The sequence below is a fragment of the Streptomyces sp. NPDC001848 genome (assembly GCF_042891915.1).
In the GTDB taxonomy this organism is placed as follows: Bacteria; Actinomycetota; Actinomycetes; order Streptomycetales; family Streptomycetaceae; genus Streptomyces.
In genome coordinates this window covers 1-45,189 of record NZ_JBIATP010000032.1, presented here as the reverse complement: position 1 = coordinate 45,189, position 45,189 = coordinate 1, and the positions used below count along the sequence as shown (strand labels likewise).

Here is a 45,189-nt window from a genome sequence, read left to right as displayed (position 1 = left end):
CCGGACGCCCCGTCAGCGTCGTGATCCACCCTGCTGGCCGTCCCATGCAACACCACCTCGATCAAGGTGTTGCAACGACCAGTGGAATCCACCCAATACACGTCGTTCGCATTCACGGCGCACCTCCTCGAGGCCGGCATCGACGCCTCGATCGGCACCGTCGGCGACGCCCTGGACAACGCGCTCATGGAATCCGAGATCGGCCTCTACAAAACGGAACTGATCAAGTCCCGCAGGCCCTGGCGCGGCCTCGCCGACGTCGAACTCGCCACCGCGGAATGGGTCGACTGGTTCAACAACCAGCGTCTCCACACCGGGATCGGAGACGTCCCGCCCCACGAACACGAGACGAACTACTACGCTCACCTCCAGCCCCAACCGGCGGCTGGAGTCAACGCATAGAGCCTCCACCGATCCCGGAGCGGTTCAGATCAATGCTGCGCAGGGGTGAGGGGTGGCTCGGCCCAGATCGTCTTGCCGGCGTGGGTGTGACGGCTGCCCCACCGCTGGGCGAGCTGAGCGACGATGAGGGGCCATGGCGAGCGTGCGCAACACCGCCATCGCCATCGCCGACCTGGTCGGCCGGCGCAGCCTGCCGCCGCCATTGACCACTGTCGGGCAGATTCCGCTCGCCATCAGGCGTCGGCGAGGAGGTAGTCGTCATAGTCGGTCGGTGCGACCAGGACGGCTTGGAAGTGGAGGGGTTCACCGTCGGTGTCGAGGGGAACTTCGTGGCCGGCGACGCGGGTGAGGCCGAGGGAGAGGTGGGGCACGTAGACGTATGGGGTGCGGTCGAGGACGGTCAGTCCGCTTTCCTGGAGGTGCTGGATGAGGCGGCGGGCGGGGGTGCGGAAGACATCGGTGCCGCGGAAGCGGACGGTGATGTCTTCCTCGCCGGGGCGGGGGATCCCCACTTCTGCGGCGGTGAGGGTCTTGCCGTCCTCGCAGTGGAAGACGATCTCGAACTGCGAGTGCAGCGCGGTGACCTTCATGTTTGGAACTCGTCGGCGGAGCCGTCACCTCGGACCTTGACGCGGCCGAGGGTGCCGGCCGCGGCCTTGAGGGCCTCGGCCGACGATGGACGGGACGTCGAGGTGCGGGGGTCGGCGGCGGTGCTGGAGCGGGATCTCTAGCGTCGGATCGCGGCCGGCATGGAGGAGACGCTCTCCGGCGGCCTCGTCTGCCGTCGCGGACGAAGATGCTTCGGCTTGGCCCAGCCACGGCCGCTACCAGCGGCACTCGTTGCACCGGCAACGGGCAGCGCTCCGCAGAGTACGCCGCACTGCGCGGGTGCTTCCTGAGCGGTTCCTCGAAATTCCGGCCCGCGACTGCCGGTCTCGATGCCACGATGAGTGGCGCCCCATCCGCACCTGTTGACCAGCCAGAGGAGGTCGTCATGTTCCACAGCTCCGGCCAGCGGGGCCGTCCTGACGATCGCATCTGGCTGGAGACTCTGGGGGAGTTCGGACGTCCGGTGGCTGTCCTCGCACGGCCCGAGCCCGGATGGCGCCGCCTGGTGGGCCACGGGTCGGTCGACGGTCTCCTCCAGCGGCTCGACCTCGGGTATTACGAGGAGCACACCATGCTGGTGCAGGTCACCACCCAGCGGCGCCTGCCTGAGCACGCCCGTGTGTTCTCAACCCTGGAGCCCGATGCGCTCCTGGATGAGTTCCTCTTCAACTCTTCGCCCCGCGGACCGATCCGGCAGCCCAACGAACTGGCTGCCGGAACAGGCCATCTGATCGTGGACGGAACGGCGATCGAGGCGCAGCGGCTGACGTGTGGCGACTACATCGCCACCCTCGCCGCGATCGGGGAGGAGGTAGTTGCGGTCGTCAGCAACGCCGCACTCCATGATCAGGCCGTCCGTTTGACCCTCGACGCCACTGCCGTCCCGGTCTGAGAAGGAACACCGGTCGCCGGGAGCATCCTGGCAATCACCAACAACACCAGTTCCGTGAAGGCTGAGTGGCCAGGCCAACCATCAGTTCGGCCACCGGCAGGACGGTGAGCTCCGGCTACTCGTCCTTCCAGCGCGCCGCCTTGGTGGTCATGGCCCTCCCGCGGGGCCGGACCGAGTTGGGCCGCACGCCCGGCCCTTTATCGGATTCCAGACGGACGTCCAGACGCCATGGCTGCGGAGGCGACGATCCCGGCCTCGGTGGACTCGGGCGGCGGAAACGGCACCCCGAACTTCTGCCCATACCAAAGGTGCACGCGGGCTTCGTTGTGGATCCGACGGCGCTTGCCAGAGATCGGACAGCACGCCGCGACGACCGCCGACTCAGCCCCGTTGCCGTTACCTGCACAGGCCGCGCATCAGCGCGGTGAGTCCGCCGAAGAACTCTTGGTCGGCCCCCGCGTCTTGTGGTCTGCGGTCTCGGCCAGGCGTTGGGAACTCGGTCGGCGGCAGAGCGGAGAAGGCGGCCGTACCCTCGCCCGCCAAGGGTCCCAGGTGCTCCAGTTGGATGGCGGGGTGCCATCGGCGGTGTACGTCACGCAGCCCACCCCGCGACGCTCGCCGATGCGACCGGCGTCTGGGTTCGCTGGTTCGAGTGCCCGGCGGGGGACTCGGGACATGGGGGGTGGGCGGAACCGCCAGGCGGCGGCGGGCAGTTGGTCATTCCGGGCTCTTGCCGAAGGCCTCGCGCCGTATGAGCTGCCACAGGGTCGGGGTGCCCTCGGGTGTCGTCACGGCTACTCGCCTGCCGCTCCACCGCCGGTCCCCGGCCTGCGCGAGGAGGCAGGCGGCGAGGTCGGCTCGGCTGGTGAAGACGCCGTCCGCGTGGTCCTCCTGGAGGCGGTAGTCGCTCACCTTCTCGGCGTCGAAAAGTCCGGAGGGACGCAGGACCGTCCAGTCGAGGTCGCTGTCCGCGAGGAGCGTCTCCATCGCGGTCATGTCGGCGTACGTCGTCCTGCCGATCGTTCGGGTGATCAGCGGCTGCAGCACCCGGTTGAGCACGATGCCGCCGTCCGCGTGCGGACGTGGGTCCAGGGCACTGGAGCTGACGGCGACGATTCGGGTGACACCGTGTAGGCGCATCGCGGTGACGATGTTCGCGACACCTGTGCTGTAGACGCTGATCGGGTCGCGGCTGAAGGGAACGCCGAGCGTCGAGAGCACTGCGTTCGCACCGTGGACGGCCTTCACGACGTCGTCCTCGACGCAGACGTCGGCCGGGACCACGTCGAGATGCTCGTGGGCGAGCGGGAAGACGTCGGGATGCCGGGTGACTGCAGTCACCCGGTGTCCGGCCTCCAAAGCCTGGCGGGTGAGGCGGCGGCCGGTCTTGCCGTTCGCACCGAAGATGACGAGCTTCATTGGGGTACCTCTGTCCTGTTGAGGGATGGTTCCGAGGTGAAGTCGTATCAGCCGCCGTAGATGTGACGGTGCCGGTCGCGGCGCCTGTGGCCACCCGGCTCGCTCAGCCTGAGGCGCAGGGGTCGCCGTGGCTGCGCCGGTCAGATGCGCGCGCGTCAGGTGCCGCAGGCGCTCGGGGGGCATGGCGTTGAGCGGCAGCCCGGGAAGGCTCGTCGCAGGATCGAGGCCGAGCCGCTCGTGGGTTTCGGTCCGTAGAGGCTCGCGAGGACTCCCGCCTCGAGGACGACGGCGGCGGTCCGGTGGGCCGTCCGGTCGGCGAACTCGCAAGCTCCGCCGACATGGTCCAGGTGGACGTAGGGGCGTAGGACGTGCGGTTCTCCATCGAACAGTTGTGCAACGTGCTGTTGCAGTGTTGCCACGCCCGGGCCCGCGTCGACGACGACGTCGCGGCCCGCTCCGCGCAGCCACCAGAGGTCCGCTCCGCTCCAAGCAGCGGAGCGACATTCGGCTCGGTCATCCTGAGGACGCCGTCGTCCCGTTCCTCAAGCCGGTTCCAGAAGTTCGCCAACGGCGGGTCGCCCGCTCGCACCACCGCTCCAGGGCTCTGTCGGTGGTTCTTATCAGCGGATCGTCAGGGTGGAGAGCTTGGCTGCGTCCAGGACCAGGTCGATCTCGGCGATGCGGTCGGAGATGACGGTCATCCCTACGACAGCGACCACGCTCGACCGGGTCCTGGCGATGATGCCGGCGGCGCCGTTGACCAGGGCCGGCTGGCACAGCATGGCGAACCGACGGCCGTGCGTAGCGGCGTGGGCCGCGACGTCGGCCGCGCCGGTCAGCAGCGCCGGTGCGAGCCAGGTGCGTGATCCGGTGTCGACGCGGAACACCACGTCGGGGTCGAGCAGGGCGAGGAGTGCCTCGAAGTCGCCCGCCCGGGACGCGGCGAGGAACGCGTCCACGACCCGGCGCTGGGTGCGGAGGTCGGCGTCAGGCACGGTCGCGGTCCCGCGCAGCCGCCGCCTCGCGCGGCTGGCGAGCTGGCGCGCCGCCACCGGAGTACGGTCCACGATCGGGGCGATCTCGTCGAACGGGACGCCGAACATGTCGTGGAGCACGAACGCGAGCCGTTCGGCGGGCTCAAGGCTTTCCAGGACGACGAGCAGAGCAAGTCCGACCGAGTCGGCCAGCAGGCTCGCCTGCTCAGGGTCAACCGTCTCGTCGGTGGTGACGACCGGCTCGGGAAGCCATCCGGTGAGCTGCTCGCGTCGCGACTTCCTGGTACGCAGCATGTCGATGCACACCCGGCCGACCAGCGTGACCAGCCAGCCGTCAATGCTCTCGATGGCGCCGGCATCGGAGCGTGTCGTGCGGATCCATGCCTCCTGGAGGGCGTCGTCGGCGTCGGTGAGCGTGCCCAGCATCCGATACGCCACCGCCCGCAACCGCGGCCGGTGCAACTCGAACTGCTCGGCGAACCAGACCTTGTCGTCCATCTGCATCCCGCTCTCCCCACTCCCGGCTTCAGCCGTCCCGGCCGAATATGTCATGACAGATGCGGCGAGGTGGCATCCCTCGGCTCCCACACCCGCCGGTGGAGCACCCGGGCCGGCAGCGGCAGGAGCGTGGTCCGCGCACGCTCGTCGGCCATGCGGGCGCGGCGCCCCCAGGCGTCGGCTCAGTTCTCGATGTCATCCTGTGAGATGTCAGGCATCGACCCTCCTCCTCGCCATTTACTCTCCCCTCGCGTACAGCCAGGCTCAGACACTTGGTCGGATCGAGTCACGGAAACGTGACACGGCGGAGTGCGTCTGCCTCCGCCGTACTGCTCCGCCGGCCCATGCAGGAACCGGTGTTGCGGGCCTGTCGGCCACTCTCGTGGCGGTCGGCCACAACCGAGCCCGATCTGCCGCACCACATCCCCGACCTCGTCGACCGACGAAAGGCCGGCCCATAGCGGCGGGATCGAGGCGTCATTGCTGAAGCGGTCGGCGGTGTAGCCGGTGAGCCTGCGCCATGCCTGAGCTGCCTTCAGCGCCTGCGGTTCCATCAGCGCCGGCACTGCCGCACGACGTCATCGAGGGGAGGGCGCTCCTGCTCCTCGTAGGAGGTCGCGGGACCCCAATGCCTACGAATTGCCGACAGCGGCCGCGACGGAGCCGTCGCGGCCGCTGTCGGCAGCTTGGGAAGCCCAGGATCTTGTAGCGGCGGGCTCAAGTTCTGGGCGGGGGACTCGGAGCATGGGGACGGGGGAACCGCTGGTCGGCGGCGGGCAGCTGGTCGTTCAAACGGTGGTGCAGCTGAACCGGTGGACCGGCGGCGGGCAGCGGCGGGCTCGAGTCCCTGGCGAGGCGCATGGGGGAGGGGGGAACAGGACAAAGACGCTCCTCGGAGCACGAACCAGCAGCTCCTCCGGACCCCGAGCTTGATGTCAAAGAGGTCGCCGGCGCGCATTGCGACGACGATCACCGGGGACGGTGCAGGCTGCGTCTTTCTGTGATAGCGGACAAAGGTGAAACGGTGCAGTCGATTCACCGATTCACTGTGAAGAGGCCATCGTTCCTTCCGAAGGGCAATTACTGATCATTTCAGAGTGAATGTCCCGTCACAGCGAGGGCTGAGCATTGTCACTGAATGTTGACGGCCACTAGGTTCGCGTGGAAGGCTGAGCGGCTGGAGCTTGGGAGCAGTGCGTGTCCTCGTTGGATGAGTTGCAGGCCCTGCTTGGCGGGCCCGCCCGCCGGCAATCCACCCCAGATGACTGGAACGAAGTCGAGCAACACGTAGGCTCCGCTCTGCCCAGTGACTTCAAGACGTTCCTCAACGCCTACGGCAGCGGGGTCATCTCCCGCGAGCTCGTCGTCTTCCACCCGCGTGGATCAACCCCGTTGCTGGAGCGCATGCGCAAGACGCACGAGGTCTTCACCGAGCGCCGGGACAGGGCCCTCGACTGCGGCGACTCCGAGCATGTCCCGTACCCCTTCCACCCCGAGCCCGGTGGGCTGATCTCGTGGGGATACGACTACAGCGGCGACGAGCACTTCTTCCTTCCCTGCGACCCGGATCCGGACCGATGGAAGATCGTCACGATGGTCCACGAAGAAGGTTGCGAGACGTTCGATGGCCCGTTCTCAAGCTTCGCCCTCGCGTTCGTGCAACGGCTACTCGATGTCGACCGGTACCACGGCATCGAACCGGAGGCCTTGGAGTTCCTGGAGCCGGAGGACCTGGAGGAACTGGCTGCCGCCGGAGAGATTGGCCCCGTTCAGCCGAGCTTCGAGCCGTTCTGACCACGCGAACTGCTCAAGGTTCCCTACGTTCTTCTCCGGGACAGGGCGAGCCCTCCGTATGGTTGGCCCACCCAGGGGCGTCGGGTGTGGCTTTCAAGGTTCTGCCGCTCGTGGCTTCCACCGATTGGCCGCCCGACGCCCCACGACGACTCGGCTGCCAATTAGGAATTGCGAATGATCGCTCCGTAGGGAATCGACAGCGAGGTCGTCCGTCGGGAGGCACCAGCAGTACACCGTACGGAGGCACAACTTGGCCGCGATCTGGGCCGGCATCGACGCAGGCAAGACCCGCCACCACTGCGTCGCGATCGACGAGAGCGGCCGGCGGCTGCTGTCCCGACGCGTCGCCAACGACGAACCCGAGATCCTCCAACTCCTCGCCGATGTACAGGGCTTGGGCGACGAGGTGACCTGGGGCATTGACCTGGTCGACGGTGGAGCCGCCCTGGCCATCGCGATCCTGCTCCACCACGACCAGCCGGTGCTTTACCTTTCCGGCCGCGCCATCCACCGCGCCTCCGAGGGCTACCGCGGCGAAGGCAAGACCGACGCCAAGGACGCCGCCATCATCGCCGATCAGACCCGCATCCGCCGTGACCTGCACCCCTTACGCACCGGCGATGAGACTGTCACCGATCTCAAGATCCTCACCGGGCGCCGTATGGACCTGGTCGCCGACCGCACCCGCACCGTCAACCGACTCCGCGCCCAACTCACCAGCGTCTTCCCCGGCCTGGAACGGGCCCCTGGACCTCACCAACACCGGCCCTCTCACCCTGCTGACCGGCTACCAGACCCCGGCCGCCCTCCGCCGCCTCGGCAGCGCGTACAGCCGCCGTGGGTTGCGGCGGGGACGCCCCCGCAGGCCCCGGATCGGTCGGACTGCATCCAGCAACGGCAGGAGCTGGGTGACGTCGTGTCGGTTGCCGCTGGTGAGTGTGACGGCGAGCGGGGTTCCTTGGCGATCGACGATCAGATGAGACTACGCGGTCGACCTGGGGGAGCTGCGCGAGAACCCGATCACGGCCGTTCGCTGGCAGAAGCCCAAGGTTTCGAACCAGGTCGATCCCCGCGTCGTCGCCAACCCGGAGCAGGCTCGCAATCTCCTGGCGGCGGTGTCCTACGTGGGCGGCTACCGGCGTGCTCGCGGTCGGCGTCTCGTCGGGCTGTTCGCGGCGATGTACTTCGGTGGCTTCGTGTGCCCTACCTGCGGCGATGCTTTTCACTAGATCTGCACAGAATCCGACGAAAGCTGAGGCGCTACAGGTGCCCTTGATTGGGGACTTAGTTCTTTCGTGTGACCCTTGATTGCTTGGGCTGCCCAAATGGGACCTCTTTAACGGCTTCTTTGCCGGCGGAGCGCGTTGCGTGTGGAGGTGTAGGACGTGACGGCAAACGAGAGATCGATGAGGTTGATTGCGGCCGCCATAACGCTTATTGGTGCCTTAACCAGTACTGGCTGCTCGACAGCACAGTCAGGCGATGGGAAGCCGGCGCATCCCCCAGGAAAGTACACGCCTGGTCCGGCAACAAAGGCCTACGAGCAAGGCTGGAACTTTGGCCAAGATGCAATAGACAAAGGATACGCCCACCGCGTCCTGGATGGCCAAGAGAACGCCGCCGGAGGTGAGTGCGGCAAAGCCAGGAACTACTACTTCTCAACTGAGCACAGGCTCCCACCGGGAGATAGTACGGGGGATAATGGAGCGTGGAGGCGAGGGTGCCGAGACGCTGTGCTAGGACTGCCTATGTGGCCGGAGCGTGCTCCAACGCCTTCGCCTTCGCCTTCGCCCGTCCCATACAACGGTTCTGACGTTCTGAACGGAGAGGCAATCCGATGCGAGACTCAGTACGTAGTAAACGACTACGGGGTGCAGGTGGATAAGCCAATTCGAGCAGTGTGCAGTATCCCGATAACCAACACGGACAGCGAGCCCCACGGTTATAAGGTGACGCACCACCTTGGTGACCAAAAGGCGTGCACTGCCATCGCAAAACGCATTGACCCCGGTGAAGAGGAAGTCGAGGAGTGCACCGTCCCGGTCACACAAACCGTACGGGACAATCCGTTTGAAGTGGTTGTCGAGCTACTTCCGGTGGGACAAAGGTGATCTGGCATCCTGCCTTCGAATTCCAGAGGCTTCTCGGGCACACGCGGTACCGGCATCGCTTGAGCCTGTACGTGCTCAACAGTCTCGCGAACGAGTAATAGCTCACGTCCGACTTTCGGCATTCGGAAATCCGGCTCCCTCCGAGTGCCGGCTTAAGCGCAGTGGCCGGATATGTCGGAAGTGACGTTGAGATCTTGCTGGTCTATTGCGTGAAGTGCCTCGACAGGCGCCCAGAAATCACCAGCCGTCGTATGGGGACCTGTTGCGCGAGTACGAGTGGCGTGGCCCGCCTGCTTTCGAGGCCCCTGGCATCCTCTCCAGAGGCTCGTCGTTTCCAGGGCTCATCTGCGGCGATGCTCCAAGATCCCGTCCACGCCTCGTCCACGGACCCCGGCATACGGCCGCTCCGGGCCGCATACGGCTGCACATACACGAAGACCCCGACCGCAGCGTTTCCGCTGATGACGGGGTCTTTGGGCACCTCGCACAAGGTGCCCCCGGCAGGATTCGAACTGCGCACACGGCTCGGGAGGCCGTCGGATTATCATGCGTTTTACCAGGTCAGCGGCGGGCCTGACGCCCCGTCAGGCCCGCCGTCCCGCAAGGCGGCCCATGCGACCGAGAACGATCTCTGAATCCCTGCACTGAGCCAGGTGGCGTCAGGAGGTGTCAGAGCGGGCGCCTTCTGCGGATAGGCAGGATACTCAGGGCCATGACGGTGCCGTCGGCGTGGAACGAGATCGGTCCGTTCCATTTCCCCGCTTCACGCGAGTTGGGCCGTTTGCAGTGGAGTTCGTAGGCGGCTTGCCGGTACTCCTCCACACGGCCGTCTTTGATCAGTCCGTACAGATCCTCGGCCATTCCGGAGAATGCCTCGATGCGTGCGCTCCCCATGCGGAAGACGTGGTCCGTGCCGACGAATTTCGTAGCGTCCACCTCGATATCTGCGTCGTCGACGCTCGATGTGGCGGCGAAGGTGGGCACGTCGTAGTGCTCTCGTCCTTGGCGTGCGGTGAGGTACCGGGCTGTATTTTGTCCTCCGCCCGAGAAGGCGGTCAGGCCGGCGGCCGCAGTGCGGGCCAGCAGCTGACCGAACCAGCCGAGGTCGTCCTCGCCTACCTGGAAGCCGTCGACGGTGCGCGTCCGCCTGCCCTCGCGGGCCGGTATGCGAATGGCGTTGGGGTAGGGGATACCGGACTTGTCTTTGATCTCCTCGTCCGCGTTTCCCGGCGCGCCCGGTGTGCGGAGGGGAAGCAGTGATTCGCCGGGGGACTGCAGGGCATTGACCACGATCCCGCCCTGCCCCATGAGCTCGGTCGACAGCAACAGGCATGGGGTCGTGTTCCACACTCCGATCTGCATGCCCTCGGTCCGCTCGGCGCCCTTGACCAGTTGCTGGATGGTGGTGCTGCGGGTGCGGCCGGTCCGCTTGCTCGGCTTCTGGTGGTTTCCCCGGCAGGCCACGAAGGTGACTTTCGACGGCTCGCCGGGCTTCCATGCCTCGATGAGGTAGTCGGGGCGCGGGCGTGCGGTCTTGTTTCGTTGTGAGACGCTCAGGGGCCAGCCGGCGCGCAGCACCGTGCTCGTGTCCACGACGGAGACGATGTGGTCCGGGTAGCGCTGCTGCACGATGTGTTCTGCCACGGCGAGTCCGAAGCCGACGGCCAGTTCCCTGGCCTGCATGCCCTTGTACCAGCTCTCGGACGTGCGGCCCTTGTCGGTGAGATCCATGGCACCGGCGCGATTGCCGTACAGGGCCTCGCAGAACTTCAGGCTCAGCCAGTGCTCCGCGAGCCCGCGTCCCATGCCCTGGCCGCCCAGCACGTAGCCGCGGGCGACGGCGTGCAGCACCTGCCACGGCGTCAGCTCGATGGACCGGCCGTGCTCGTCCCGCGCGACGGGCCGCAGTTCGGGCTTCCGGCGTACAGCTTCCTGGCCCTTCTCGCGGCGTTTCTTGTCGAAGGCTGCCGCCGCGGAGTCCACATGTGCGGCCAGTTCGGTCGTCGAGTGGACGTGAACGTTCGTCGAGCGGCTGAGTGCATTCAGGATCTGTCGCGCGGTTCTCGCCATGCATCCCCCCACGTGTCCGCGTGCCCTGGCCGGCCGGGAACGGTAGTTCGGAGCAAAGGGGCGCATACAAGTGCGCATGGTGAGCCATGGTGCGGAACCGGCCACGCCGGGACCGGGCGTGACCAGCAGCCGCGGAAGCCGTGCCGAACGTCCGATAGTCCGCAGTCGTCAATCCGGCTCGCCACGAGTTCCCCCTTGCTGGGGGATGTTCGAATGGACCAGCCGGGCAGCCATGCCCCGCCGATCAAAAGGAGGCGAGCATGGATCCAAGCAGACATGAAAACGGTGCCGCACCGGACCCCGAACAAACACCGGACCAAGCCCCAGCGCAGCCGCTCAGTGCGAACACCCCAGGACCGCGGCAGCGTGGTCGCGGACTTGGCTGGTGAGTTCGGTGCGGAGCTGGTGCGGGCCATCCGCGCGGGGCTGGCCCAGGGGGCCAGTCCCGGGCACGGTCCCCGGGGCCCGTCCAAGCTGACCTGGTACGCGTTCGCGACCGAGTACGCGCGGGCACACTGGCCGGGCCGCGCGGCGAAGACCCGGGACGAGGTCAGTGACGCGCTGACAGCGATCATCCTGGCGATGTGCTGGGACATCCCGGGCAAGCCGAAGGAGCAGTTGCTGCGCCGTGCCCTGCGGCACTGGGCGTTTGTCGTACCCGGGCCGGGACACCAGGAGATGCCGGCGGAGGACCGGCTGGTGCTGCAGTGGGTGGGGAAGGCATCCCGGCCGCTGGTCGACCTGCACGATCCGAACCTGGCCCGGGACGTGCTGGAGTCACTGCGCCGCAAGCTGGACGGCGGCGAGGCGGCGATGGAGACGATGCGCCACAAGCGCAAGGTGCTGGTGCATGCGCTCCACTACGCCGTGGAGTGGGGCGAGTTGGGCAGTCACCCGCTGCAGAAGATCCGATGGCGGGTGCCCAAGCCGGCGGTCGCGGCGGATCCGCGGGTGGTGGCCAACCCGTACCAGGCGCGGGATCTGCTGCGCGCCGTGTCCTACGTGGGCAGCTACCGGAGGGCTCGTGGTCGTCGGCTGGTCGGGTTCTTCGCCGGCATGTACTACGCGGGTCTGCGTCCGGAGGAGGCGGTCGCGGTGGCGCTGCCGGACTGTCGCCTGCCCCGCACCGGCTGGGGGCGGCTGATCGTGCACCGCACGCTGCCGCAGGCGGGCAAACGGTGGACCGACACCGGCCAGTACCACGACGAGCGCGGCCTGAAGAACCGCCCGCCGGGAGAGACGCGGGTGGTGCCGTTGCCGCCGCAGCTGGTGGCCCTGTGGCGCGAGCACGTCACCACCTTCGGCACGGCCGACGACGGTCGGCTGTTCTTCAGTGAACGCGGCGGCATCATCAGCTACACCACCTACCACCGGGTCTGGCACGAAACCCGCGACCTCGCCCTGCCACCCGCGCTCACCAACACCCCGCTCGCGAAACGCCCCTACGACCTGCGGCACTCGGCGCTGTCCACCTGGCTGTGCGCGGGCGCGGACCCGGCCGAGGTCGCCCAGCGGGCCGGCAACAGCGTCGAGGTCCTGCTGAGCCGCCATGCCAAGTGCCTGTACGACCGGCAGTCCATCAACAATCAGCGCATCGAAGGACTCCTGAGTGACTACGACCGGCCACCCGAGCCGGCCGAGTAGCGCAGAGGACATCGGGGACAACCGCATTCGGCCGTACATCTCTGAGCTCCTCCGCGGTCAGGACTGTGGAGCGCTGCCCATCTCCGCGGTGAAGACCACGGCGTCGCTGTAGAACCGCGGACCACCTCGTGGAACTCCCACGCTTCGGAGGTATGCCGGGTGAAGGTTTGCTGGGCGAACACCGACGCCATCCTGGGGGAGTTCGTGGACACCACTGCCAGCACCCTCCGCCGGTATCTCACCGGCGGCTCCAGGTATTGCGACCCGGAAACAGGCTGGCCAGGAGTGAGCTGGAGTGGGGACGCGGAACTTCTGTGGCTACAACGGTCAGCTTGGAACAGGGTCAGCATCTCGAGGCCGGTCGGCTTTTCACTGTCCTCGAGAGTCCGCTCACCGTTAGCCACGCATGGGCCCGGTTCAAAGCGCGCCGGAGGTCTGTCTCCGGGCGTTCGTGGGGCGCTGGGCGGATCGTCAGCCCAGCTCGAGCGCGATCCGGCTAACGCGGCCAGCCAAGCGGATCTGCAATCACCGCACCCACCGTCGCGACAGCCGCGACGAGCACATCAAAGCGCGTCATCTTGGCGTCACGCTCCCGAGGGGATCCGTTTCCGGCCATCACCTTGCTCCCGTACATTCTTCCGGTCACCATTCTCTGGGCGCTCGGACTGTTGTTATCGCGAATCCAGACGGATGCCAGGGGGTTCGGCTGGTAATGACGAGACTCCAGCGGATAGAGTACGGCGCGCGCTGCTCGCGATGGCAGTCGGTAAGGTCGGGGGTGGGGGAGGCATCGTGGTTGAGCTGCAGGAATACGCAACCCGAGGCCGTCCTGCCCGAGGCTGTGAACACGCGTTTGTTTTTCCTGGCCTGCGACGCTTACAAATCGACCACAATATCTTCATGAGATCATCGCAGAGTGGCCCGCAACCAGCAGTGGGCCCCTTTTCGTTTTTCTGTGGCGTTCGGGGCCGGCGTCCTCGCCTGGGACTCCCTAAGTGGGCGTGCGGCGAAGCGGGCGCTATTTCCATGACAAGAGAAGTGTGGGGTGTGATGCCATGAACAGAGTCGGCAGAGACTCGCGCCGGACGGCCGGAAGGCCGCTGGCGCGCATCGGATTATCTGTTCTTCTCGTGGCAGGCGGCGCCATGGGAGCGACGGCTGGAACGGCCGACGCCTCGACCGCCGACGGCACGCTGACGGTGCAGGTGCTCCGCGACTTCTTCGGCACCGGCGTGATCAACGCGACCATGGACGTGCCGCAGCGGGGCATGAAGGTGGAGATCTCCGACTCCGCCGGGCACCATGTCACCGGCGTCACGGATACCACCGGAAAGGTCGTGGTGTCGCAGTCGACCGTGCTGAGCGGCGGCCAGTACCGCGTCGACGTCAGCATCCCGGCACCGTACAGCGACTATCTGCAGGCGGCGCCCGCGTCGACGACGGCGAACCACTTCGACAGCTTCACGTCGTTCGTGGACGTGTCGGGCGGAAAGAACGCCTCGGTGGTGACGGGGGTGTGGGATCCGGCCGATTACGCGCTGCCGGACTCGCGCTATTTCGTGCCCGTCCAGAACGGCGCCAACGGAACTGACACCCGGGCGCTGGTGGCGTTCGGGACGAAGACCCGAGGCACGTGTCCTACCGGTGTGTCGTGCCCGGCCACGCTGGCCACGCAGGCCCAGGTCGGCACGACGTTCGGGCTGGCCTACGACAAGTACCGGACCCGGCTGTTCCAGAGCGCGTTCGCCCGCCGGTACGCCCCGTACGGGCCGAAGGGCGCCGGCGCGATCTACGCCGTGCCGACCCACGGCGGGGGTGCCCCGAAGCTGTTCGCGCGGGTGCCGGCCGCCGCGGTGACGCCACACGACAGCGCCAACATGATCAAGGATCCCGGGTTCACCAACGCACCGGGCAAGGAGAGCATCGGTGGTCTGGCCCTGTCGGAGGACGGCTCCACGCTGTACGCGGTGAACCTGCTGACCCGCAGCCTGGTGAGCTTCGACGCGACCGGGGCCACCGCCTCGGTGCCCGAGGCGACGGTGCCGATCCCGGACCCCGGGTGCGCGACGCCCGGCGACTGGCGGCCTTTCGGCCTGGCCACGCACGACAACAAGCTCTACGTCGGCGGCGTGTGCAACGCGGAGAGCACGCAGCAGCGCGCCGACCTAAAAGCCGTCGTCTACACCTACGACGGCACGCGGTTCACCACGGTGCTGACCCACGCGCTCGACTACAAGCGCGGCACCGTCTTCACCGGGGCCGGCGACATCGACCAGGCCACCCACTGGAACCCGTGGAACACCAGCCTGGCCACGTGGGACCAGCGGAAGGCGGGCGGCGCCTTCATCGATCCGCAGCCGGAGCTCGCCTCCCTCGCCTTTGCCCGTGACGGTTCGATGGTCCTGGGTTTCCGCGATCGGTTCATGGATGTGCTCAGCGCCAAGGGGCTGGACCCCCGCCCGGGAAACAACACGTCGGAACTCGGCATGTCCGGTGGTGACATCACCATGGCCTGCTCCGATCCTGCCGGTGGATACGCGTGGGAAGGCACCGGGAACTGCCCCAACCACGCCACCCCCGCCAACGATCATGGCGAGGACGCCGGTGTCGTCGAATACTTCCCGGGCGACTTCTTCGGCGGCGGGCACCAGGAGACCGCGCTGGGTGCGGTGGCCTATATCCCGCAGCAGCAGTGGGTCGTCAGCACGGAGTTCGACCCGACCGTCAACATCGAAACCGCCGGGACCGGTTACTACGACATCACGACCGGTCAGGGCCCGGGCAACGCTCCGAACGCCAACGCGTACCAGTTCGTAGGCCAGGAACAGAACGGGTTTGGTAAGGCCGGCGGGCTCGGTGACGTCGCGTACGCGGCGGCGAACGCGCCGATCCAGATCGGTAACCTCGTGTGGTTCGACGGCGACCATAACGGGATCCAGGACCCGGCGGAAGTGCTGCTGCCGGGTGCCACGATCAACCTGCTGGACGCGGGCGGCAAGCAGGTCGCCACGACCAAGACCGATGCTGCCGGTGAGTACTACTTCGGTGGTGTCGGCGCCGCGTACCAGCTGACGCCGGGTGCGAAGTACACGGTGCAGTTCGACGTGTGCACCGCGGACACGAGCAAGGTGCCGAGCCAGCCTCCGGCGAGCGAGCTGCGGTTCACGCTCCCGCGAGTCGGTGCCAACCGGGCGCATGACTCCAATGTGACGCCGCCGACCACCGGGCAGTTGTGCAACGGCTACGCGCCTGTCACGGCGCCGGACAAGCCGGGAGGGGTCGATCACACGATCGACGCCGGGGTGTACATCCCGAAGGAAACCCCGACGCCGACTCCGACCCCGAGTTCCAGCTCGAGCTCGCCACCGGCGTCGCCCCCGGCCTCTACGCCGCCGTCACCCGTGCCGCCTGCCAACAACCCGGCCCCGGCCGGTGGAGACACGGGTTCGCTGGCGCACACCGGTACGTCCGGGCTGCCGGGGATGATCGCTCTCGTCGGTCTGCTGGTCGGTGCGGGCTCGGCTATCGCGTTCGTGAGCTGGAAGCGTCGCGCCCAGAAACACTGAACAAACCGAACCACAGTGATCTGCCTGCCCGCGATCCGGATGGCGCGGTCAGGCAGATCACGCCAAGGCCGGTCCACGAGGGCCGGCCTTCGCGTCGTCTGTCACCAGCCTGCCGAGTGCCGCCGCGTCCGCACGGCGGCCGAGCAGTGTGGTGATCGAGAGGATGGATCAGAAGAGTGTCAGGGGCGAGCCGCGTGCGGAGCGTGAGAATCCAGCAAGCTCTACCAGGCCGTGCGGCCGGCCGGCGCCGATGGCTGCGGCCACGCTGGGCGGCAGCCGTCATCGGCGCAGCGGCTGTCGCTGTGGCCGGGTTCCTGGTCGTCGGCGGCGGCTCCGGTTCCGGCGGTCCGCGTGCGCTGACCTCGGATGAGGCGAACCGGCTGGCGATCACGCGGTTCCGCAACTACGAGGCGCACGGCCGGGCGGTGACGATCACCGTGCCGGGCACCGCCGGCGGGCTGGTCGTCACCGGGTCCGTTGATTACCGGGGCAAGGTCGGTTACGGCGTGGTGCACGGCACCGGGCGCGACACGTCCAGCGACGGGCTGATCGAGTGGACGGCCACCGCCGTGCTCGTGCATCCGATGGCGAACGCCCCGGCGCAGGCACCCGCGTCGCCGCCCCGCTCGGGCTGGTACGGCCGTCCGCTGCAGTCGTCCGGCAGTTCGCTGGACAGTTCGTTGTCCATTGCGCTCAGTCTCGGCAGCGACCGGCCGGACAACGCCGAACTGCTGCCGCAGAACGGCGCCTCCTGGTGGGGACGAGACCAGGTGGACGGGCATCCGGTGGACGTCATGACCGGGCCGTCCTCCCGTGACCGCTCCGGCACCGCGGGCAACGTGCGCTACTGGGTCGGCTCGGACGGCACCATGTACCAGGTCCGCGCCAGCGTGGGTTCCGCGTCGCAGCCGGTGGTCATCGATTTCGACACCCAGAAGTACCTTCCGGTCAAGCCGGTACCCGGAGTCACCCCGACGCCGTAGCCGCTGCCAGGACGCTCATGACGTCTGCACCCGCGCGCCCGCGGCGAGCAGGGACGCCGACGGCAGCGGGATATCTGCCGCATCCGGCAGGGCCGGAACGGCAGGGACAGCGGTCGCGCCCGTGGTGGTGGCATTCGGGAACTGCGGCTGCGGGGCAGGCGCCGCGACCTCGGTGAACGGGATGCCGCCGGGTGCCGTGGGCGCCGCCCATCTGCCGTACGGCGAGGGCGACTGGGTCGGAAGCGGACAGGACGCGGTCGTCGCGAGTTGGGCGGGCACGGTCGTTCGCAGGTCATTGCCGCGCAGGCAGTTGCCCTGTCCCCGCGTGGCGGTGGGAAAGGTCCAGCCGACGTCGACTCCGTTGGCGGTGAAGGTGTTGTCCAGGATGCGGTTGCCGTTCGTCGGGATGTCGGCCGTCGCGGTGATCATCAGCCCGGCGTTGCTGTTGCCGGCGATGCGGTTGCGGATGAACTGGTTGTCGCTGCCGCCGTCGATGCCGATGCCGATGCCCCACCCGCCGTCGGCCTGTTCGGGGGTCGCCTTCTGCTGGTTGGCGGCGATCAGGTTGCCCGCCACGACGGCGCCCTGCTGCGGAAGCAGCTTCTCCTGGTGGTCGGAGTCGGTGGTGAGTCCGACCCGGTTGCCGACCAGGCGGTTGCCGACCACGTACATGTCGCCGCTGGCGTTGGTGCCTTCGTAGCCGACCGCGTTGAGTTCGGCGGTGTTGTCCCGCACCACGACGTGGCAGGGCTTGCACTGTCCCACGTAGATGCCCGAGTCGGCCCCGCCCGAGGCGTAGGAGTGCTCGATGACACCGTTCTGCGTGGAGAACGCGTAGATGCCGTACAGACCGTTGCGGGTCGCGGTCACGTACGAGACCAGGAACGACTTCAGGAAGGTCACCGGCTCATCGCCGGTGTCGTAGCCGCCGCTCTGCCCCGGCATTCCGGCGGCCGCCTTCGCGGAACCGGTGACCAGCACCCCGTTCTGCGTGTTGTTCTCCACGGTCAGGTTCTCCACGGCCACCCCGGGCGCGGTGACAACGATGCCGTTCGGCTGCTGCAACCGCCCGTCGATGACGACCTTGTCCCGGGACTCACCACGAAGAGTGACGCGAGCCGTATCGATCTTCACCGACTCGTGGTAGACGCCCGGCGCGACCAACACCAGGTCACCGGCGTGAGCGAGGGACACGGCATCCGAGATCGTCGGGGCGTCGCCGGGCACTTTGATCGTCACATGCTCACCGGACGGTCGTCGGCCGTGGCTCGATCCGCCATCGCCGGACCCGCAGCCCGCCAGGACACCTGTCAGTGTGATCAATAAGGCGAGCATCACGCGAAGACGGAGACGAAGCATGGCCTCATCCTGGCATGAAGTCATCCAGGCACGGAGCCCGATCAACTCGCCGCCACCGAAACGGATATGACATCCTTCACGCCGTGAGCCGAGCCGATTCCCATCCGTCACGCCGCGCGTTCATCGGTGCCACCGGGGCCGTGGCGGCCACCGGGCTCACCGCCGGGTGCGAATCGCATGCAGCTCAGCCAAGCCAGTCCCCTTCCTCCGCGCCAACGCACCCGGTGCCGCCAACCGGCCGCCATCAGGCAGGCATCACACTCCCGCAACCGGCCCAGCCCAACCTGCTGGCGGTGGTGGCCGACCTCGCTGACACCGCGGCCGCCGGCCCGCTGCTGGCCGAACTCGGCGACGCCATCCGCACGCTCACCGCGGGAACCGATCCCCGACTGCTGGGCCTGCCCCCGGGCGACCTCACCGTGACGATCGGCGTGGGCCCCCGCCTGGTGCGCATGGCCGACCCTTCCCTGCCCGGCGCGACGGATCTCCCCCGCTTCTCCCGCGAGCAGATCACCCCCAAGGCACGCGGCGGCGACCTGCTGATACAGATCTGCGCCAGCGACCCCCTGCTGTTACCGGTCGCCGCCGCCGCGCTCCTGGCGCAGGCCGGTGACCGGATACGCGAACGCTGGCGGCAGTCCGGACGCCGCGGTCCGAACACCCCCGTCAGTCAGGGCCTTTCCGCGCCACGCAACCCGCTCGGTTTCATCGACGGCATCGTGGGCCCGCACACGACGGCCGAACAACAACGCCACCTGTGGCTGACCGGCCCGGCTCCCGTCGCCGGCGGCACCCTTGCCGTAGTACGGCGCATGGAACTCGACCTGCCGCGATTCGCTGCGCTCTCCGTCGCCGACCAGGAGGCGGTCTTCGGCCGACGCAGAGCCACCGGCGTGCCCCTCTCCGGCGGCACCACAGCCTCAGACCCCAACCTCGGCGCCAAAACACCCGACGGGCGCTACCTCATCCCGGCAAACGCCCACGTCCGCCGGGCCAACCCCAACGTGGTCGGCGTCGGCCTCATGCTCCGCCGCTCCTACAACACCGACGACCCCGCCCCCGGCCTGCTCTTCATCAGCTTCCAGAACGACATACGCACCTTCACCAACACCCTCACCCATATGGATGACTCCGACGCACTGCTGCAATTCACCACCACCACCGCCAGTGCGACCTTCCTGATCCTTCCCGGCTTCGACCACCAACACCCGCTCGGCGCCCGCACGTTCCACTGACCGTGCCGATGACGTCGGCAGGGCCGGCCCATCCGCTCCCACTCCACCGCGCGGCCCTGGCCGACCGGCCTGGTTTTGCCGCCACCAGGCGTACTGCTGCCTCCTTGCTCCGGAGCGGTGATGGACGGTCTGTGGCCGACCACGTGCAATCGGCCAAGAGTGGCGACCAAAACACCCACACCGTCACCGTGGCAGGGCAGCCGACCGGCTCCACGATCCAACGCTTCGGTCCGTGCTCTTTTGGTCGGATTCTCGCGACTCGCCGACTGTGTGGCATCGGGTGCACCTGCGTGTGGCCGTTTTGAACCCGCGTAGGCGGCGCGCCGGGGGCGCGGGCACGTCCTGGCAATGACCCGTGCGGATCCCGCGCGCCCTGCCGACGGCCACGGACCGCAGCGATGATGAGCAGACCGCACGTGATTCAGGCGACGCCGCGCACCTGCCCTTCGGCAGGTGTCCATGGCGGAAGGAAGGAACCCACGTTGTTGCTTCTCATCTCCCCGGACAGCGTCGAGGAGGCCCTCGACTGCGCGAAGGCGGCGGAGCACCTCGATATCGTCGATGTCAAGAAGCCCGACGAGGGCTCGCTCGGTGCGAACTTTCCGTGGGTCATCAGGGAGGTCCGCGACGCTGTCCCGGCGGACAAGCCGGTGTCCGCCACCGTGGGGGACGTACCCTACAAGCCCGGCACGGTGGCCCAGGCGGCGCTCGGCGCAGCTGTCTCCGGAGCCACGTATATCAAGGTCGGTCTCTACGGATGCACGACGCCCGAACAGGCCATCGATGTCATGCGGGGGGTCGTCCGAGCGGTGAAGGACTATCGGCCGGACGCGTTCGTCGTCGCCTCGGGCTACGCCGACGCCCGCCGGGTCGGGTGCGTCAACCCGCTCGCGCTGCCCGACATCGCCCGTCGCTCCGGCGCAGACGCGGCCATGCTCGACACGGCGATCAAGGACGGGACACGGCTTTTCGACCATGTGCCGCCCGAAGTCTGCGCGGAGTTCGTCCGGCTGGCCCACGAGAGCGGTCTGCTCGCCGCCCTCGCGGGCAGCGTCAGGGTGGGAGACCTCGGCGTGCTGACACGCATCGGCACGGACATCGTGGGGGTGCGCGGGGCGGTCTGTGAGGGGGGCGATCGCAACACGGGAAGGATTCAGCCGCAGCTGGTGGCCGCCTTCCGGGCGGAGATGGACCGGCATGCCCGGGAACGCGCGGCTGCCGTCGCCGCTGCGAGCTGACCGGCGGCATGCCGACCAGCCAGCCCCATCGCACGCTCGGGACCCGCCGCGAGCGCTTCGCCGTCCTCGATCCGGCAACGGGCGAGGTCTTCGACGAGGCTCCCGACCAGCAGCCGGACGAGTTGGACGCCGTCGTCGATCGGGCCCGCGACGCCTGGCGCAGCGGGCGAGCCGACCCGGCCGCCCGTACGACCGCGTTGTTCGCGGCAGCCGACGCCGTGGAGGCGGCCGGGGCCGACCTCGCTGTGCTGCTCACCCGTGAACAGGGCAAACCCCTGGCCGAGTCGTATGCGGAGATCGCCCGCACGGCGGCCCGCCTGCGCTACTTCGCCGAGCTGACCCCCGGGTCCCAGCCGATCACGGACGGTCGGCCGTTACGCAGCGAGATCCGCTGGCGACCGCTCGGGCCTATCGCCGCGATCGTCCCGTGGAACTTTCCACTCCAGCTCGCGTCGGCGAAGTTCGCGCCCGCGCTCGCCGCAGGCAACACGGTGGTGCTCAAGCCGTCCCCGTTCACGCCCCTTGCCACACGGCTGCTGGGGTCCGTCATCTCCACCGCCCTCCCCGAGGACGCGCTGACGATCGTCACCGGTCACGAACCCCTCGGCGCCCGCCTCGCGTCCCATCCGGGGATCCGCCACGTGACCTTCACCGGTTCGATTGCCACCGGACGGGCCGTGGCGGAGGGTGCGGCAGCCTCGCTCGCCCGGGTCACCCTGGAGCTGGGCGGTAACGATGCCGCCATCCTGCTGGAGGACGTGGAGGTGGAACGGATCGCGGACCGGCTGTTCTGGGCGGCGTTCCGCAACTGCGGGCAGGTCTGCATGGCGGTCAAGCGCGTCTACGCCCCGGCCCGGCTCTACTCCCGGGTGGTCGAGGCCCTGGCGGAGCGCGCGAAGACCGCCGTCGTCGGAGCCGGGCTCGACCCGGGCTCGCAGCTGGGGCCGGTCAACAACCCCGGCCAACTGGCGCGGGTCGAGCGCTACACGGCCCAGGCCCTGGCTGACGGTGCCCGAGCTGTGGCCGGTGGCCACCGGCTGGACCGCCCGGGCTACTTCTTCGCCCCGACGATCCTGGCCGATGTCCCCTCCACCAGCCCGGTGGTGACGGAGGAGCAGTTCGGTCCGCTCTTGCCAGTGCTGCCGTACGGGAGCCTCGACGAAGCTGTCGAGGCGGCCAATGACACCGGCTTCGGGCTGGGCGGCTCGGTATGGGGGACGGACCTCGACCGGGCCGAGGCGGTGGCCGACCGGCTGGAGTGCGGGACGGTGTGGATCAACCACCACGCCGAACTCTCCCTCGCCCAGCCCTTCGCGGGCATCAAGAACAGCGGGGTCGGCGTCGCGGGCGGGCCGTGGGGGCTGTACGGGAACCTCAGGCCGTTCGTCGTGCACTGTCCGAAGGAGGCGTGACGATGAGGTTCGGTGCGGCGGTACTGCGATCGTACGAGCACCGCTTCGCCGTCGAGGAGGTGGTTCTGAACGCGGGGCCGGCCGACGGTGAAATCCTGGTCAGGATCGCGGGCTGCGGGATGTGCCGGACCGATCTCGCGGTCCGGCGTTCGGTGGGCCGCTCACCGCTGCCGGCGGTGCTCGGCCACGAGGGGGCCGGTGTCGTGGTGGAGACGGGCGGCCCTGATACCGGCCTGAGCGTCGGCGACCATGTCGTGCTGAGCTTCGACTCCTGCGGGCACTGCCGGAACTGCCTGGGTGGGGCCCCCGCCTACTGTGACTCCTTCGCCTCGCTCAACCTCTTCGGAGGGCGCAAGGAGAACGCGGCGCGGTTCACCGACGCAGCCGGGGGCGAATTGGCCCCCCGGTGGTTCGGCCAGTCGTCGTTCGCCGAGTACGCGATGGTCGCGGCCCGCAACGTCGTCCGGGTCGATCCCTCGCTGCCCCTCGAACTGCTCGGACCGCTCGGCTGCGGCTTCCTCACCGGCGCCGGAGCGGTCTTCAACTCCTTCGGCGTCGGCCCCGGCGACACCATCGCGGTCTTCGGCGCGGGAGCAGTGGGCCTGGCCGCGGTGATGGCGGCCACCGCGGTCGGGGCGGTGACCGTGGCCGTCGACCGGCACCCCGAACGGCTGGCCATCGCCGAGCGGCTCCGCGCGATCCCGCTGCACACTGCATCGACCGCCCTGCCCGACCGGATTTGGCAACTGACCGAGGGGGGCGCGCAGTACGCACTGGACACTACGGGCTCCATCCGGCTGATCAACGACGCGCTGCGGGCCCTGTGCCCGACCGGCCACCTCGGCCTGGTGGCACGGCTCCAGACCGCGCTGCCGCTCGAACCGGGGGCGCTGGACCGGGGCCGGAGGATCTCCCACATCTGCGAGGGGGACGCGGTGCCGGGACTGCTGATTCCGCGACTGACCGGACTGTGGCAGGCCGGGCGGTTTCCCTTCGACCAGCTGATCCGTACGTACCCGCTCGCCGGCATCAACGAGGCCGAACGCGACTGTGACGCGGGCCGCGTGGTCAAACCCGTCCTGATCCCGGAGGGCAGGGGCCGATGAGCGAGTCGTTCAACGCCACTGTCTGTCCGAACGACCGCCCCCTGGCGGACGGGCACGGGCACCGCACCGCCGGGGCCGGCCCGCGCGGCGAACTGACCCGTGCCGAGCCGGCCGGACCGATGCCGGGTGGCCGCAGGGTTGCGCGCCATCGGGCACCCCCGAGGAACGGGTCGCCCAGAGCTGCGACGTCGTACGTTCACCGCAGACCCGTCATTCGCATTCCTCGCTGTTCGTGGTCTCTACTCGCGCCAAGGGAGGACACATGGTCGGCACAGCGCATCGGAACACCGGTGTGGAAGGCGTGGAAGGGGGTGTCGGCCTGACCGCTCTCATGGTCGCCGCGGCACGGGCGATCGAGACCCACCGCCACGACAGCCTGGCACGGGACGTCTACGCAGAACACTTCGTGCTCGCGGCATCGGCGTCCGCGGGCTGGCCGGTCCGCATACAACAGGTTCCGGAGGGAGACGCGAACCCGCTGTGGGGGCGATTCGCGCGTTACTTCGGTCTGCGGACGAGGGTCCTCGACGACTTTCTCCTCCGATCGGTGCACGCTGGAAGCGCCCGCCAAGTAGTCCTGCTCGGAGCGGGGTTGGATTCGCGGGCGTTCCGACTCGACTGGCCTCCAGACTGCGTGATCTACGAGATCGACAGGGAGCACGTGCTGGCTTTCAAGCACAAGGTGCTCAGTGAGCTGTCGGCCGCCCCGAAGGCGGCCCGCGTACCGATTCCGATCGATCTGCGCGCCGACTGGGCCGGAGCACTGACCACGGCCGGCTTCGACACGGCCGCACCAAGCGTCTGGCTGGCCGAGGGATTGCTGTTCTACCTGCCCAACATCGCCGAGACATACCTCATCGACACGGTGGACCGGTTGAGCACGGGAGGAAGTGCTCTGGCGTTCGAGGTCAAGCTTGAGAAGGACTTGCTGGAATACCGCGACAGCCCGATCTACACCTCGACGAAAAACCAGATCGGCATCGACCTGCTCAACCTGTTCGATGGAGGGCCGCGGCCTGACTCCGCAGGCGATCTGACAGGCAAGGGCTGGTCCACATCGGTCCACACCCCCTTCGACTTCACTCGCCGGCACGGACGCGGCCCGCTGCCCGAGCAGAACGACGCGCTGGCGGGCAACCGGTGGGTGTTCGCGAACAAGCCCCGGCCGTAACGCTGCCGTCGGTCGGCCCCGCCTCCGAAAGCTCTGGTGGCGGCCAGCCACCACCACACCTTCCCACACCCCCGCCAGGCTGGCGTCGTACTCGGTGGTCAACTGCGGTTGCCCCGCCCCCACGCACCCCGACCTGCGGCTATGGCGGGAAAGGCCAATTCGTTACCTGATCGACTCGGGCACGGTGGTGCGAGCCTGGCGGACTACCTGATCAGAGTGAACTACTGAGGAGCTGCGCTGCCGCCGCCGCTCCGCGGCGATGTGTTCGGCCATCCGCTGCCAGACCCTTCAGCCAGGGCGAGATCGTCGCACTCGGCTCTCCGGAATCTATGGGCCTCCTCGGGCAGATGGCAGAGAGGCTATCCGCTCCGGCGGCCCGAACCTGCTTATCCGCTCGGAATTTGCGTCTCTCATGCAGGCGATTCGCGCAGGGACGGCAAACCTCCGTCAAGGCAACCTGAGAAGCCATCAGGAGCGCGTCAATACGCGCTGCCGCTGGCTGAACCAACGCAGACTGATCGGCACCGGGGGGCCGCCCGTGGTCCGACGTTGGAGGGGCCGTGTCCACCTCGGTCGGCACCACGCGCAGTCCCGAGGCGGGGGCCGAGGCTGCCTCAGCGACACAGCACGGGAAAACCGCCCCTGCTCCCGGTCGGTCGAGAAAAGAGCCGTGGCCGAGGCGCCGCCTCCGCCGCAACGCCGTGGCCGCGTGTGCTGCTCTGCGCCGCCGCTACTGGGTCACCGTGTCCGCGCGGCTGCGTCTTCTGCGCGTCGCCACGGCCTCGCTCGGCGTGGCCCTTGCCGCGCTGCTCCTGCTTGCCGGGCTGGCTGAGACTGAGCGCTTCACCTGGCCCGTGAGCGCTGTAGCTGGTTCTGACCGCGGTTCCGTGATGGCTACGACGTTCGACGTCGGTAGCTCGCCACGCGGTGTTCATTGGGGATTGTTCGGCCCAAGGGTACGGCCTAGCGCATGTGGCGCTGGGGCGTTTGTGGTTCGTTGCGTGGTCGTCGGGGGCGGGGCGCTCGGCTGTTGCCGCGCGGGAGGAGGGTGCGGGTGTGGTGGTGGAAGGTGAGAAGGCTGACCAGTGCGGCTGCGGCGAACCACAGGAGCTGGAGGGCGAGGTGGGCGGGGGTGTGGTGGGTGGAGAAATAGGCGGCGGTGGCGGACTGGACGGCGCCGTACGACGGCAGCAGACGTACCAGGGGGCTGTTGGCTCCCGAGCTGGCCATGGGGTTTTGCAGGGCCACGTCGATGACGCTTGTCATGACCATAGCGAACATGCCCTCGACTTCGCGGCGCAGCAGGGAGCCGTAGATGACGCCGAGGGCACCGTAGGTGAGGGCGGCGCCGAACAGGGCGATGGCGAGCTGGACGGGCTGTTTGGGGGACGACGCGGCGCAGATGACGGCGGTGGCGTAGACGGCGACGGCTGCGGAGGCGAGTGCCAGGGAGGTCGTCTTGGCGAGGACGAGATGGGTGCGGGGATAGCCGGCCATGACCAGCCGGCGGTCGAACCGGCCATTGTTGAAGGTGACCGCGAACATCATGAACCCGGCGATCAGGGTGACGGCGTTGACGGCACCGGTGATCTGGGTGAGCAGGTTGCCCGCCGGGGTCAACCGCTCTGCGGTGGCCTCCAGATGCAACGGGACGGGATTGTGGGGGACATTGAGGTAGACGAGGGTGATCCAGGCGGGGATGTACAGGACGACCAGGAACACGGCGAAGGTGTTGCGGGCGTGCTCGGTCAGGTCGCACCGGGTGGCGGTGGTGTACAGGGCGAGGTGCCGTTTCATGCCGCCACCGCCGTGCCGGGGTGAAGGGTGCCGCCGTCCAGGCGCCAGAGTTCGTCGAGGCGTTCGATGTCGTGGGCCAGGTGGGAGACGACCAGGACACAGCGGCCGGCGGTGCGCAGTCGGCCCGCGAGGTTCCAGAACTTTTGGTAGGTGTCCCAGTCGAAACCCTGGTAGGGCTCATCCAGCAGCAGGAGATGCGGGTCGTGCATGAGGGCGAGGGTCAGGTTGAGCTTCTGCCGGGTGCCGCCGCTGAGGTTCCCGGCCCGTTCGTCGGCGTACTCGTGAAGGTGCAGCTCCTCCATGATCTCCTCGGCGTGGCGCAGGTCGGCGAGGCCGTATGCGGACTGGAAGAACCTCAGGTGCTGGCGGACGGTCAGGGCGTCGTTGAGAATCACGTCCTGGGGGCAGTAGCCGAAGCGGCCCTGATGGCGCACAGTTCCCCGGTCGGGGCGCAGTTCGCCGGAGAGAATCCGCAGCAGAGTGGATTTGCCGGCCCCGTTCTCCCCGACGATTCCCACGAGACGTCCGGGGCCCAGGTCCAGGTCGATGCCTCGCAGGACGTGGCGTCGTCCGTAGGCGTGGTGCAGGCCGGTGACCTTCATCCTCCGGAATTACCAGGCCCGGTCGACGACCGTGGTGGTCAGTTCCGCCAACCGGTCGCGGGCGGCCGAGGGGGCAAGCGGGGCCAGGGCCTCGTACGCCTTCGTGGCGTGGGCCCGCGCCAGCTCGGTGGCGCGGTCGAGAGCGCCGCTGCGGGTGAGGACCTCGGTCAGTCGCCCGTGAGCGGTGGCGGCGTCCATCTCTTCGCAGAACAGACGCTGCAGCATCTCCAGGTCGCCAGGGTCGGCGGCGTCCCTGGCGAGGAGGACCGGCACGGTGGGCTGCCGGTTGGCCACATCGCTGAAGGCACCCGAGTTCGTCGTGCCCGGTGTCGCGGTGGTGAAGGGCAGGAGATCGTCGCGGATCTGGAAGGCCATCCCGAGTTCCTCGCCGTAGGTACGCATCGCCGCCTCATGGGCGGCGGGGGCATCGGCCAGGATCGCCCCGGCCTGGCATGCCGCGCTGGTCAGCGCGGCGGTCTTGCCCCGGACGATCTCCAGCACGGCCGGCAGTGCGCAGGAGAGATCCTCGCGGAGGAGGGTCTCCTCGGCGATGGCCGCGACCGTGTGCCTGACCGCGTCCGCGACCACGCGCGTCGCCCGTACGACGAGGTCGGCGGGCAGTCCCGTTTCGGTGCCGCCGAGCATGGCCAGGTAGGCGGTGGAGGCCAGCCCGTCGCCGGCCATCAGCGCCACGCTGATCCCGAAGTGCTCGGCGGAGGAGGCACGGCCGCGGCGGACAGGAGCCTGGTCCACGACGTCGTCGTGCATCAACGTCGCCACGTGCATGCACTCCAGGGCGGCGGCGAACGCCAGGACCTCGTCCACCGTGGCGCCCGCCGCCGCAGCGGACCACACGCACAGCCGCGGCCGGAGCAGCTTGCCCGAAGGAAACAGGGCGTCCAGGCACGCGACGCCCATCAAATTCTCCCCGTCGCCCACCCAGCGCCGCATCTCACGCTCGACCAGCAGGTTGATCGTCCGTTCCTCCAGCCCGGTGCCCTCCGAGCGGGCAGAATGGGACACAGGGGTCGTCATTGGTGTTCCTTCCGTGGTGCTCACTTGGCGAAGTCGGATTCCCGTGTCAGCTCACAAGGGCGGCACGCCACATGGTCAGCCCCGTCCGGACAGTCGGTCCCGTACCCGGAACGGCAACATGGCGCAGGAGCAAGGGACCCGCCGCCAGCACTGCCTCGCACAGCGTGCGCAGCAATTCATCGAGTCCTGACGCGCAGCGATGCAGCCACGGATGCTGCAGCGCGCTCTCCAGCAGGTCCGGCAGCCCACCGGTGATGCGTGCCACTTCGAATGCGATAAGTTCCGCGGTGGCCGCCGTCCACCGCCCGGCCTCCAGATCCTGTCTGCGGACTCCGAACCGGTCGAGATCCTCAAGCGGAAGGTACAGCCGGCCGTCGCCCAGGTCCTCGGACACATCCGCCAGACAGTCCACCAGCTGAGCCAACTCACCGTAGCGACGCAGGATGCTTGCGCCGCTCTCGCCGAGCGCGCCCCACATCGACATGATCCACACCGCGGACGCGCCGGTGCTCCCCCGGGCCCACGGCAGCCAGTCCTCGTAGGTGGCGAACTCGGTGAACTCCGCATCCCTGCGCAACGCCGTGAAGCATTCCTCCATCAGGGCCCTCGACGGCCTGACGACGGCGGTGTTGCACGCGTGAGCCGCCGCGTGCAGGACCGGATCGGAGCTGGTGCCGGTTTCCAGCGCGGAGTACCAGGCGTCGGTCCACTCGTTGAAGCGCTGAAGACGCGCCTCGGGCTGTCCTGTGTCCACCCGTTCATCGGCTTCAAGGATCAAGATGCCCACGGCGGCGCAGGCGGCGCGCCTTGGTGGCGGCGCTCCGAGCGTCACCAGCCACCCCAGACCGGAGCGCTCCGTCAAACTCCTGCGGACGCAGAGGGTGTAACACTCCCGCAGCACCGGATCAGTGATTCCCGCCGTGTCCAACCAGCGTCGTACCAGCACTGGAACCCCTCCCTCGACTGGCTCGCCCACGGCGAACTCTCGCAAGTCGGCTCGGGCCTTCACGAGCCGGCCGGAGTCTTCTGACTCCGCCGGGTGAACTGATCCATGCTTCAGGGTGATCGCCGCTGTGGCGGTGACCGGGGAACTGGTAGTAGGGAGGGCCGACAGCGTGCACTTGACCGGATGGACCACCTACGGGGTTGCGGCCGCGCTTTGGTGGAAGGTCGCCCGGACGAGGCACAGCCTGGCAGGGCAGGGGGCATAGCCATCACGGAAGCGCGGTCAGAACCCTGTAGCTGGCCCGTTTTAGCGCTGTTGTTGGGCCGCAGGGTAGCGGTCTGCTTTCTCACCAGCGGGGAATTCCGGGAAGTAGAGATCCGACGACCTACAAGACCGCCTCGCCGACGGCCGGCTACAGCCCCGACGGTGGACCTCATCGGCGCGGTATGCCCCCGCGCCTGGTGTGCCGTGCCCTCAGACGGGAGATGCAGTGATAGCAGGAGTTGGGACTTCCATCCGGCGCCGCGTGCGGTGGCTACTTTCTCGGCGACGAAGACGAGGCCGATGGCCATCCAGAACGGGGTGAACTGCGGCTTTCCGCGGGCCGGCATCCAGCAGGCCCACACCGGCAGTGCCTGTTCAGGGCTAAGGCTGACGTTGAGATGTGCTGATGGAACCTTTCCAGCACCGTACGGGGGTACGCGCCAAAAACGAGCCACCATGACGCATGGGCACGGCCAGCGGCCCAGACGGAACTGGGCGACGCCCCTGTCCAACGGCAGCCCAGCACGGATGTCGTCCATCGCCGAGGTCCGCAGCGGCCGGCGGCTGCCACACCGCCCCGGGGCCGGGCCGGCCCTGGACGGCAATGTACTCAGGGCAGGCATAACAGCGTTTCAGGCCGCGATGGGGTGGCTTCATGATTGCCGTCGAGTCCGGCCGATTCGTAGCGTCTGGACAGAAAGAGCGACGACCCACCAGGCCGTTTGCGCTCTCTGTCACCAACCGACGCATCGAAGCAGGTCACACGCCTTCTGCCGGCCAGAGGCATGGATGCCCCTTGGCTCGATCCGCAACGGATTTTCACAGGGCTGGCAGCAGGGCCCAGCGTCCGACGAATAGGGGCCTGACCTGCGTAAATTCCGCGAGTTGAAGAGGCCGACTCCGGCGTCTGCGGCAACGTGAGGCTCAGAAAGAGCAACCGTCAAAAGGCCGTGTGCGTTTTGGTATGCACGCAAAAACTCCCGACCTGTATCTCTGCAGGTCAGGAGCCTTTTCCGGAGTGCCCCCGGCGGGGGACTCGGAGTATGGGGACAGGCAAAGCCGCACGGCTCTGGAGCTGTGTTGACCATCAAGACGGTCATCCCGCTGAAGCAGTAGGTCGGGCTCTCGCCTCTTGTCGTCTCTGCCAGTCCCGACTGAAACGCCACGCGGTCTTCGCCCTGTTCCCTCTCCGTGGCTTCCATCAAGACGTCGTCGACGCTGCGGAGCGTCGCCAGGATATCCTTTTTGCCGACATCTCTGCGCTGTACTGGGACGACACCATCCGCGGGCTCGCATGACGGGGCCATGTGTTGAAGGCGCACGGGGTCCTTCGCCCGCGGAGCTTGGACGGTGGCCCTGGCCTCGCGGATCAGGGCGTCGGCCACCCGTCGGCTTTGCGGGGCGCTCGCCGGACGGCAGCGCGAGCACGTCGACATCGTGCTTGGCCCGGGCGGCCGGATTTGCGACCTCCGTCGTGCCCACGGCGCTCAGCGTCGGCCCAGTCGTCGCTGGCGGGCTTGCCCCGGGTCCAGCAGGGTACGTTCCACGGGTCGAACATCGCCCTCGTGCTGCGGCACCGGTCCGGCGGCCAGTGGCCGGTAGCCGGGGGAGCCGCCCATGTTGGCGTCGACCTGCAGTGCCACCGCTGGGTGGGAGCACGCGTTCCGACGCTAGAAGGCGCCACCACCCATGACGACCGGCATCGAGGGTTGCCGTCAAGGCGGGCCACTCGCTGCCGCCGAGCAGCTTCGGGCCTGCTCCTACGAGGGTCTCCACAGCAAGGGAAGGTGAAGCGGCCAGCGGTCACGCCCCGAGGCGGCAGTGGAAAACCGGGGCAACTGGCCAAGCAGACCCAGAGATTGACGGTCCGTGGTGGCGGATGGATGCCTGATACTGGGTGGATGCGCGATGCGAGGCGGGGGTTGGTGGAACGGCTGGCCGAATCGTATGAGGGACGGTTGGACGGAGCAGCGCTGGTTGGGGAGTTCCGGCGGGCGCTGCTGCTTGTTCCGCTGATCGGTGAGGCGGTGTGGTCGGCGGATTCCGGGGGCGTGAGGTGGGTGTATGCCTTCACCGGTGAGGAGTCGCTGGGGCGGTTCCTGGCCGCGCGGGGCGTCGGACCAGGCGCGGAAGTGCGGTACATGAGGGTGTACGGGGCGCGGTTGCTGGATGTGGCGGTGCCCGCGATCGGCGTCCCGGCCGGGATCGCGGTGGACGTGGCCGGGCCGTGGCCGGGGTTGCTGCCGCCGGTGGTGGGGATCGTATCGCCGACGGCGGCGGTGGCGGCGTGAGCGAGGGCTACCAGGTCGATCCGGACGCGCTGAGGATGGCGGCGAAGGGCATCAACGAGGCGATCGACGAGCTGAAGTCGCTCGGGATCGACGAGAGCGGCGAGATCGGCCGGGGCTTCTCGAACATCGAGTTGACGGGCATGGAGCTGGGCGACGCCGGGCTCCGAAGTGCCTTTGACGCGTTCTGCGAGCGGTGGTCGTGGGGCGTGCGCACGCTCGTCCACGACGGTAACGAGATCGCGCTGCGGCTGGGGCTGTCGGCCGGGCTGTACCACGACCAGGAGCAGTACGTGGAGAAGATGCTCAAGGACGTGGTCAACGCGGGCATGGGCAATCCGGATCTCACACAGGAGCAGGTGGAGGCCCAGTCCTGGGGCAAGACGCTGTCGGACAACTCGTTCAACGACTTCCGGCACGCTGACTGGTCGGAGAAGTCGATAGAGGAGGCGGCCCAGCACTCGGCGCAGACGTGGAAGGCCGAGGGCCGGGACGTGATGGACGGTCCGATGGGCTGGCGGAAACAGGTGGCGGATGCTGCCGGATATGGCGCGGAGTACGACCGGGCGCAGGACGAGATGTTCGGCCCTGAGCGCAAGAGCCAGTAGTAGGGACTGGGATGGGTGTCGGGGACTGGCTGGGTGAGGCCTGGGACACGGGCAAGAAGGTGGTCGGCGAGACGGTCGACGGCGCGGCGCACGTGGCCGGGGCCGGACTGGACATGGTGGGCCTGCAGGGGGCGGCCAAGTCGGTCGACGGCTGGGGTGACAGGGCGGCCGACAGCCTCGGTGTGGCGGTCCCGGAGAAGGAGCTGGGCGACACCGACGACCCCAGGGAACTGCTCCACGGCAACCCGGCGAGGATCCGCGAAGCCGCCGGTCATCTGCGTAACTTCCATGGCGCGTTCGAGTCGACCGGGTCGGGGCTGCAGCGGCTGGACCACGACCACTGGCAGGGCGACGCGGCAGAGGCGTTCCGAGCGAAGTTCACTCCGCACGCCAAGCAGTGGTTGACCGCCGCCGACGCCTGCCAGAAGGCTGCCGATGCGCTGGAGACGTACGCACACGTGGTGGAGTGGGCGCAGGGCCAGGCCAAGCAGTGCCTCGACCAGTACACGAAGGCCAGCGACGCCTACCAGCGGGCTCAGGCGGCGTACAACGCGCAGGTCGCCGCGTACAACGCGCAGGCTGACAGGTACAACCAGGCGGTGTCCGCGGGGCGTGACCCGGGGGCGGCCCCCACCAGGCCGGGGAAGTTCGACGGCGACTCCTATGCGGCGGAGATGGCCCTGGCGCAGACGGATCTGCACCAGGCCCGCGCGCAGCGTGACTCCGCGGCGCGAGCCGCTGCCCAGGCGGTCGAGGCGGCGACGAACACGGCTCCGAAGGAGCCGAGCTTCGCCTCCCGCCTGCTGGCGGACGGTGAGGACCTGGCTGCCGGATACTCGCTCACCCTGGACCACGTCGCCGGCGGTGTCGTCAAGGGTGCCGCGGACCTGGTGAAGTTCGCCCGGGGTCTGAACCCCATGGACCCGTACAACCTCACCCACCCGGCGATGTGGCTGGACCGGGTCAGCACCACGGCGGCCGGAATGCTGCACGCCTCCAACCACCCCACCGAGCTGCTCTCGGCGCTGGTCGGCTCGGGATGGGGTTCCGACCCGGGGGAGGCGTTCGGCAAGTTGGTCACCAACGTCGCCGCCGGTGTGCTCACCGACGGGGGCAGTGCCGGGGCCTCGGTGGCCGAACGCGAGGCCGTCGGCGTGGCCGAGAACGCCGCCAGGGACGAAGCGATGAACCTGGCCGAGCAAGGGGCGGCGAAAAGCGGTAACGCGCTGCCCGACGGCTGGACTATCGAGCCCACCACGGCAGACAAGGAGGCGGCTCACGACTGGGGGCACCTGGCCCAGCCGACGGACCATGTCTCCGCGAAGGCCATTCATCACGACGTCACGGACCTGGAAACACAGCGCAGGTTCCTGGACGATCAGTATCCTTGGCTCAAAGACGTCAATGGCAACCGCTACTGGGACAATGTGCCCGGATACAACCAGAACTGCTCGAAGAACGTGGAGGCGATCGACGGGCGTCTGGACGGCCACGATTCTGTCGCGGAACCGCTGCACCAGCCGGCCTGGCCGAGCAAGGAGAAACTCGGCAACCCGGACGCCGAATGGCAGCACAACACAAGCTACGATTCCATCATCGAGGACATGGACAAACGGGGGCTCGGCTCCCGCGGCGTCGTCTACATATCCAGACCAGACGGAACCGCGCACGTCTTCAACGTGATCCGCGACCGTAATGGAGTCGTTTTCCTGGACGGGCAGACCGGGATGCTCGGCAACCTCGAGAAGAACGTCACCGAAGTGCGTTATCTGCCCTACAAGTAGATTCCTTCAAGCGTTGAGTCCTGTGGAAAGAGCGATCGGGTCCTGACAATGACGATTGACGAAGCCGTCGAGGTGGCACGTGCCCATCTGCGGGCAATCTACGGAGACGGTCCGCCGACCATCGTGATGCAGCCGGAACTGTCGGTCGAGCACGATGCGGCGTGGGCCGTGCGTTTCGACAGTCAGGAGCACATCGACACCGGGGACCTCACCCAGGCGCCGATGGTGCGGGTCGTCGCCGTCTTCAAGGACGGGTCGTTCGTAGGGTTCCCTCCCTCCGCCTACACCACTGAGCAGTTGAGGACGTGGCTCGCCACGGGGCAGCAGCCCAGGAAGCCGTTCTGAACCCATGATTGATCCGGCATCGCAGGCTGAAGACTGGCTGCGGCAGACCTACCGCGGAATGGTGGAGCTGTCCGGTACCGGCCCGGTCGTTGAACGGCCTCAATCATGGGTCTTCGGTTGTCGTGCACGGCCGGTGCCCGGCTACCCGACCACCCCCATGTTGACCTCGCTGCTCGCGGTCCCCAAGAGCGGCAGCCTCCCGTTCCACCCAGCCACCGACGATCCCTGGGAGGACCTGGAGGCCTTCGACCGTACTCCCCGGCCGCGCGACCCCGCCGAGCAGGCGCTGCGCACCAACGCACGAGGCTGTCTGCTGGCCGCAGACGCCGCCTTGAACGGCGCCAGAGCCACGCCGTTGCCATGGCGGCCCTTCCACGAGGCACCGGGCTGGTGGGACCGTATGATCCACTGGCACTTCCCCGCCGCCGAGGTGTCGGCCTGTGCGGGCTGGGACGAGGTGATCGCCGCGGTGCAGGAGCCGGGTCCGGGCACCCGCGGCGTGGTCTGGATCCGCCGTGAAGCCTACGGTGTCGAGGCGACAGGGCATTTGGTCTACGCACACAACAACGGTGGCCAAGTGGTGCTTCTCGATCCGCAGGTGGGTCGGTTGGCGCGTCTTGAGTCCACCGGGATCCGTCGGCTGACCCTGGCCCGCTTCGCGGGTGGCGGTGACAACGAAACCGGGCCGAGGGTACCTTTCTGGCGCCGTCACGCCCCTGACCTCGTGTCAGCGATCGGGAAGGCGGAGGAATGGCTTCTCGACACATACAGGGGTGAGGTTGCCCTGGTCGAGCCCTCGCCCGCCGACGAACTCGCCCGCGGGTGGCTGTTCGCCTGCAACACCAAGGCGTTCCTCGCCGACGGACGTCCAGCCGACGCCATGCTGGACGCCGCCCTGGTCGTACCCAAGGACGAGGGCGAGCCGTTCGGGTTGCCCAACTCCGATCCGTGGGGCTGGCTCGCGCGCTGGGACGGCGGTACGGAGCCGGGCGCCGAGGGCCTTGATCTGCCGCCGAAGCCGGGGCCGGCGAGGTGGATGCCGCAGACGATGGGCCGACTGGGGTCCGTGGTCTCCGTGACGGATCACACGGAATGGGCAACCGTCCTGGCCGAACTCGCCACCTCTCCCGAGGGAGCCCGCGCGGTGGTCTGGATCCGTCGCGAGGACCGCCGCGGCCGCGAGTCCGTCGGCCTGCTCGTCGTCGCCGCCCACACTCCCAAGGGCCTCGTGCTGATCGACGCCGCCCGTGACGCCCCTGCCACACCGGACAATGCGGGGGTGCGCTCTCTCCACGTCCTCCGCTACCGCTGAGGGCCGGGGCCGTTAACCTCGCGCTTTCACGTGGCGGGGCGTCCGGTAGGTGATCCGAAACGCAGAGAGTGCTCCTGACCTGCAACGATGGGACTTGTCTAGGGTCCAGGTCGTCGCATGAAAGAAGCACTCTCCAGGTGAAGAAGCGTATCGGGTCCTACCCGTGTGTCCGTACCGAAGGCGGTGGTCGCGGGGTGGTCTCCCAGGCCGGTGGTGTGCTGCTGGTGGAGACGGTCCGCAAGACTGGTCTGGATCAGGCGATATCGGCGGCCTTGGCGCCGTGGCGCAAGTCGCGAGCGGTGCATGATCCGGGCAAGGTCCTGCTGGATGTGGCGCTCGCGGTCGCGCTGGGCGGGGACTGCCTGGCGGATGTGGGCATGCTTCGGGCCGAGCCGGCGGTGTTCGGGCCGGTGGCCTCGGATCCGACAGTGTCCCGGCTGATCGACACGCTGGCAGCGGGCGGGAATCGGGTACTGACTGCGCTGCGGCAGGCCCGCGCTCATGTCCGTGCATGCGTATGGAGGTTGGCCGGGGAGGCTGCGCCGGACGCGGCCGGGCAGGTGGTCGTGGACCTGGACGGAGTGCTGGTGATCGCGCATTCCGAGAAGCAGGATGCGGCCGCGACCTGGAAGAAGACCTTCGGGCACCATCCGCTGATGGGGTTCGTCGACCACGGTCGGGGTGGGTCCGGGGAGCCGGTCGCCGGGCTGCTGCGGCCCGGGAACGCGGGCAGCAACACCGCTGCGGACCACATCGAAGCCGCCCGGCTCGCGCTGGCGCAGCTGCCGAAGAAGTACCGACGGGGACGGCAGACGCTGATCCGTACCGACTCGGGCGGGGGCACCCACGAGTTCGTCGACTGGCTGTCCGCCCGCGGCCGGTGGCTGTCCTACTCCGTCGGCATGACCATCACTGATGCCGTCCACCAGGCAGTTTTGAAGGTTCCGGCTTCGGCCTGGACGCCAGCTATCGAGCCGGACGGCGAGATCCGCGACGGCGCCTGGGTGGCCGAACTCGACGGCGACTGCCTCAAAGGCTGGCCCAAGGGGATGCGGCTGATCGTGCGAAAGGAACGGCCGCATCCCGGCGCGCAGTTGCGCTTCACCGACGCCGACGGCATGCGCCTGACCTGTTTCGCCTCCAACACCAAGAACATCCCGATCGCCGCACTCGAACTGCGCCATCGCCAGCGCGCGAGGGCCGAGGACCGCATCCGTGCCGCGCGAGCCACCGGCCTGCGCAACCTGCCCCTGCTCGAGGCCGCACAGAACCAGATCTGGCTGGAGATCATCCAGATCGCCCTCGACCTGCTGGCCTGGCTGCCGATGCTCGCCCTCACCGGCCAAGCCCGGGTGTGGGAACCCCGCCGGCTGCGGGTCCGGCTCTTCTCCGCCGCTGCCCAGCTCGTCACCACCGGACGCCGCCGCATCCTCCGCCTGGCCCGGCACTGGCCCTGGGCCCATGTGATCACAGACGCCCTCAACCGGCTGCACGCACTGCCGAACCCCGGCTGACCGGCAGCGTCCCGCCCCTACGAGCAGCAAGCACACCCCGGAGCCGTGGAACCCGGCGCCCACCCGGCGCGACAGCCGGGCCACGTGCAGAAATCCCCGCCTTGAACAGGCAGAAAGGGTCCGTCAGCAAGCTGACGAACCCTCATGCAAGATCGAGGTTAACCTCGCGCTTTCACGTGGCGGGGCATCCGGTGGGTGATCAGAAACGCAGAGAGTGCTCCTGGCCGCAGAGCAGGCCCGCCTGGCAGACGCCATCCACAACAGTGACGTGAAATTGATGGCCATGCGGGCCGGCGAACTGTCCCCGGCCCGCCGCAAGCAGGTGATGGAACTCCTCGACGTCGTCTACAAGTTGGAACAGGCGGAACGAAGGTCAACCAACGGGGGCTGACCGCCAACACCGCAAGAGGAACACACATCGTACACAGACCGGTTGGAGCCGTCGAAAGCTGGTTTTGGGAACGGCGGTTGAGTAAGCGCTGCATGCAGGAACTGCGGGCACTCGGCGTTCAACCGCCGCTCCAGGTGCACGAAGTCTGCCACCTCCTCGGCGAACGCCGAGGCCGTCCCATTCGACTAGTGCCGTATCCCTTGGCCGTACCCGGTCCCTACGGGGTATGGATCGCGTCCGGAACTACGGACTACATCCTGTACCAGCAGCAGACCACCAAGGCCCATCAGGCTCACATCATCCTGCACGAGGTCGGCCATATTCTCTCCGACCACAGAGACGATGGCTCCGACGAGAGGTTCTGGCAGGAGCAACTGCCCGATCTGTCGCTCAACACCATCAGACGAGCTCTACGCCGCACGTCGTACGACGACAAACAGGAGCGTGAGGCAGAGCTGGTGGCCACCATCATCCTGGAGTGGGCCTCCGTGCTGGACCACGTGGCCCCACGCCTTGCGAGCGACCGCTCGCTCAACCGGATCCAGACCGCTCTCGGTGACCGGCGAGGGTGGCTTTGATGCTGCATTTGACCATAACCGCCGTGTGCCTCGACCTCGCCTTGGTCTGGAAGCTCTACCAACTGTCCAAGGCGCCTGGCGACCGCCCTCTGCTCGCGGTCACCCTCTGCATCGGCTGCGCGGCGGCTTCCTTCTCACTGGGTCTTCAACCGGAAGCCCGCGCCGTGCGCGCACTGTTCGGCCTCGGGGCTCCCAGGCTTCTGTCGAATGCCCTGCTGCTCAGCACCGTGTACTGGCTCATGTGCTTCTACCTCTACTCTGCAATGGACGGCTTGGGCGCAGGCCGCCGTGCACGGCGGGAAGCGATGCTGCTGGCCGTCGTAGTAGCCGTGCTCACGTGGACCACCGTCGTGACTCCGGCCACCGTTCGCGGTCGCTCCTACGCAACTGCGGACATGAGTGTCACCCCGGTCGCCCTTTTCTTCACGGCAGCAGGGCTCTACCTGGTGTATGCCTTCACGGCGGCCCTGTGCTGGACCTGGCGGTACGCCCGAATGTCACAAAGGCCCCTGTCCACCGGGCTGTGGCTGACCGCCGCCTCCCTTGCCTGCATGATCGCGGCCAACTCGTTGCGGGTGGCCGGCAACGTGGTCCGCTGGTCCGGCGGCACCCTCCCGCAGGCTCTGCCTCGTGGTGCGGCCCTGTTGCTCGCCGTTACAGTTCCGCTATTCGTCGTGTGGGTGAGCTTCTCCAGCGTCGTGACGCGCCTGGCAGCGTTGCAGGTCTGGCGGCGGCACCGCCGGGCTTACCGGCGGGTGCGCCCGTTGTGGGTGATCTTGCACAATGCATCAAGGCCCGGGGAATCCAGGTGTGCACGGCCACCAGCCCGAACTGGCGGGGTTTCGCAGAACGGGTAGGCCAGGAACGGGCCCACGAACTGTTCGCGTCCATGCGCTGGATGGCCGAATTGGGCCTCCCTATGATCGCGGGCACTGATGCCGGAGTGACACGCGCTGTTTTCAACGGGTTTGTCAACAGCCTGGAGTTCTACGCATATCTGGGAATTCCCAATGCAAAGATCATCGATATGGCCACCACGGACGCCGCCCGCGCCCTGGGGATCGCCTCGGAGGCCGGACGGATCAAGGAGGGCTACCGTGCCGACATCCTCGTCGTTGACGGCGATCCACTCAAGGAGCTGAATGCGCTCCGGAACGTGCGTTACGTCATGGCCGTCGGCCGCCCCTTCGCCGTCTGAATGAGCCACTGCTGCGGCCCGACCAGGCCCTGAACCCCCGGATACCTTCCAGTACAGCCACCGCATCCGGCAGTAGTTCAGGTACAGCCGGACTCGTCTGCCATTGGGCCCTGACCAGGGGAAACGTCCTGGCCAGGGCCCTAATGTGTACGGGGCTGGAGATCCCGCTCGTACCTGCGGCTTCCCGGGGAATTGTGCACGGGATGTGCACGCTGGTCCTGGTACCAGGGGTATGCCGTCGGGTTGTGAGGTGGTGCGCAGGTGGCAGCCCCAGGTCAGGGCCGAACGGCCCGGAAAAGTTCCAGGAGCGCTGTGGGGGACGCCACGGAGTTGGCCTGGATCCATCAGGCGGGCGGTGTCGTCCGTGCTGGCGCGGTATGCGGTCAGCAAGCCATCCGAGTGGGGTCCGGGACGGCCTTCGTGCAGTGACGGGACGGCACCGGCTGCTGAAGGTCACGGGGCCCTGGGCCGAGCTAAGAGCCGGCAGAGGGCGACGCTTGGTCGCAGGTTCGAGTTCCCGGCAGGATTCGAACCTGCGCACACGGCTCCGGAGGCCCCGTGACGTGTAGAGAATCCCGCTGGTCAGAGCCGCGCCTCGGCGCCGAGGGGTCATCTCCGTCCACGAGTGGTCCGCAACGCCGGCGCGCCGGTCCTGTCCGGAAAATGGTCCACCGGCCACGCGTGCCCAGGAGGTAGGCCGATGTGCACACGCCCCCCTATGCGGGAGAGAGGGTCACAACACTCTCTCGGAGGAAGCGAGAGTTCGTCAAACGACGACGCAGGCCACGTGCCACCGAGATCTCTTCAACCCGCCAGTTCGCGAGCTCAGCAAGGCGGGCCATGATGAGATCAGCAGCAATGATGAAAAGTGCATCCCCATTTCCATGCGCCGAGTTTCCGACCACATACACCAATCGGCCTTCGCTAGAAATGATCTCGCGACATTGCCGAAACAGCGTGAGCATGTCGTCCGCGTAGCCCTTAATGAGCTGCTTCCTGCCGGTTGCGTATCGGTCATCGGGAACTGCTTCTAGTATCGGCTTGAGCAGTTCGCCTACTTTCTCGGCATCACTGGAGTCCTCGAAATCATACTCATCAGAGAACCGAACACTCGGATGGCTTCGCAGGGTCTTGAGTCGTTGAGAGCGAAACTGCTGTGCATCCGTGAAGAAATCTAGATACCATGCCTCCGTCTTGTATATCTCGGTGTAGTCGATGTTGTTTGGGTAGGGTGGAGAAAAAACTATCAGGTCCTTTTTTGCTGAGGCATCCACGTGAAGCAGTGGCCGCCTCCCGTCTCCCCGAATGACTGTCCCAGTGCCTGACGGCGGTTGGGAAATTTCGATGTCCTCAATGATTTGCTGAACGCGCGCTGAGAATTCGACCCACGGCTCTTTCGGTTGCCGTTCAGAGGCGTAGCGGAGCGCACGTCCATCCCTGCGGAGTCGGCTTGTAGATTCCACACAGGAGGCAGCGGCGGTGAGCAGGATGTCACGGGCGAGCGGGGGAGCATCACAGTACTCGATGGCCGCTTTTATACGCAGTAGCGATGCCAACAACGCAGGTGGAAAATATGCCTCATTTGAAAACGTTGATAGGGCTGGCGTCTCTGTTTTGAATAGGGCGTTACTCTCGTAGATTCGCCCTACTTCCGTGAAGGCATGTTGCACTTGTTGAGCCAACTGGGAGCCCGCCTGTAGCGCTCTTACCTTGCTGCTCGATACGTGATGCAAAAACGGATTCTGCTCAATTCCTGTCGCCGTAACGCGAACTTGGGGAGAGAGTCCAAGTGCGCTCACAAGTGTTGTACCACTCCCTGCGAAGCAGTCAAGAATTCGGAGCTCTGACATCCCTTCGAAACTCAACTTCTTGAGTATCGAAGGCAACAAGTCCACCGAAAAAGCTTCCTTTAGGTGAAACCACCTGTGGTACGGAGCTTCACTGTTCCCCGTAGGTACGACCAGGCGCTCGAAATCAAGCGAACCATCGACAGAGTTCCATTGAGATTCGAGGGCTCCGTAGTGGGCTTCCACTATGGGGTTAGCATTAATCATGTCAGCGGCTCACGTTTGGGATCTTCATGCATAGCTTCTAAGTGGACTGGTGAACAAGCGGTGGCTACTCACATACAGGCTCACAGAAGAACCTCACAGGTGTATCAAAGTCGGCTCTTGCGAGTAGCGCGGCAGGGTAGTCGATCTCCTCATTCGCGTAGTGAAAGCCGTCAGCGTAACTCACACTCGTGCTCCCGGGGGTGACACCCTTTCGCCGGCCGTCAAAGACGACTAGGTATCCGCGCGCTTCAGTGTCAGGGTCGTGGGTGTGGTAGGAGTCGAGGTAGGCGGCCAGCTGCTTGGCTCCGCTCCTTGCGCGTCCAGCGGCGTACGGCGTTGTCGTCTGCTTTGTGGCGTCGTGACTGAGTCCGAGCCATTTGATCTCGATTAGAGCGACGCGATTCGAAGCCGTCCAGGTGACCTTGATGTCCACCGGTTTGGTCTCGTTGACGTTTTGCTCAGGCATAACTTGAATCGGGCCGTGAGCACGCAGAGACGCACGTAGATATTGTTGCAGGGAGCGACGCATTGTTGCTTCGGGCTTGTTCACGAAGACCAGACGCGCCGGCTCTCTCCAGGTGGTGCGGAAAATGTCGCACTGCGCGTGACGAACCGATATAGTGCCGTACCGAACGAGTGATTCTCGCAGGTCTAGGAAATAGGGGACTGCGAAGTAGCTCGGAAAGTTCGCTATTGTCGGAACGTTATGGGCTCCCCCAGGAGTTAGAATCTGTTCCTTCTGATGGCCCGCGTAACGATATGAAACGAACTGTCCACTGATGGCACTCGTTTCGATTTCCGCACACCAAGCGCGTATCGTGCCATTGTGTTCGAAGTGAATCGAAAGAGGCCCTGCTTCCTGCCGATACCACGCTGTCAATTCACGCGTGTGGGTGAATACGGCCGGTGCCACGCCAGCCTCCACGGAACCGGTATCCAAGGTCCGTATTACAGTTAGGCCCTTCGATAGCCGCTCAGTGGTTAGTGCATCGTGTGTTTCCCTAACCCTGGTGATCAGCTCTTTCAGTGCCTGAGCCCCCGGCGAACCAAGTTCGCGATAGACCTTCGCCGCATAAAGTTCACGTGCGATGTCCGCCATAGCCTTCACATCTACCAGCACCGCTACCCCCTAGACGGCCCAGTCGTCAGCTTCTTCAGACGGACGGATCTTTCCGGCGCCGTCGAGTGTGGTGGAGAGATACTCAAGCCAAACGACCGCAGGTATCATTAGGTCGTCGGCCTCCGGCACGGCCTCGGATACTGCCCTGAAATGTTCCATGAGAGTTTCGCGGCCACCCTCGCCCAGGAGTTCCCGTTTGCTGGATAGTTCCAAAGCTCGACGCAAGGAAGGCTCGGCGCTGATTGACTCTCCTACAGCGGGGAGGGGCATCAGGAGGGTGCTACCGCAAGCCCCCGTGAGATATGGCATGCGTGCCTGGAATCGTCCCAGCGAAGCGTACTGATTCCACTCTTCGAGTCCGCCGTTAGACAATTGCAGGCCGGAAGAACTCTGGACAAGCAGAGAGGATATCTTTAGTTCGTCTACCGCTGACGCAAGCGACTCACTGTAGGGGGCGGCAGTGTGCGTCGCAGAAAACTGGTATCCCCATTCACTTGGAGGATTCCCCTCGTAAACGGAGAGGAGGCAAGACAGATAGGCAAATAGACTTATCTCGCCTTCGGTTGCCCCGCCGGAGACAACGGATAGCTCTTTAGTGATGGTGAGTGTGTCGAATACGGCATCAGGGTTCAGCGTCACTGTTCCACCGCGCTTTGCTGCTCTGCGGCTGCGGAGAGAACTGCTTCGACGCGCGAGTACGCTTCATCAAAGAGAGCTTCCTCGCTTGCTTGGACCTCACTCAGGGCTGACCAATCGGTCATCCTCACTAGCTCCATATGCTCTGACCGACATACCTCCGCCAGGCGAAGAAGCAACTGATTCGCGTTGATGTTAGCGGTCATGATCATGTTTTTGCCTGAGCGGACAAATTTACCGAACATGGCGCCGGCGCGGGCTTCGTACGCGATATCTAGCGAGCCCTCAGGAGTGTCTATGTAACTAGTGACCGTCTCGCCGGGCTCGGTCATCTGCTGAATCAGGGCCATGCGAAGTGCTATGTCAATGAAGAATCGCTGGCTTTCCGAAAGTGCGGTTGTGGCCCGGCGGCGCGTTCCTTGAACTTCAAGCCCAAGCACGAAGCGTGTCTTGTCCGCCATGTCTAGGAACACGTCGAGGTCGAGGCCTAGGAATTGGCGGGCCAACTCGCGAAAAGCAGGCACGAACTCAGTTTCTGCTGTCTCGTAAGCAGAGCGCAGGGCGCGTTGAAGTGGCTCTAGTTCTCGGCGGGCTGCGTCGCGTTTATCGCGCCACTCGTCCCTCCTTTCCATGGCCCGCTTACGTTCGGCTTCTGCCACGCGTCGTTGATCTAGCAAGCTTGCGATGCTGGCGTCCGCGGTGGGTAGTGCCTTCTCATTGGCCGTTTCGAATTCTTCCAGGGCCTGAGTTGAACTGCTATGGAGCTTCAATGCTTCGTCGACCGCTTTATCCAGCCTGTCGCGGCGCACTTGGGCAGCCTTTAGCCTCTCGCGCGTCGCAGACAAATCCGCGTCGACACGCTTGAGGGACTCCAAGGAATCGGGAGTGGGTGATCCTCGCTCGATTGCAGAATCACAGAGTGGGCAAGAGTGACTCTCCAGCTTTTCGCTCAGCCTTACGCTGATATGAGAGCCCTCGGTTCCGCACACGCTGCACCTGTTTGTCTGCAGTGCTTCGGCTACAAGGGGGTGGAGACGCGGGGCTGAATGGGCCTTCAGTCGTTGTGAGAAGACCTGATCGTATTGATGCCTTAGAGCTTGATACTCGGCACTTGCGTCGGCAAGGTCGAGCCGGGCATCAGCGGCTTCGCGTTGACGCCTGTGAAGTTCATTCGCGTGAGCATCTACCTGGTCGACCAAGTTTTGATGTTTTTCGGCGAGACCCTCGAAGGCAGCCTCATCGATGTCGTCGACACCCAACTCCTTCATGCGCCTACGGGCTGTTGTCGCTTGCCATTGTGCGTTTCGTCGTTGAGATTCAGCCCTATTGACGGCATGGGTCAACTCGTCTGCTCTTTTGGCGTCTTCGGCGTGGATGCCAAAGGCCAAGTACAGCATAGGGGTTGTTACTTGTTCGTCCCAGAAAAGTAGATGGCGCCGCTCATCGAAGGTAAGGAGAAAATGCTGAATGAAGACGAACTGGTCAAAACTGCTTAGGCGGCAGTCCTCAAGGAGTAGCCGTTTGTAGTTTTCGTGGCGTCTTTCGTCGTCGTCTGTATCAAGACTGACGATCTCACCCGCTTCGTCTACCACACGTAGAAAGCGAAGGGCCTCGGGTTCGAAGAGGTTGCGCGTCAAGTCGTACCGTCGTGAACCGACAGTGAATGTCAGGCTGACTTCAGCAATATCTCGATCCAACTCGTCGATTCGACCGTCAAAATAGTGTCGAGAGTATTCGAGATTATTGGTGTAGAACTTGCGGGTAGAGGCGAAGGCGCTCCGGTCTGGGTTTGTTACGATGCCTGTGAGTCCGAAATTAATGGCGGCAAGAAAGGAAGACTTTCCGAGGCCGTTTGCTCCTGCTAGACAGAAGACGCCACGTCGGATCTCAACTTCAAGTGTTGGGCGCTCCCTGTAAATGGAGAAATTCTGCAACCCAACGTGCTCGATCGTGGGCAGCCGTCGCCTAATGTTCACCTTGCCACCCCTCCCGGTAACTGAAGACCACGCAAAGTTACAGGATGGATCCCGCTCAACGCTACGACCCGTCAGGTTCCCGCTCCCGTACCGTCGTTCGTGCGGGCTGAGGGGCGCACCAGGTCGGCGGAGCGGCTTTGGGCTGGAGTTTCAATGACCGAGTCAAGGTCGTGGGCCGCCCCACCAGCGGGCGGCATCTCGCCTCGGAGATCGTCTGTGCCTCAGCCGAGGAAAGTC

Annotated in this window: 34 protein-coding genes and 4 pseudogenes; 23 read left to right on the top strand and 15 right to left on the bottom strand. The window is 66.7% G+C overall.

Going from position 1 to position 45,189, the window contains the following annotated elements; translation table 11 throughout:
• Window positions 1–90: 90 nt before the first annotated feature.
• Window positions 91–402: pseudogene (locus ACFYZJ_RS38565) on the top strand (integrase core domain-containing protein); the annotation flags it as partial.
• Between the two features lie 233 nt (window positions 403–635).
• On the opposite strand, the gene ACFYZJ_RS38560 reads toward ACFYZJ_RS38565, so the two are convergent.
• Window positions 636–992, bottom strand: a complete 357-nt coding sequence (locus ACFYZJ_RS38560; protein WP_388576827.1) for a hypothetical protein — start codon at window positions 990–992, stop codon at window positions 636–638.
• A 404-nt stretch (window positions 993–1,396) separates the two neighbouring features.
• Here ACFYZJ_RS38560 and ACFYZJ_RS38555 point away from each other — a divergent pair, with 404 nt between their 5' ends.
• A complete protein-coding gene (locus ACFYZJ_RS38555; protein WP_388576824.1) occupies window positions 1,397–1,903 on the top strand; it encodes a hypothetical protein in 507 nt (168 codons plus the stop codon).
• 717 nt (window positions 1,904–2,620) lie between these two features.
• Here the strand turns inward: ACFYZJ_RS38555 and ACFYZJ_RS38550 are convergent.
• Together ACFYZJ_RS38550 and ACFYZJ_RS38545 are read right to left on the bottom strand one after the other, a co-directional pair.
• Window positions 2,621–3,322, bottom strand: coding sequence for an NAD(P)-dependent oxidoreductase (locus tag ACFYZJ_RS38550; RefSeq protein ID WP_388576823.1), 702 nt, complete (start codon window positions 3,320–3,322; stop codon window positions 2,621–2,623).
• A gap of 620 nt (window positions 3,323–3,942) precedes the next feature.
• Window positions 3,943–4,821: a sigma-70 family RNA polymerase sigma factor gene (locus ACFYZJ_RS38545; RefSeq protein ID WP_388576820.1), complete on the bottom strand. Its 879-nt coding sequence runs from the start codon at window positions 4,819–4,821 to the stop codon at window positions 3,943–3,945.
• A gap of 1,191 nt (window positions 4,822–6,012) precedes the next feature.
• Between ACFYZJ_RS38545 and ACFYZJ_RS38540 the strand changes: the two genes are divergently transcribed.
• The gene (locus ACFYZJ_RS38540; protein WP_388576819.1) at window positions 6,013–6,609 is read left to right on the top strand and encodes an SMI1/KNR4 family protein; all 597 of its coding nucleotides are present in this window, start codon (window positions 6,013–6,015) and stop codon (window positions 6,607–6,609) included.
• Between the two features lie 250 nt (window positions 6,610–6,859).
• Window positions 6,860–7,475, top strand: a pseudogene (locus ACFYZJ_RS38535) (IS110 family transposase); the annotation flags it as partial.
• On the opposite strand, the pseudogene ACFYZJ_RS38530 reads toward ACFYZJ_RS38535, so the two are convergent.
• A pseudogene (locus ACFYZJ_RS38530) lies at window positions 7,433–7,588 on the bottom strand (transposase); the annotation flags it as partial. The pseudogenes ACFYZJ_RS38535 and ACFYZJ_RS38530 overlap by 43 nt on opposite strands.
• A gap of 4 nt (window positions 7,589–7,592) precedes the next feature.
• Between ACFYZJ_RS38530 and ACFYZJ_RS38525 the strand changes: the two are divergent.
• Window positions 7,593–7,802 (top strand): annotated as a pseudogene (locus tag ACFYZJ_RS38525) (site-specific integrase); the annotation flags it as partial.
• Between the two features lie 1,587 nt (window positions 7,803–9,389).
• On the opposite strand, the gene ACFYZJ_RS38520 reads toward ACFYZJ_RS38525, so the two are convergent.
• On the bottom strand, window positions 9,390–10,790 hold the full coding sequence (locus ACFYZJ_RS38520) for a hypothetical protein (protein ID WP_388576816.1): 1,401 nt from the start codon (window positions 10,788–10,790) through the stop codon (window positions 9,390–9,392).
• Window positions 10,791–11,156: 366 nt separating this feature from the next.
• On the opposite strand from ACFYZJ_RS38520, the gene ACFYZJ_RS38515 reads away from it, so the two are divergent.
• From ACFYZJ_RS38515 to ACFYZJ_RS38505, 3 genes are all read left to right on the top strand, one after another.
• Window positions 11,157–12,434 (top strand): tyrosine-type recombinase/integrase, encoded by a 1,278-nt coding sequence (locus ACFYZJ_RS38515; RefSeq protein WP_388576813.1) that lies wholly within the window; start codon window positions 11,157–11,159, stop codon window positions 12,432–12,434.
• A gap of 1,145 nt (window positions 12,435–13,579) precedes the next feature.
• The gene (locus ACFYZJ_RS38510; RefSeq protein ID WP_388576834.1) at window positions 13,580–16,000 is read left to right on the top strand and encodes an SdrD B-like domain-containing protein; all 2,421 of its coding nucleotides are present in this window, start codon (window positions 13,580–13,582) and stop codon (window positions 15,998–16,000) included.
• A 302-nt stretch (window positions 16,001–16,302) separates the two neighbouring features.
• Window positions 16,303–16,983: a hypothetical protein gene (locus ACFYZJ_RS38505; protein WP_388576811.1), complete on the top strand. Its 681-nt coding sequence runs from the start codon at window positions 16,303–16,305 to the stop codon at window positions 16,981–16,983.
• Window positions 16,984–16,998: 15 nt separating this feature from the next.
• On the opposite strand, the gene ACFYZJ_RS38500 is transcribed toward ACFYZJ_RS38505, so the two are convergent.
• A complete protein-coding gene (locus tag ACFYZJ_RS38500; RefSeq protein WP_388576831.1) occupies window positions 16,999–18,210 on the bottom strand; it encodes a right-handed parallel beta-helix repeat-containing protein in 1,212 nt (403 codons plus the stop codon).
• Window positions 18,211–18,425: 215 nt separating this feature from the next.
• Between ACFYZJ_RS38500 and ACFYZJ_RS38495 the strand changes: the two genes are divergently transcribed.
• From ACFYZJ_RS38495 to ACFYZJ_RS38475, 5 genes are all read left to right on the top strand, one after another.
• Complete coding sequence (locus tag ACFYZJ_RS38495; protein WP_388576809.1) at window positions 18,426–19,577, top strand: Dyp-type peroxidase; 1,152 nt, start codon at window positions 18,426–18,428, stop codon at window positions 19,575–19,577.
• Between the two features lie 482 nt (window positions 19,578–20,059).
• Window positions 20,060–20,815: a (5-formylfuran-3-yl)methyl phosphate synthase gene (locus ACFYZJ_RS38490; RefSeq protein WP_388576806.1), complete on the top strand. Its 756-nt coding sequence runs from the start codon at window positions 20,060–20,062 to the stop codon at window positions 20,813–20,815.
• An 8-nt stretch (window positions 20,816–20,823) separates the two neighbouring features.
• Complete coding sequence (locus tag ACFYZJ_RS38485; RefSeq protein ID WP_388576804.1) at window positions 20,824–22,227, top strand: aldehyde dehydrogenase family protein; 1,404 nt, start codon at window positions 20,824–20,826, stop codon at window positions 22,225–22,227.
• 2 nt (window positions 22,228–22,229) lie between these two features.
• The gene (locus tag ACFYZJ_RS38480; RefSeq protein ID WP_388576802.1) at window positions 22,230–23,333 is read left to right on the top strand and encodes an NAD(P)-dependent alcohol dehydrogenase; all 1,104 of its coding nucleotides are present in this window, start codon (window positions 22,230–22,232) and stop codon (window positions 23,331–23,333) included.
• Between the two features lie 262 nt (window positions 23,334–23,595).
• Complete coding sequence (locus tag ACFYZJ_RS38475) at window positions 23,596–24,504, top strand: class I SAM-dependent methyltransferase (protein ID WP_388576799.1); 909 nt, start codon at window positions 23,596–23,598, stop codon at window positions 24,502–24,504.
• A gap of 963 nt (window positions 24,505–25,467) precedes the next feature.
• Here ACFYZJ_RS38475 and ACFYZJ_RS38470 read toward each other — a convergent pair.
• The 5 genes from ACFYZJ_RS38470 to ACFYZJ_RS38450 all read right to left on the bottom strand — a co-directional run bounded on the left by ACFYZJ_RS38470 (window position 25,468) and on the right by ACFYZJ_RS38450 (window position 30,791).
• Window positions 25,468–26,301 carry an ABC transporter permease gene (locus ACFYZJ_RS38470; RefSeq protein ID WP_388576796.1) on the bottom strand — a complete coding sequence of 278 codons (834 nt, stop codon included), beginning with the start codon at window positions 26,299–26,301 and terminating at the stop codon, window positions 25,468–25,470.
• Window positions 26,298–26,903: an ABC transporter ATP-binding protein gene (locus tag ACFYZJ_RS38465; protein WP_388576793.1), complete on the bottom strand. Its 606-nt coding sequence runs from the start codon at window positions 26,901–26,903 to the stop codon at window positions 26,298–26,300. The genes ACFYZJ_RS38470 and ACFYZJ_RS38465 overlap by 4 nt, the downstream gene beginning before the upstream one ends.
• A 9-nt stretch (window positions 26,904–26,912) precedes the next feature.
• On the bottom strand, window positions 26,913–27,938 hold the full coding sequence (locus ACFYZJ_RS38460; RefSeq protein ID WP_388576790.1) for a polyprenyl synthetase family protein: 1,026 nt from the start codon (window positions 27,936–27,938) through the stop codon (window positions 26,913–26,915).
• Window positions 27,939–27,984: 46 nt separating this feature from the next.
• A complete protein-coding gene (locus tag ACFYZJ_RS38455) occupies window positions 27,985–28,884 on the bottom strand; it encodes a phytoene/squalene synthase family protein (protein WP_388576787.1) in 900 nt (299 codons plus the stop codon).
• A 1,751-nt stretch (window positions 28,885–30,635) separates the two neighbouring features.
• Complete coding sequence (locus ACFYZJ_RS38450) at window positions 30,636–30,791, bottom strand: hypothetical protein (RefSeq protein ID WP_388576784.1); 156 nt, start codon at window positions 30,789–30,791, stop codon at window positions 30,636–30,638.
• 315 nt (window positions 30,792–31,106) lie between these two features.
• On the opposite strand from ACFYZJ_RS38450, the gene ACFYZJ_RS38445 reads away from it, so the two are divergent.
• The 10 genes from ACFYZJ_RS38445 to ACFYZJ_RS38400 all read left to right on the top strand — a co-directional run bounded on the left by ACFYZJ_RS38445 (window position 31,107) and on the right by ACFYZJ_RS38400 (window position 39,166).
• The gene (locus ACFYZJ_RS38445; protein WP_388576782.1) at window positions 31,107–31,439 is read left to right on the top strand and encodes a hypothetical protein; all 333 of its coding nucleotides are present in this window, start codon (window positions 31,107–31,109) and stop codon (window positions 31,437–31,439) included.
• Window positions 31,436–32,044 carry a hypothetical protein gene (locus ACFYZJ_RS38440; protein WP_388576779.1) on the top strand — a complete coding sequence of 203 codons (609 nt, stop codon included), beginning with the start codon at window positions 31,436–31,438 and terminating at the stop codon, window positions 32,042–32,044. Before ACFYZJ_RS38445 ends, ACFYZJ_RS38440 begins: the two co-directional genes overlap by 4 nt.
• An 11-nt stretch (window positions 32,045–32,055) precedes the next feature.
• Window positions 32,056–33,828 carry a putative T7SS-secreted protein gene (locus tag ACFYZJ_RS38435; protein WP_388576777.1) on the top strand — a complete coding sequence of 591 codons (1,773 nt, stop codon included), beginning with the start codon at window positions 32,056–32,058 and terminating at the stop codon, window positions 33,826–33,828.
• A gap of 48 nt (window positions 33,829–33,876) precedes the next feature.
• On the top strand, window positions 33,877–34,173 hold the full coding sequence (locus tag ACFYZJ_RS38430) for a YrhB domain-containing protein (protein ID WP_388576775.1): 297 nt from the start codon (window positions 33,877–33,879) through the stop codon (window positions 34,171–34,173).
• Between the two features lie 4 nt (window positions 34,174–34,177).
• Complete coding sequence (locus ACFYZJ_RS38425) at window positions 34,178–35,485, top strand: YrhB domain-containing protein (protein WP_388576772.1); 1,308 nt, start codon at window positions 34,178–34,180, stop codon at window positions 35,483–35,485.
• A 137-nt stretch (window positions 35,486–35,622) separates the two neighbouring features.
• On the top strand, window positions 35,623–36,999 hold the full coding sequence (locus tag ACFYZJ_RS38420) for an IS1380 family transposase (RefSeq protein ID WP_388576829.1): 1,377 nt from the start codon (window positions 35,623–35,625) through the stop codon (window positions 36,997–36,999).
• Window positions 37,000–37,267: 268 nt separating this feature from the next.
• Entirely contained in the window at window positions 37,268–37,390 is a 123-nt protein-coding gene (locus ACFYZJ_RS38415) for a hypothetical protein (protein WP_388576769.1), read from the top strand.
• 188 nt (window positions 37,391–37,578) lie between these two features.
• The gene (locus tag ACFYZJ_RS38410) at window positions 37,579–37,968 is read left to right on the top strand and encodes a hypothetical protein (protein WP_388576768.1); all 390 of its coding nucleotides are present in this window, start codon (window positions 37,579–37,581) and stop codon (window positions 37,966–37,968) included.
• On the top strand, window positions 37,968–38,825 hold the full coding sequence (locus ACFYZJ_RS38405; RefSeq protein WP_388576765.1) for an MAB_1171c family putative transporter: 858 nt from the start codon (window positions 37,968–37,970) through the stop codon (window positions 38,823–38,825). Before ACFYZJ_RS38410 ends, ACFYZJ_RS38405 begins: the two co-directional genes overlap by 1 nt.
• Before the next feature lie 32 nt (window positions 38,826–38,857).
• Complete coding sequence (locus ACFYZJ_RS38400; protein ID WP_388576763.1) at window positions 38,858–39,166, top strand: amidohydrolase family protein; 309 nt, start codon at window positions 38,858–38,860, stop codon at window positions 39,164–39,166.
• 716 nt (window positions 39,167–39,882) lie between these two features.
• Here the strand turns inward: ACFYZJ_RS38400 and ACFYZJ_RS38395 are convergent.
• The 4 genes from ACFYZJ_RS38395 to ACFYZJ_RS38380 form a co-directional block, all read right to left on the bottom strand.
• On the bottom strand, window positions 39,883–41,061 hold the full coding sequence (locus ACFYZJ_RS38395) for a hypothetical protein (RefSeq protein WP_388576760.1): 1,179 nt from the start codon (window positions 41,059–41,061) through the stop codon (window positions 39,883–39,885).
• A 223-nt stretch (window positions 41,062–41,284) separates the two neighbouring features.
• A complete protein-coding gene (locus ACFYZJ_RS38390; protein ID WP_388576757.1) occupies window positions 41,285–42,340 on the bottom strand; it encodes a hypothetical protein in 1,056 nt (351 codons plus the stop codon).
• Between the two features lie 9 nt (window positions 42,341–42,349).
• Window positions 42,350–42,979, bottom strand: coding sequence for a hypothetical protein (locus tag ACFYZJ_RS38385; protein ID WP_388576754.1), 630 nt, complete (start codon window positions 42,977–42,979; stop codon window positions 42,350–42,352).
• On the bottom strand, window positions 42,976–44,910 hold the full coding sequence (locus ACFYZJ_RS38380) for an AAA family ATPase (RefSeq protein WP_388576751.1): 1,935 nt from the start codon (window positions 44,908–44,910) through the stop codon (window positions 42,976–42,978). The genes ACFYZJ_RS38385 and ACFYZJ_RS38380 overlap by 4 nt, the downstream gene beginning before the upstream one ends.
• Window positions 44,911–45,189: the final 279 nt, after the last annotated feature.

Coding starts and splice junctions, on each gene's coding strand:
- ACFYZJ_RS38560 (WP_388576827.1), bottom strand. CDS start 992: ATGAAGGTCACCGCGCTGCACTCGCAGTTCGAGATCGTCTTCCACTGC.
- ACFYZJ_RS38555 (WP_388576824.1), top strand. CDS start 1,397: ATGTTCCACAGCTCCGGCCAGCGGGGCCGTCCTGACGATCGCATCTGG.
- ACFYZJ_RS38550 (WP_388576823.1), bottom strand. CDS start 3,322: ATGAAGCTCGTCATCTTCGGTGCGAACGGCAAGACCGGCCGCCGCCTC.
- ACFYZJ_RS38545 (WP_388576820.1), bottom strand. CDS start 4,821: ATGCAGATGGACGACAAGGTCTGGTTCGCCGAGCAGTTCGAGTTGCAC.
- ACFYZJ_RS38520 (WP_388576816.1), bottom strand. CDS start 10,790: ATGGCGAGAACCGCGCGACAGATCCTGAATGCACTCAGCCGCTCGACG.
- ACFYZJ_RS38510 (WP_388576834.1), top strand. CDS start 13,580: ATGGGAGCGACGGCTGGAACGGCCGACGCCTCGACCGCCGACGGCACG.
- ACFYZJ_RS38485 (WP_388576804.1), top strand. CDS start 20,824: ATGCCGACCAGCCAGCCCCATCGCACGCTCGGGACCCGCCGCGAGCGC.
- ACFYZJ_RS38480 (WP_388576802.1), top strand. CDS start 22,230: ATGAGGTTCGGTGCGGCGGTACTGCGATCGTACGAGCACCGCTTCGCC.
- ACFYZJ_RS38475 (WP_388576799.1), top strand. CDS start 23,596: ATGGTCGGCACAGCGCATCGGAACACCGGTGTGGAAGGCGTGGAAGGG.
- ACFYZJ_RS38470 (WP_388576796.1), bottom strand. CDS start 26,301: ATGAAACGGCACCTCGCCCTGTACACCACCGCCACCCGGTGCGACCTG.
- ACFYZJ_RS38465 (WP_388576793.1), bottom strand. CDS start 26,903: ATGAAGGTCACCGGCCTGCACCACGCCTACGGACGACGCCACGTCCTG.
- ACFYZJ_RS38460 (WP_388576790.1), bottom strand. CDS start 27,938: ATGACGACCCCTGTGTCCCATTCTGCCCGCTCGGAGGGCACCGGGCTG.
- ACFYZJ_RS38435 (WP_388576777.1), top strand. CDS start 32,056: ATGGGTGTCGGGGACTGGCTGGGTGAGGCCTGGGACACGGGCAAGAAG.
- ACFYZJ_RS38430 (WP_388576775.1), top strand. CDS start 33,877: ATGACGATTGACGAAGCCGTCGAGGTGGCACGTGCCCATCTGCGGGCA.
- ACFYZJ_RS38425 (WP_388576772.1), top strand. CDS start 34,178: ATGATTGATCCGGCATCGCAGGCTGAAGACTGGCTGCGGCAGACCTAC.
- ACFYZJ_RS38405 (WP_388576765.1), top strand. CDS start 37,968: ATGCTGCATTTGACCATAACCGCCGTGTGCCTCGACCTCGCCTTGGTC.
- ACFYZJ_RS38400 (WP_388576763.1), top strand. CDS start 38,858: ATGCGCTGGATGGCCGAATTGGGCCTCCCTATGATCGCGGGCACTGAT.